Annotated in this window: 45 protein-coding genes (1 of these 45 running past the window's edge); 23 read left to right on the top strand and 22 right to left on the bottom strand. The window is 69.1% G+C overall.

From position 1 onward, the window contains the following. Together ACFXHA_RS30625 and ACFXHA_RS30620 are read right to left on the bottom strand one after the other, a co-directional pair. Positions 1 to 352 carry the 5' end (the start) of a multifunctional oxoglutarate decarboxylase/oxoglutarate dehydrogenase thiamine pyrophosphate-binding subunit/dihydrolipoyllysine-residue succinyltransferase subunit gene (locus ACFXHA_RS30625; RefSeq protein WP_379362447.1) on the bottom strand. 3,407 nt of this gene lie to the left of the window's left edge, so 352 of the gene's 3,759 nt are visible here — the first part of the coding sequence; it begins with the start codon at positions 350 to 352; the stop codon falls past the left edge of the window. A 112-nt stretch (positions 353 to 464) separates the two neighbouring features. Next, positions 465 to 4,091 (bottom strand): ABC transporter ATP-binding protein, encoded by a 3,627-nt coding sequence (locus ACFXHA_RS30620; RefSeq protein WP_379362446.1) that lies wholly within the window; start codon positions 4,089 to 4,091, stop codon positions 465 to 467. A 145-nt stretch (positions 4,092 to 4,236) separates the two neighbouring features. Here ACFXHA_RS30620 and ACFXHA_RS30615 point away from each other — a divergent pair, with 145 nt between their 5' ends. Further along, on the top strand, positions 4,237 to 4,764 hold the full coding sequence (locus ACFXHA_RS30615; RefSeq protein WP_379362445.1) for a VOC family protein: 528 nt from the start codon (positions 4,237 to 4,239) through the stop codon (positions 4,762 to 4,764). Here the strand turns inward: ACFXHA_RS30615 and ACFXHA_RS30610 are convergent, their stop codons facing one another. The 3 genes from ACFXHA_RS30610 to ACFXHA_RS30600 are packed head-to-tail and all read right to left on the bottom strand — an operon-like array spanning position 4,765 to position 7,254. Next, positions 4,765 to 5,553 carry a hypothetical protein gene (locus ACFXHA_RS30610; RefSeq protein WP_379362444.1) on the bottom strand — a complete coding sequence of 263 codons (789 nt, stop codon included), beginning with the start codon at positions 5,551 to 5,553 and terminating at the stop codon, positions 4,765 to 4,767. A 43-nt stretch (positions 5,554 to 5,596) separates the two neighbouring features. After that, positions 5,597 to 6,541 (bottom strand): ABC transporter ATP-binding protein, encoded by a 945-nt coding sequence (locus tag ACFXHA_RS30605; RefSeq protein WP_379362443.1) that lies wholly within the window; start codon positions 6,539 to 6,541, stop codon positions 5,597 to 5,599. After that, positions 6,538 to 7,254, bottom strand: coding sequence for a hypothetical protein (locus ACFXHA_RS30600; protein ID WP_379362442.1), 717 nt, complete (start codon positions 7,252 to 7,254; stop codon positions 6,538 to 6,540). Before ACFXHA_RS30600 ends, ACFXHA_RS30605 begins: the two co-directional genes overlap by 4 nt. A gap of 150 nt (positions 7,255 to 7,404) precedes the next feature. On the opposite strand from ACFXHA_RS30600, the gene ACFXHA_RS30595 reads away from it, so the two are divergent. Together ACFXHA_RS30595 and ACFXHA_RS30590 are read left to right on the top strand one after the other, a co-directional pair. Beyond that, positions 7,405 to 8,244, top strand: coding sequence for a helix-turn-helix domain-containing protein (locus tag ACFXHA_RS30595; protein ID WP_379362441.1), 840 nt, complete (start codon positions 7,405 to 7,407; stop codon positions 8,242 to 8,244). A gap of 4 nt (positions 8,245 to 8,248) precedes the next feature. Continuing rightward, a complete protein-coding gene (locus ACFXHA_RS30590; protein ID WP_379362440.1) occupies positions 8,249 to 8,668 on the top strand; it encodes a VOC family protein in 420 nt (139 codons plus the stop codon). Positions 8,669 to 8,674: 6 nt separating this feature from the next. Here the strand turns inward: ACFXHA_RS30590 and ACFXHA_RS30585 are convergent, their stop codons facing one another. Further along, positions 8,675 to 9,700 (bottom strand): glutathione S-transferase family protein, encoded by a 1,026-nt coding sequence (locus ACFXHA_RS30585; RefSeq protein ID WP_379362439.1) that lies wholly within the window; start codon positions 9,698 to 9,700, stop codon positions 8,675 to 8,677. 71 nt (positions 9,701 to 9,771) lie between these two features. Between ACFXHA_RS30585 and ACFXHA_RS30580 the strand changes: the two genes are divergently transcribed. Both ACFXHA_RS30580 and ACFXHA_RS30575 read left to right on the top strand, forming a co-directional pair. After that, positions 9,772 to 10,566: an enoyl-CoA hydratase/isomerase family protein gene (locus ACFXHA_RS30580; protein WP_379362438.1), complete on the top strand. Its 795-nt coding sequence runs from the start codon at positions 9,772 to 9,774 to the stop codon at positions 10,564 to 10,566. Between the two features lie 333 nt (positions 10,567 to 10,899). After that, positions 10,900 to 12,171: a class I adenylate-forming enzyme family protein gene (locus ACFXHA_RS30575; RefSeq protein ID WP_379362437.1), complete on the top strand. Its 1,272-nt coding sequence runs from the start codon at positions 10,900 to 10,902 to the stop codon at positions 12,169 to 12,171. Positions 12,172 to 12,174: 3 nt separating this feature from the next. Here the strand turns inward: ACFXHA_RS30575 and ACFXHA_RS30570 are convergent, their stop codons facing one another. Continuing rightward, entirely contained in the window at positions 12,175 to 12,909 is a 735-nt protein-coding gene (locus ACFXHA_RS30570; RefSeq protein WP_379362436.1) for a tyrosine-protein phosphatase, read from the bottom strand. Positions 12,910 to 13,353: 444 nt separating this feature from the next. Between ACFXHA_RS30570 and ACFXHA_RS30565 the strand changes: the two genes are divergently transcribed. Both ACFXHA_RS30565 and ACFXHA_RS30560 read left to right on the top strand, forming a co-directional pair. Continuing rightward, positions 13,354 to 13,836, top strand: coding sequence for a TetR family transcriptional regulator (locus tag ACFXHA_RS30565; protein WP_379362435.1), 483 nt, complete (start codon positions 13,354 to 13,356; stop codon positions 13,834 to 13,836). 82 nt (positions 13,837 to 13,918) lie between these two features. Further along, positions 13,919 to 15,097 carry an amino acid deaminase/aldolase gene (locus ACFXHA_RS30560; RefSeq protein WP_379362434.1) on the top strand — a complete coding sequence of 393 codons (1,179 nt, stop codon included), beginning with the start codon at positions 13,919 to 13,921 and terminating at the stop codon, positions 15,095 to 15,097. A 3-nt stretch (positions 15,098 to 15,100) separates the two neighbouring features. Here the strand turns inward: ACFXHA_RS30560 and ACFXHA_RS30555 are convergent, their stop codons facing one another. Further along, positions 15,101 to 18,799 carry an AAA domain-containing protein gene (locus tag ACFXHA_RS30555; protein ID WP_379362433.1) on the bottom strand — a complete coding sequence of 1,233 codons (3,699 nt, stop codon included), beginning with the start codon at positions 18,797 to 18,799 and terminating at the stop codon, positions 15,101 to 15,103. A gap of 349 nt (positions 18,800 to 19,148) precedes the next feature. Here ACFXHA_RS30555 and ACFXHA_RS30550 point away from each other — a divergent pair, with 349 nt between their 5' ends. Both ACFXHA_RS30550 and ACFXHA_RS30545 read left to right on the top strand, forming a co-directional pair. Continuing rightward, positions 19,149 to 19,994, top strand: a complete 846-nt coding sequence (locus ACFXHA_RS30550) for a class I SAM-dependent methyltransferase (RefSeq protein WP_379362432.1) — start codon at positions 19,149 to 19,151, stop codon at positions 19,992 to 19,994. 115 nt (positions 19,995 to 20,109) lie between these two features. Then, complete coding sequence (locus ACFXHA_RS30545) at positions 20,110 to 20,832, top strand: alpha/beta hydrolase (protein WP_379362431.1); 723 nt, start codon at positions 20,110 to 20,112, stop codon at positions 20,830 to 20,832. Between the two features lie 10 nt (positions 20,833 to 20,842). On the opposite strand, the gene ACFXHA_RS30540 is transcribed toward ACFXHA_RS30545, so the two are convergent. Both ACFXHA_RS30540 and ACFXHA_RS30535 read right to left on the bottom strand, forming a co-directional pair. Further along, on the bottom strand, positions 20,843 to 21,487 hold the full coding sequence (locus ACFXHA_RS30540; RefSeq protein WP_379362430.1) for a phosphoribosyltransferase: 645 nt from the start codon (positions 21,485 to 21,487) through the stop codon (positions 20,843 to 20,845). A gap of 42 nt (positions 21,488 to 21,529) precedes the next feature. Beyond that, positions 21,530 to 22,354 (bottom strand): carbon-nitrogen hydrolase family protein, encoded by an 825-nt coding sequence (locus ACFXHA_RS30535; protein ID WP_379362695.1) that lies wholly within the window; start codon positions 22,352 to 22,354, stop codon positions 21,530 to 21,532. A 251-nt stretch (positions 22,355 to 22,605) separates the two neighbouring features. On the opposite strand from ACFXHA_RS30535, the gene ACFXHA_RS30530 reads away from it, so the two are divergent. Beyond that, positions 22,606 to 24,411, top strand: a complete 1,806-nt coding sequence (locus ACFXHA_RS30530) for a DEAD/DEAH box helicase (RefSeq protein ID WP_379362429.1) — start codon at positions 22,606 to 22,608, stop codon at positions 24,409 to 24,411. A 62-nt stretch (positions 24,412 to 24,473) separates the two neighbouring features. Here ACFXHA_RS30530 and ACFXHA_RS30525 read toward each other — a convergent pair whose 3' ends face one another. Further along, positions 24,474 to 25,319 carry a hypothetical protein gene (locus ACFXHA_RS30525; protein ID WP_379362428.1) on the bottom strand — a complete coding sequence of 282 codons (846 nt, stop codon included), beginning with the start codon at positions 25,317 to 25,319 and terminating at the stop codon, positions 24,474 to 24,476. Between the two features lie 161 nt (positions 25,320 to 25,480). Between ACFXHA_RS30525 and ACFXHA_RS30520 the strand changes: the two genes are divergently transcribed. The 3 genes from ACFXHA_RS30520 to ACFXHA_RS30510 all read left to right on the top strand — a co-directional run bounded on the left by ACFXHA_RS30520 (position 25,481) and on the right by ACFXHA_RS30510 (position 29,038). Continuing rightward, positions 25,481 to 26,650: an acyl-CoA dehydrogenase family protein gene (locus ACFXHA_RS30520; protein WP_379362427.1), complete on the top strand. Its 1,170-nt coding sequence runs from the start codon at positions 25,481 to 25,483 to the stop codon at positions 26,648 to 26,650. Positions 26,651 to 26,659: 9 nt separating this feature from the next. Continuing rightward, entirely contained in the window at positions 26,660 to 27,787 is a 1,128-nt protein-coding gene (locus ACFXHA_RS30515) for an acyl-CoA dehydrogenase family protein (RefSeq protein ID WP_379362426.1), read from the top strand. A 108-nt stretch (positions 27,788 to 27,895) separates the two neighbouring features. Continuing rightward, a complete protein-coding gene (locus ACFXHA_RS30510; RefSeq protein WP_379362425.1) occupies positions 27,896 to 29,038 on the top strand; it encodes a hypothetical protein in 1,143 nt (380 codons plus the stop codon). An 11-nt stretch (positions 29,039 to 29,049) separates the two neighbouring features. On the opposite strand, the gene ACFXHA_RS30505 is transcribed toward ACFXHA_RS30510, so the two are convergent. Further along, positions 29,050 to 29,541: a hypothetical protein gene (locus ACFXHA_RS30505; protein WP_379362424.1), complete on the bottom strand. Its 492-nt coding sequence runs from the start codon at positions 29,539 to 29,541 to the stop codon at positions 29,050 to 29,052. Between the two features lie 303 nt (positions 29,542 to 29,844). Here ACFXHA_RS30505 and ACFXHA_RS30500 point away from each other — a divergent pair, with 303 nt between their 5' ends. Further along, positions 29,845 to 30,093 (top strand): hypothetical protein, encoded by a 249-nt coding sequence (locus ACFXHA_RS30500; protein ID WP_379362423.1) that lies wholly within the window; start codon positions 29,845 to 29,847, stop codon positions 30,091 to 30,093. Positions 30,094 to 30,105: 12 nt separating this feature from the next. Here ACFXHA_RS30500 and ACFXHA_RS30495 read toward each other — a convergent pair whose 3' ends face one another. The 4 genes from ACFXHA_RS30495 to ACFXHA_RS30480 all read right to left on the bottom strand — a co-directional run bounded on the left by ACFXHA_RS30495 (position 30,106) and on the right by ACFXHA_RS30480 (position 34,347). Next, the gene (locus ACFXHA_RS30495; RefSeq protein ID WP_379362422.1) at positions 30,106 to 31,032 is read right to left on the bottom strand and encodes a hydroxymethylglutaryl-CoA lyase; all 927 of its coding nucleotides are present in this window, start codon (positions 31,030 to 31,032) and stop codon (positions 30,106 to 30,108) included. After that, entirely contained in the window at positions 31,029 to 32,240 is a 1,212-nt protein-coding gene (locus ACFXHA_RS30490; protein ID WP_379362421.1) for a CaiB/BaiF CoA transferase family protein, read from the bottom strand. Before ACFXHA_RS30490 ends, ACFXHA_RS30495 begins: the two co-directional genes overlap by 4 nt. 282 nt (positions 32,241 to 32,522) lie before the next feature. Then, the gene (locus tag ACFXHA_RS30485; RefSeq protein ID WP_379362420.1) at positions 32,523 to 33,473 is read right to left on the bottom strand and encodes a TauD/TfdA dioxygenase family protein; all 951 of its coding nucleotides are present in this window, start codon (positions 33,471 to 33,473) and stop codon (positions 32,523 to 32,525) included. Between the two features lie 103 nt (positions 33,474 to 33,576). Beyond that, a complete protein-coding gene (locus tag ACFXHA_RS30480) occupies positions 33,577 to 34,347 on the bottom strand; it encodes a deoxyribonuclease IV (RefSeq protein ID WP_379362419.1) in 771 nt (256 codons plus the stop codon). Positions 34,348 to 34,571: 224 nt separating this feature from the next. Here ACFXHA_RS30480 and ACFXHA_RS30475 point away from each other — a divergent pair, with 224 nt between their 5' ends. The 9 genes from ACFXHA_RS30475 to ACFXHA_RS30435 all read left to right on the top strand — a co-directional run bounded on the left by ACFXHA_RS30475 (position 34,572) and on the right by ACFXHA_RS30435 (position 47,134). Next, entirely contained in the window at positions 34,572 to 36,383 is a 1,812-nt protein-coding gene (locus ACFXHA_RS30475) for a protein kinase (RefSeq protein WP_379362418.1), read from the top strand. Positions 36,384 to 36,460: 77 nt separating this feature from the next. After that, positions 36,461 to 38,170 (top strand): serine/threonine-protein kinase, encoded by a 1,710-nt coding sequence (locus ACFXHA_RS30470; RefSeq protein WP_379362417.1) that lies wholly within the window; start codon positions 36,461 to 36,463, stop codon positions 38,168 to 38,170. Between the two features lie 100 nt (positions 38,171 to 38,270). Further along, positions 38,271 to 39,044 (top strand): ABC transporter ATP-binding protein, encoded by a 774-nt coding sequence (locus ACFXHA_RS30465; protein ID WP_379362416.1) that lies wholly within the window; start codon positions 38,271 to 38,273, stop codon positions 39,042 to 39,044. After that, the gene (locus ACFXHA_RS30460; RefSeq protein ID WP_379362415.1) at positions 39,044 to 41,692 is read left to right on the top strand and encodes an ABC transporter permease; all 2,649 of its coding nucleotides are present in this window, start codon (positions 39,044 to 39,046) and stop codon (positions 41,690 to 41,692) included. Before ACFXHA_RS30465 ends, ACFXHA_RS30460 begins: the two co-directional genes overlap by 1 nt. A 169-nt stretch (positions 41,693 to 41,861) precedes the next feature. Beyond that, on the top strand, positions 41,862 to 42,791 hold the full coding sequence (locus ACFXHA_RS30455; protein ID WP_379362414.1) for an ABC transporter ATP-binding protein: 930 nt from the start codon (positions 41,862 to 41,864) through the stop codon (positions 42,789 to 42,791). 40 nt (positions 42,792 to 42,831) lie between these two features. Beyond that, positions 42,832 to 43,884 (top strand): extracellular solute-binding protein, encoded by a 1,053-nt coding sequence (locus tag ACFXHA_RS30450; RefSeq protein WP_379362413.1) that lies wholly within the window; start codon positions 42,832 to 42,834, stop codon positions 43,882 to 43,884. Next, the gene (locus ACFXHA_RS30445) at positions 43,881 to 45,602 is read left to right on the top strand and encodes an ABC transporter permease (protein ID WP_379362412.1); all 1,722 of its coding nucleotides are present in this window, start codon (positions 43,881 to 43,883) and stop codon (positions 45,600 to 45,602) included. Before ACFXHA_RS30450 ends, ACFXHA_RS30445 begins: the two co-directional genes overlap by 4 nt. Continuing rightward, on the top strand, positions 45,599 to 46,495 hold the full coding sequence (locus tag ACFXHA_RS30440) for an exonuclease SbcCD subunit D (RefSeq protein WP_379362411.1): 897 nt from the start codon (positions 45,599 to 45,601) through the stop codon (positions 46,493 to 46,495). The genes ACFXHA_RS30445 and ACFXHA_RS30440 overlap by 4 nt, the downstream gene beginning before the upstream one ends. Positions 46,496 to 46,519: 24 nt before the next feature. Continuing rightward, positions 46,520 to 47,134, top strand: a complete 615-nt coding sequence (locus tag ACFXHA_RS30435; RefSeq protein ID WP_379362410.1) for a TetR/AcrR family transcriptional regulator — start codon at positions 46,520 to 46,522, stop codon at positions 47,132 to 47,134. A 1-nt stretch (position 47,135) separates the two neighbouring features. On the opposite strand, the gene ACFXHA_RS30430 is transcribed toward ACFXHA_RS30435, so the two are convergent. From ACFXHA_RS30430 to ACFXHA_RS30405, 6 genes are all read right to left on the bottom strand, one after another. Next, positions 47,136 to 48,596 carry a hypothetical protein gene (locus tag ACFXHA_RS30430; RefSeq protein ID WP_379362409.1) on the bottom strand — a complete coding sequence of 487 codons (1,461 nt, stop codon included), beginning with the start codon at positions 48,594 to 48,596 and terminating at the stop codon, positions 47,136 to 47,138. A gap of 70 nt (positions 48,597 to 48,666) precedes the next feature. Beyond that, positions 48,667 to 50,001 (bottom strand): protein kinase, encoded by a 1,335-nt coding sequence (locus ACFXHA_RS30425; RefSeq protein ID WP_379362408.1) that lies wholly within the window; start codon positions 49,999 to 50,001, stop codon positions 48,667 to 48,669. Between the two features lie 98 nt (positions 50,002 to 50,099). After that, a complete protein-coding gene (locus ACFXHA_RS30420; protein WP_379362407.1) occupies positions 50,100 to 51,263 on the bottom strand; it encodes a VWA domain-containing protein in 1,164 nt (387 codons plus the stop codon). Further along, positions 51,260 to 53,563 carry a DUF5682 family protein gene (locus ACFXHA_RS30415; protein ID WP_379362406.1) on the bottom strand — a complete coding sequence of 768 codons (2,304 nt, stop codon included), beginning with the start codon at positions 53,561 to 53,563 and terminating at the stop codon, positions 51,260 to 51,262. Before ACFXHA_RS30415 ends, ACFXHA_RS30420 begins: the two co-directional genes overlap by 4 nt. Continuing rightward, entirely contained in the window at positions 53,560 to 54,654 is a 1,095-nt protein-coding gene (locus ACFXHA_RS30410) for an AAA family ATPase (protein ID WP_379362694.1), read from the bottom strand. Before ACFXHA_RS30410 ends, ACFXHA_RS30415 begins: the two co-directional genes overlap by 4 nt. A 2-nt stretch (positions 54,655 to 54,656) precedes the next feature. Further along, complete coding sequence (locus ACFXHA_RS30405; RefSeq protein WP_379362405.1) at positions 54,657 to 57,527, bottom strand: DUF5691 domain-containing protein; 2,871 nt, start codon at positions 57,525 to 57,527, stop codon at positions 54,657 to 54,659. Between the last annotated feature and the right edge of the window lie 144 nt (positions 57,528 to 57,671).

Below are 57,671 nucleotides of genomic sequence, written 5' to 3'. Positions count from 1 at the left end.
TCGGACCGCCGGAGGTCGGGGCCGCGTTGGACGCGGGCGCGGGGGTGGTCTGCGGGGCTCGAACCTGCGCGGGGGCCGGAGTCGGCGCGGGCGCGGGAGCGGGGGTGGGGACAGGAGGAGCGACGGGGGCGACGGGGGTCGCGGCGGCTACTGCCGGAGCGACGGCGGCGGCCGTCTGGCTGTTATTACCAATCTCGGCCGTGTTCTCCGGCGTGTAATCCGCCAGGAACTCGTGCCAGCTCTCATCGACGGACGAGGGGTCTTGCTTGTACTTCTGGTACATCTCGTCGACAAGCCACTGGTTCTGTCCGAACTGGTCTGTTGAGCTGCTCACAGCAGGTGTTCGCCTCATTTCGTTCTTCGCGCTGCGACGTTTGTGACGTGCCCGGCACGGGTAATCGGCGGATGCGCGCCGATGCGCCCCCACTGAGGATATGCCCACCCTGGTTCGCCGTCGGGCATGGCTACCACCGAGCGGGCACATTCTCTCGTGGCGACTCGTCCTCGCTCGAGAATATTCCTTCCATCGCCTGGGCCGCAGCCCAGAGCCGGTGATACGCGCCGCGCGCCGCGAGTAGTTCTTCGTGCGTGCCGATTTCGCTGATGGCGCCGTGCTCGACCACGGCGATTCGGTCGGCCTGCGCGGCCGTCGCGAGCCGGTGCGCGACGATCACCGAGGTCCGCCCGCGTGTCACGGATTCGCTCGCCACCAGCACCGATGCCTCGGCGGCCGGGTCCAGCACGGCGGTCGCCTCGTCGAGCAGTAGTAGGTCGGGGTCGACCAGCTGGGCTCGGGCCAGCGCGATGAGCTGTCGCTGCCCGGCCGAGAGGCCGCGACCCCGCTCACCGACCGGCTGGTTCATTCCTTGTGGGAGTGCCTGAATGGTTGCCAGTGCGCCCACCGCGGCGGCGGCCGTTTCGATCTGATCCGGTGTGGCATCCGGTTTCCCAAATGCAATGTTGCTGGCGATGTCGCCGGTGAACAGGTGAGCTTCCTGAGGAACCACGCCCAGCCGGGCCCGGAACTCGCCGAGGCGGTAGTCACGGATATCCACGCCGTCGACGCGGATCACGCCGGAGTTGTCGTGATTTCTGTCACCCGACAGGCCTTCTCGTGGCATGTCGTAGAGCCGGGCGAGCAGTTTCACGATGGTCGACTTGCCCGCACCGGTCTCACCGACCAGTGCCAGGCTGCCGCCGGCCGGAATGGTCAGATCCACGCCCGCGAGGGCGGGTTTGATCGCGCCCGGGTACTGGAAGTGGACATCCTCGAAGTCCACCCGGCCGCGCAGATGCCCGTCGATGACGGCCGGCTCGGCCGCGTCCGGCGCGATGGACGAGCGGGTGCGCAGCAGTTCCCCGATGCGCCGCAACCCGACCCGCGCCTGCTGATATCCGTCGAACAGCTGCGACAACTGCATGATCGGGCCGAACAGCAGCTGCAGGTAGAGCACGAACGCCACCAGCGTGCCCGGCGTGGTGGACCCATGTGCCACCGCCCACGCACCGGTGAACACCACCGACGCCAGCGCCAGGTCCGCCCACATGCCGACGAAGGCGAAGAAGGTGGCGATGGCTCGCTGCGCCCGCATCCGGCTGACCCGGAAATCGTCGGAGTAGCCCGCGAACCGGCGCGCCGCGTCCGCCTCGTGCCGGTTCGCCTGCACCACACGCAGACCCGAGACGTTCTCGGCGAAATCGGCATTGACCGTGGCCGAATGCTCACGCGCCGCGCTGTAGGCGGCATCGGACACCTTGCGGAACCACCAGGTGGCCAGCAGCAGCGGCGGCAGCGTCACGAACACGATGGTGGCCAGTTGCAGGTCGATGATCGTGAGCGCCACCGCGATTCCGGCCACCGTCAGCAGTGCGACCAGCGCGTCCGGCAGACCGGTCTGCATGAAGGTGGAGAGCGCGTCGATATCGGTGGTCATCCGGGTCATGATGCGGCCGGACAGTTCCCGCTCGTAGAAGTCCAGTCCCAGCCGCTGCAGGTGCGCGTAACTGCGCACCCGCAGGCCGAACAGCACCCGCTCCCCGGCCCGATTGCTCCACAGCAGCGAGGTCGCCGCGACCAGCCAGCCGAGCGCGACGAGCCCGATGCCGATCACGGTGGCCTGCACCAGCGCCGACCCGTGATGCTTGCCGACGCCCGAGTCCACCGCGTATCGCACGATCGACGGGAAACCCACGCCGACAAGCGCATCCAGCGCCAGCAGCAGCATGGTCCCGGCGACCAGCCACTTCACCAGTCGCAGCGCATGGGTGAGCTTGAAGCCCGGATCCGGCTCGCGCAGCTCGGCCGCGTCCAGCCCTGGCTTCTCGGTGGCTGCGGGCAGGTCCCCCAGCACCCGCCGAACCTCTTCGGGTGTGTCCCGATCCAGCTCCGCATCCTGCCCCGTCGACCCCGTCATTCCGGGATGACGAGTGTTGTCCGGTGCCGGGAGCCGGATCACCCGGTCGGCGTGGGCCAGCGTCGATTCGCGGTGGGCGAGGATCAGGGTGGTGCGGCCGGAATCGGTCGGCAGCGAGGCGAAGATGGCGGACTCGGTGACGGCGTCCACGGCCGAGGTGGCGTCGTCGAGGATGAGGATGCGAGGGTCGGCGAGCAGGGCGCGGGCCAGGGCGATGCGCTGACGCTGACCGCCGGAGAGCGTCAGTCCGCGCTCACCGACGACGGTGTCGTAGCCGTCGGCGAGACCGTTGATGAACTCGTCTGCCGCAGCCTGTTTGGCGGCCGCCTGGATCTCCGCCTCGGTGGCGTCGGGCCGTCCGAGCGCGATATTGGCGGCGATGGTGTCCGACAGCAGGAACGCCTCGTCGAAGACCACGCCGACCGCTTCCCGCAGCTCGGCGGCCTTCAGGTCCGCGATATCAACGCGGGAGTCCTTGCCGTAGAGGCTGATCCGACCCGAGTCGGGGCTGTAGAAGCGCGGCAGCAGCAGGCTCAGCGTCGACTTGCCCGACCCGGCGGGGCCGATGATGGCGACCGTCTCGCCCGGCGCGATCTTCAGATCGAAGTCGCGCAGTACGGGCCGATCCGGCTCGAATCCGAAGTTCAGCCCCTCGATGTCGATGCCCAGCGGTCCCTGCGGCACCGCCACCGGATGCTCGGGATCGATGTGTTCGGGCGCGCTGTCGATGACCTGGTGCACGCGATCGGCGGCCGCCCGGGTCAACTGCGCCATGACCACCACGTAGGACACGATGCGGGTCGAGTTGGTCATGGTCGACACGTAGGCCGTGAAGGCCAGGAAGGTGCCCAGCCCGATACTGCCGTGGAAGGCCAGCAGCCCGCCCACCGCGATCACCGCGACCAGCCCGGCCTGCGGAATGGTGGCGAGTGTCGGGCTGAAGCGGGCGTCGATGCGGGCCGCGCGCATGCGTTCGGCGTACAGCTTGCGTCCGTGCTTTTCGAGCACGTCGACCATGCGGGCTTCCTGCCCGAATCCCTTCACCACCCGCACGCCGGTGACGGTCTCCTCGACGTGCTGGGCGAGGTCGGCGGCGCGCTGCTGCGCTGACCAGGTGGCCGCGTACAGCCGCGGCCGCACCCGGTAGACGACCAGCGCCAGCACCGGCACCACCAGCAGCGCGGCCAGCGCCAAAACCGGTGAGAGCCACAGCATCACGCCCGCGGCCAGCACGAACTGCAGGGCCGCCACCGCCGACCAGGGGCCCATGGACAGCAGACCCTGCACCAGCGAGAGATCGCTGATCGACCGCGAGATGACCTGTCCGGTGCGGAGTTCGTCCTGCCCGGGACCGTCGAGCCGCTGCAAGGCGCCCAGCAGATCCACCCGCAGTTCGTGCTGCACGTCCAGGGCCAGTTGCCCGGCGAGCATGCGCCGTCCGAAGGAGGCCAGGAAGCGCCCGACCGCGAGCACGCCCAGCGCCCCGGCCATGGCCGCGATGATGCCGGTGTTGCCGGCGGTCGCGCCGTCGAGCGCGTGCTTGGCCAGCAGCGGCCCGGTCACCTCGACCAGCGCGCCGAGCAGGATGGCCAGCCCGAGCCCGGTCAACATCCACGGGTGCCCCTTGCACCGCTGCCAAAGGCGGCGCAGCCAGCCGCGATCCTGTGCTTCAGCCATTGCATTCATTCCGGAGAACACAATCCCCCCACCCCCGACTTTGTTCCCGCTTCCAGCCTTCCAGTGTGCCCGCAGGGTGCGACAGTGAATTTCCGTGTCGGGACGGTGCCTTGTGTCGCGGCCACCGGCGTGGTCGGGTGGAGGAATGCCGATTCAGCGTCTCAATCACGCGGTCCTGTTCGTCTCCGACGTGGAACGCTCCGCCGCCTTCTACTGCGACGTCCTGGGCTTCCGGCGGCTGCAAGGCTTCCCGGGCGCGGTGTTCCTGCAGGCCGAGGGTTCGGCGAACGATCATGACCTGGGCCTGTTCCGGTCGCCGGACCCGTCGATCGCGCACCGCACCGGCCGGATCGGCCTCTACCACCTGGCGTGGGAGGTGAACACCCTGAGCGAGCTGGCCCGCGTCCGCGACGCATTGGAGAAGGCAGGCGCGCTGACCGGCGCGTCGGATCACGCGTCGACCAAGGCGCTCTACGCCGCCGACCCCGACGGCATCGAATTCGAGGTCTGCTGGCTGGTTCCCGACGCCGCGGTGGAGGCCGAGCTGGCCTCCATGACCGCGCCGAGCGTGCCGCTTGACCTACCGGGTCTCATCGCGAAGTACGGTGCGGACACGCCCGGCGGCCCGCGCACCGATCACGAAATCTGGCGGCGGCTCGCCGACCGCACCTGATCAGATATCCCGGCGGGTGAACAGCCACCACGCGCCCGCGCCCGCCCCGACACTCCACAGCACCAGCAGCGCCATGGCCGCCGGGGTCGGTGCGATGAGCGCGCTCTTGGCGTAGCGCCCGCCGCTGATGGTGCCGACGGTGGCGGACACCGGCAGCATGGCGGCCACCCCGCCGAATCCGATGGCGCGCAGCGTGATCCACACCAGCGGTTCCAGGATCGCCCAGCCCAGCACGGCGGCCAGTGCCAGGGTGGGGGAGCGCAGCACGAAGCCCAGCGCCGTCCCGATCACCGCCCAGCACACCGCCGCCACCGCGACGCCGATCAGCACGCCGTAGAAGCCGCCGTCCAACGGCACCCGGGAGCCGCCGGCCAAGCGCATGGCGGCCCCGCCCAGCACCTCCATCACGACCACGGTGCCGAGCGAGAACACGCCCGCCACGGCCAGTTTCGAGCTGAGTAGCAGGGTGCGATCGGGAGTGTAGAGCGAGGTCAAGGCGAGCGATCCGGTGCGGAATTCGGTGGCGGACCCGAGCGCGCCGAAGGCGGCCGCGGCCGCGACGGTCAGCACCAGCACCCAGGTGGTCAGCAGTGCGGCCCACCCGGATCCGGAGCTGAAACCCTGCGCGTGCTCGCCCCCGGGCCGGAACCCGGTACCCAACCCGACGAACGCCAGCACCCCGGCCGCGACGACCCCGCCGCCGATCAGCCAGTTCAACCGCACCGAGGTCACCTTGCGCACTTCGGAATTGGCGGCTCGAGCCACCAGCGGCGGCACCGTCAGGTTCATTCGGGGTCCTTTTCTTCTACAACGTCGCCGCGGCGCGGTGCCTTCACCGGTAGGTCCCGTAGACGGCGGAGGCGGGGTAGTTCGGGGCGGGCGCTCCGGTTTGGGTGAGCGCCGCCAGCACCTGATCCGGGTGAATGTGTTCGGGGGTGATCTCGGTGAGCTGGACCCGCGCCGTGGAGGCGGCCGATTCCAGTTGTGTCACCGAGGCTTCCGCGATCGCGAGCCGCCCGTCGGGCCGCATGACCGCGTCGGTGAAGCCCTGTGCGGCCAGCGTGGTGGCCAGCGCGATCGGGCTGGAGGCCTTGACCAGCAGGCGATCCGGGTGACTGCGCCGCAGCCGCGCCGGGCTGCCCTGGTAGGCGACCCGTCCCCGGTCCAGCACGATCAACTCGTCGGCGACGGGCAGCACGGTGCTCAGCGTGCGCGAGGTGAGCAGCACGGTCCCGCCGCGGCGGGCGTGGCCGCGCAGGAAGTCGTTGAGCCAGGCGGTTTCCCGCAGATCGAGGCCGGTCGTCGGATCGTCGAGCACCAGCAGCGGCGGGTCGCCGAGCAGGGCGATGGCCAACGCCAGCCGGGTCTTCATACCCTCGGGCAGGCCGCCGATGCGTTGATCGGCGACGTCGGTGAGCCGGACCAGGGCCAGCAGCTCTTCGGCCCGGGTGTCGGAAACGCCTGCGGCAGCGGCGAACACACCCAGCTGGGCGTACACCTTGCGGGCGGGATGCAGCCCGCGCGGGGTGAGTACCGCGCCCACCACCGGACGGCCGGCCCGCAGGCCCGCACCGGGGCCGCCCACGGTCGCGGTGCCGGAGGTGGGGGTGAGCAGGCCCAGCAGCATGCGCAGCACGGTGGATTTGCCCGCGCCGTGCGGACCCACCAGGGCGGCCACGGTGCCCGCGGGCACCACGAAACTCACATCGTCGACGATGGTGCCGGACTCGAGGGTCTTGGTGAGCCCCCCGGCCGCAATGGCGAGCGGGCGCGTCACGGCTGCTTGTTCCAGGTCGGGGCTTCCACGGCGGGCAGCGGGTCGGCGTCGATGATCAGCGGCTGCGGCCAGACGATCGGCGGCGCGCCGAAGGCCTTGCGGGCATTGTCGATGATGCCGTGGCCCAGTGCCCGGTTGCCGAAACCACCGATGGCAGCGCCGATTCCGGCCGGAATCACCTTGCCGACCATGAGCGCGCTGCGCTTGGCGATGAACTGCACCAGGAACTTCTTGAGCAGGGAGTCGTTCATGGCGCCGATGCCGGGGATCTTGGTCGCCATCAGTCCGCCCCAGTTCTTGGCGGAGTGCCCGACGCTCTTCTGCACGATCTGCATGCCGGACTCGCCGAGCACCACGGCCAGCACCAGTGCGCGGCGGCGTTCCTTGTCCTCGGGCGCGACCCCGTGCACGGACGCGACGGCGAGGGTGAACACCGCGGAGGCTTCCAGGAAGAACGCGGTCTCCGCGCTCATGGCGGCCAGAGATGCCACGGTTCCGACGCCCGGCACCGCCGCGGTCGCGCCGACCGCCGTGCCGGAGCCGGTGACGGCGTTGAGGTAGAGCTTCTCGATGCGCGTGATGATCTGCGCGGGCGACTCTCCCGGATGTGCGTCGCGCAGTTTGCCCACGTACTTGGCGACAGCCGGAGCCTGCACCTGCGCCCCGTTGTCGAGCAGCGAGACGACCGCCTTCTCGAGCCCGGCCTTGAACATCGCAAACCCCTTTTCCGTGCGCGGTCCTCCGACCCAAACCATATGGCACCCCGACAACGATTCGCGAGATAGACCGGTTCCGGATGGGAGGGTCCCGCCTTCGTGCCCGGAGGGTCCCATACCGCGCAAGATCGGCCTAGGGTGGACGGCGTGGCAGGCGTCTCGGAAGGCGCGTCGGGAGTCCCCGATCCCCGGTTGCGCGCCTACGTTCACGGGTACGAGGGTTATCTGCTGCGCGGCTTCGCTCCGGGCACCCATATCGGCATGCCGGGTACGGGACTGACGGTGATCATCACCATCGACGAACCCATCGAGGTGCCGGTGTCCCCTCAGTCCGGGCAGCCCGGCGGGCGCTGGGACATGCTGGCCAGCGGGCTCACGGTGCGTCCGGCGGTGATCGCGCACAACGGGTTCCAGCACGGGGTGCAGCTGAGTCTGACCCCGCAGGGTTGCCGGGCGCTGTTCGGGATGCCCGTGGCGGCGCTGGGCTCCTGGCTCGTGGACCTGTCCGATGTGCTCGGTCCGCGCGCGGTCGAATTGCGGGAACGGCTCTCGCTGCTGCCCGATTGGCCGGGACGCTTCGCCGTCATCGACGAGATCCTGCTGCGGCAGGTGGATCCGGTGCGCTGGGACGCCGAGCTGGCGCACGCCTGGACCCTGCTCTCGGGTCCCGACCCGGCGGTGCGGGTGGGCGCCGTGGCCGAGGAGATCGGCTGGAGCAGAAGGCACCTCGGCAACCGTTTCACCGCCGAACTGGGGATCACCCCCAAGGATGCCGCCCGGCTGTCGCGTTTCGGGCGCTCGCATCGGCTGCTGCGCGATCCGCTGCTGCCGCCGCTGGCGGAGGTGGCCGCCGTCGCCGGGTACTACGACCAGGCGCATATGGCCCGGGAATGGCGGGAGCTGGCGGGCATGCCGCCCTCGGCCTGGCTGGAACACGAAGAGTTCCCATTCGTCCAAGACCGGCAACCCGCCGACGCGGGAGGGTGAACACATGAGCGAAACGACAACCCCTGTACAGACCACCACCGTCGTCTGGCCGACCCTGGTCTACCGCGACGCGGACGCCGCGATCACGTTCCTGCAGCAGGCCTTCGGCTTCGAGACCACCGCCCGCTACGGCGAGGGCGACACCGTCCACCATGCCGAACTCGCCTGGCCGGGCGGCGGCGCGATCATGCTCGGCGGCGTCCGCGAGGGCATGTCCCTGGACTGCCAGCCGCCGGGCGTCGGCTCGGTGTACATCGCCATCGACGACGCCGATGCCCTCTACGCCCGCGCGAAAGCGGCGGGCGCGAACATCACTCGCGAACTGCGCAACGAAACCGACTATGAATCAAGGGGTTTCACCTGCCGCGACCCCGAAGGCGTCTACTGGAGCTTCGGCACCTATCGGGGCGCGGCGGGGGAGTAGATCCGGTCAGGCGGGCGTGTGCCCGGCGGGCACACGTTCGGCCTCCCGCGGCGGGGGCGGCGGGGTGCCGTCCCCGAACGGCCTGCCGCCCAACGCTTCCCGGCCGTGCGGGGTCAGCCAGTTGCCGAGTTCGGGGCCCTTGGGCACGATCCGCGTCGGATTGATGTCGGTGTGCACGATGTAGTAGTGCTGCTTGATCTGCGTGAAATCCACGGTGTCGCCGAAACCCGGGGTCTGGAACAGGTCACGGGCATAAGCCCACAGCACCGGCAGTTCGGTGAGCTTGTCCCGATTGCACTTGAAATGCCCGTGATACACCGGGTCGAAGCGGACCAGCGTGGTGAACAGCCGCACATCGGCCTCGGTGATGGTGTCGCCGACCAGATACCGCTGCGTGGCCAGCCGCTCCGACAGCCAGTCGAGCGCGGTGAACAGGCGATCGTAGGCGGCGTCGTAGGCCTCCTGCCCGCCCGCGAAACCACACCGGTACACGCCATTGTTGACCTCGGTGTAGACCCGGCGGTTCACCGAATCAATCTCAGCGCGTAGGTCTTCCGGGTATAGGAGTGGTGCGCCCGGCCGATGGAACTCGGTCCACTCGGTGGAGAAATCGAGGGTCATCTGCGCGTAGTCGTTGGTGACCACCGCCCCGGTCCGCTCGTCGACGATCGCGGGCACGGTGATGCCACGCGGATAGTCCGCGAACCGCTTGAAGTAGGCGTCCTGCAGGAAGTGGATCCCCAGCACCGGATCCACCTCGCCGGGATCCAGATCGAAGGTCCAGCTGCGCTTGTCATGCGTGGGCCCGGCCAATCCCATCGACAGCGCCGACTCCAGCCCGAGCAGCCGCCGCACGATGATCGTCCGATTGGCCCACGGACACGCCCGTGCCGCCACCAGCCGATACCGCCCGGGCTCAACGGGATACCCGTCCCGCCCGTCCGCGGTTATCCGCGTCTCGATGTAGTTCGTGTCCCGCTTGAATTCGCCGGGTTCGACATAACTGCCCGGCTCGGATTTCGAGGTGGTCACTCGGCCAGTCTGTCAGATGAAGTCCGTGCCGGGTCTGGAGAGAAAGTGAGCAGGCGCATACATTCAGGCCCATGACTGACTCGAAGCCCACCCGCCTGGAACGTGCTGTCACCGCCGGCGGCGCGGACATGGCGATCCTGACCATCGCGCACGGACCGCTGAACCTCTTCGACAAGGCCCTGCTGGACGCGCTGGCCGTGGATCTGGCCGAGCTGTCGGCGAATCCGCCGCGGGCGCTGCTGGTGCGCGCCGACGGCAAGCTGGTCTCGGGCGGCGTCGATGTGCACGTCTTCGACGGGCTCTCCGAGCAGGAGGGCGCGCAGCTGTGGCAGACGCTGTTCGCGCAGATCATCCACCCGCTCGAGGCGCTGCCCTGCCCGGTCATCTTCGCCGCGCACTCGCTGACCCTGACCGCGGCCTTCGAGATGGCGCTGGCCTGCGACATCATCCTGGCCGCGCCGAAGGCGAAGTTCGGTCTGGTGGAGACCGTGGTCGGCCTGACCCCGTCGATGGGCGGCCCGCAACGGCTGGCCGAGCGGGCCGGTTCCGGTCGCGCGCGCGAGTTCGTCATGACCGGTGACACCTATCCGGCCGCCACCATGGCCGAGTGGGGTGTGGTCAACGCAATCCACGAGGACGTCGACACCGCGGCTCGCGCGCTGCTGGCCCGGTTGGCCGACGGCCCGACCCGGGCGCACGCCGCCACCAAGGCGATCATCGAGGCCTGGCGTTCCGGTGGTGTGGCGCATGCGGATTCGGTGACCCCGGAGGTGTCCGGGCAACTTTTCGGCACCGAGGATCTGAAGAACGCGGTGGCGAGCTTCCTCGAGGTCGGGCCCGGAAAGGCCACGTACACAGGCAAGTAGACGGCTATCGTCGCGGTCCGACGGCCCGGGTGCTGGGGTGTGCCCGGGTGTGTCGGCCCGCGCCCGGGCGTGTCACTGCTCTCACCTGCAGGGGTGGGTGATTGGGGGGAGACCGAGACTCTCCGATGGGGATTTCCGGTGTGAATGTGCGAAGGGCACTGCAATTCCGACGTTTCCGCAGGCTCGCCAGGGGAAGTCCGGTTTCACAAGGGGGTGGTCTGTTTCCATCCGGTCAAAGCCTGACATCCGTTTGCCGACAATCCGCCCAAGTCTGTGATCTGCATCATATAGTCACTGATGCCTGGCAGGGCTTACGAGGCACTCGGAGGGACGATGTCGCAGTTACTCGTGGAATACCCGCACACCCGAAACGGCTGGTGCGCCAACCCGCTTGCGCGCGCGGCGGACGGCATCCTGCGCTACGGCAACCTCACGCCGGCGCTCACCGAACTACTCGACATCCAGGTCCACACCTTCGCCGCCCGGGAGGCCGTGGTGGAGATCGGCGGCCCCCGGCTCACCTACCGCGAACTCTGGTACGCGGCTTCCCGGATCGCCGGCGGGCTGCAGGAACACGGCATCGGCTACGGCGACCGGGTCGCGGTCCGCATGCCGGTCGGCGCGCGCTGGGTGCAGGCGTTCCTGGGCGCGCTGCTCTCCGGCGCGGTACCGGTGCTGGTCCACGACGGCCTGCCGGACGCGGCCGCGGAGCGCGTGATTCACGATGCCTGCACCGACTTCGTGCTGGACGGCGGCGGCCGCGCGGCCGGTTACGCCGAGGCCCTGCCCGACGGTGCGGCCTTCATCGACGATGGCGCGTCCCTCGGGGAACTGGCTCTGCTCTGCTACACCACGATGGGCCCCGGCGCGGGCTCGCGCGGTGTGGAGCTGACCAACGAGAACCTGCTCTCCGCAATCTGTTCCGTGGTCGGCGCGCTGGAACTGCCCACCGACGGACTGCGCAATCTGCTGTTGCTGCCGCTCGCGCACGCCAGCGGCTGTGTCGATCAGCTGCTGCCGACCTTCGCGGTCGGCGGCACCGTGGTGCTGGCCCCCGACCGCTCGGCCGTGCCGGAAATCCTTGTCGCGGAACGCATCGACATGGTCGCGGCGACACCGCGCATCTTCGCCGGACTGCTGCCCGACCTGGCCGGACTGCGGGTGGATCAGGTGCGCCAGGTCTGTAGCGCCGGGCATCGCGCCGAACTCGCGGTCACCGATCCGGCTGCCGCCGAGGCGGTTTCGGTCACCCTGCGCAACGTCTTCCCGGAGGCCCGGCAATGGTCGGTGTGGGGTGCGACCGAGACCTCCGGCATCGGCCTGGCCCGCGACGACACGGCGGCGAACGGCGGCGACCCGGGCCGTGACGTCCTCGGATTCGCCTTCGGCGGTACCGAACTCGCGCTCTGCGGCCCGGACGCGGACGCGGGCCACGGCGAACTGCTGTGCCGCGGCCCCAATGTCACCCCGCGCTACTGGAACGACCCGCAGACCACCGAGTCCCGCTTCACCGGTTCCTGGTTCCACACCGGGAACCAGGTCAGCATCGACGCGGACGGCCTGGTCCGCCAGGCCCTGGTGCACGAGTCGGCGTTGGCGGAATAGCGCTCAGTCGAGCAGCCGCGCGCGCAGCTCGTCGCGCAGCTGCGGGGTGATGCCGATCTCGGCGAGGTAGCCCTCGAGGCCGCCGTACATCTCGTGCATCGAGGCGGTGGCCGTCTCCAGGTATTCGGGCTTCACCCCCAGCAGATCGTCGGACAGCTCCTCGTTCATGGCATCGGTCATGAAGGCGCGCAGGGTGGGGACGGCGTCATTGCTGAGCAGGTAGTCGGCGTAGATGTCCTCCTCGGTGACGTCGACCGCGCGCAGCAGGGTGGCGATGGCCCAGCCGGTGCGGTCCTTGCCGGCGGCGCAGTGCACCAGGGCGGTCCCGGCGAGCACGGATTCGGCCAGCGTGCGGATGGCGTCGTGCGCCTCGGGCAGGGCGGGGAAGGACCGGTAGACCTCGAGCATGTGCGAGCCGGCGGTGACGGAGCGGCGGGCCTCGTGCGGTGGGGTCTCGCCCATGCGCGAGTCGAAGGGAGTGACGCGCAGGCGAACCCCGTCCGGCACCACGTCGTGGCCGATGAAGTCGATCTCGGCGAACCCGCGCAGGTCGTGTACGTCGGTGACGCCGAGCTCGGCCAGTTTGGCCACGCCCGCCTCGTCGAGGCGGCTGAGCTGGGCGGACCGTAGCAACACGCCCTCGCGGACGGTGCGGCCCTCGGTGGTGCGGGCACCGCCGAGGTCACGGAAGTTGAAGGTGCCGGAGATCAGGAACTGGTCGTGGCGCGCTGAAGTCACTCCGCCAGGCTAGCTGCGGGCGAGTATCGCCACGGTGTCGGCGATCGATCGGATCGGCGAATTGTGTGGCCCGCGCGGGGCGGCTATCGGCGTGGCGCGTGTGGGGTCGCGCACACACGCTATGTTTCGACGCACAACCGTCCGTAATATACCGAATGGTCCTATCAACGTCGTTACCAGGCGATCGTTCAATTTGATCATTCCCGTAGGGTCGCGGGCCTGTTCCAATTAGGTAACAAAACATTCTTGAGGTACGGAATCGGCTATCAAAGCTGGTTACCGGGCCCAAAAACGACGTAACATCGATACCCGTTGAACGGGTACGCCGGTGTACTGGCCGGAAAGATCAAAGTCGATCCGCCGCCCGTTGAGCGAACTGCGCAAGTGCTGTGGCCACTGGTCGCGAGCGCTGTGCGCGAGTTCTTTCGCCAAAGGGAGCCGTCGTTGAGCGCAAGTGGAGAAATCACCCAGGTCGGACTTCGTCCGGCCATGACCGAGGCCATCGAAAAGACGGCCGGGTCGCTCGACTTCAGCGGTAATCGGGCACTGCGCATCCTGCTGCACGCGGGTGTCAGCACGCTGTGGCCGATGTTGAAATCCTCGCCCGACCGGCAGATTCGGGCCTATGAATCCACCCTCGCCATGTTGCGGGTGCGCTGGGAGAACCAGGCCGCGTGCGTGCCGGACCCGGTGGGCTCGGCCATGTTCCGGGACCTGGACGCCGACGTGACCGCCTTCCTCGATCTGTGCGCCCGCCGCTCGGGCACGCAGTGGCTGGAACCGGTCGATGCCATCGCCGCCTACCTGCTCGCGGTCATCCAGGGCATGGTGTTGCGCTGGCTGGCCGACTGCAATGACGAGATCTCGCTGGTCGTCCTCGACGATCTGGTGTCCTACCTGTCGACCAAGGCCGTCGACGTGCCCTGAATTCGAGTGCCCTGCGCTCCGAATTCGATATCGAAATTCCGAAATACTGGACGAGTGACCAAGTTCGTGGTCGAATGATCAGGTGACCGATAAGTCGCCGATCAGCGTGCTGCACGCGGCCACCGCCGAACTCGACCCCCCGCTCGCCGCGGTCGATATGACCGCCCTGCGCGCCAATGCCGCCGATCTGGTGAGCCGCGCTCGCGGCGTCCCGATCCGGGTGGCCAGTAAATCCGTGCGCTGCCGCGCGGTCCTGGAAGAAGTGCTGGGCCCCAAGCTCACCGCGTCCGGCGGATTCGCGGGCGTCATGGGTTACTCACTGCGCGAAGCCATCTGGCTGGTCCGCGAGGGCGCGCGCGACGTGCTGCTCGGCTATCCCACCGCCGACCGGCACGCGCTGGCCGAACTCGCCGCCGACCCGCTGCTGCTCGACTCCATCACCCTCATGGTCGACGACACCGACCAGCTGGACCTGATCCGCGCCGCCGTCGGCAGCGAAAAGGTCGCTCCCCGTGTGTGTCTCGATGTGGACGCCTCCCTGCGCATCGGCCCGCTGCACCTGGGTGTGCGCCGCTCGCCGATCCGCACGCCCGAGCAGGCCGCCGCCCTGGCCGCCGAAACCCGTTCCCGCGGTTTCCGAGTCGTGGGCATGATGACCTACGAGGCGCAGATCGCGGGCCTGCCCGACACCAATCCCGCTGTGCGCCTGGTGAAGAAGCTGTCGGCCGACGAGATCCTGAAGCGCCGCCGCCGGGTGCTGGACGCGATCCGCGCCACGGTCGGTGAGCTCGAGATCGTCAACAGCGGCGGCACCGGGTCCATCGAGGTCAGCATCACCGATCCGGATGTCACCGAGGTGACCGCCGGTTCCGGGCTCTACCTGCCCACGCTTTTCGACGGCTACCGCAATCTGGCGCCGCGCCCGTCGATGTACTTCGCGACCTCGGTGCTGCGCCGTCCCGCGCCCGGCATCGCCACCGTCTACTCCGGCGGCTACATCGCCTCCGGCCCGGCCGGTGCGTCACGAGTTCCGAAACCGGTGTGGCCCTTGGGTTTGAAGCTGATCGGTACCGAAGGCGCGGGCGAGGTGCAGACCCCGCTGACCGGCGCGGACGGCCTGCGGATCGGGGATCGCGTGTGGTTCCGGCACGCCAAGGCCGGGGAGCTCTGCGAACGCTTCACCGAGGTCCATCTGGTCGACGAGGACGGCCGCCGCACCACCGTGCCCACCTATCGCGGTGAAGGACACTGCTTCGGCTGACCGCTAGACCCGGTCGAGTTGCAGCACCGCGGCCAGATCGGAGAGTTCGGCCGCGGTGGCCGGGAGGTATTCGGTCAGCAGCGGCGAGCGCACGATGATCGCCGACCACATGGCGCGCGAGATCGCGCTGGTCAGCCAGTGCCGCGACAGCAGCGCGCCGATACCGTGCGGCGCGTCGTCCGGGGCGGAGGTGGTCATCGAGACCAGCACCACCGCGGCCTCCCGGCCCTGGAAGTGATCCGGGGTGCCGACCAGCACGTCCTCGATCCGGGCCCGCGACAATAGGGTTCGGATGCGCGCCACCTGCGCGTGATACGGGGCCACCACCAGAATGTCGTGCGGGTGCAGCCGCCGGGTGAGCGCCCCGGTGTGCCAGGGCAATCCGAGCAGCGTGCGCACCTGGCGCACGATTTCCCGTGCCTCCTCGGCGGATTCGGTGCTGTTGCCGTGATGCTCCACCGTCACCGTGCGCACGCCGGGCGGGATGCCGTCGAGTTCCCGTGCCAGGGTGACGGTTTCGTTGGAGCGCAGCCGATTGTCGTAGCGCAGCCGCGATACCGGCCCGCACATGCGCGGATGCATGCGCCAGGTGCGATCGAGGAAGTAGCCGTAGGCGGCGGGCAGCGTGCGATGACCGCCGAGCAGACGGCCCAGCACGGACTCGGCGATGGGTTCGGGATGGGTGCCGCGCGCGTGCGGCGGCGCGGGATCGCCGACCAGCAGCAGATTGCGGGCGGCCACGGCCACCGCCGTCGCCTCGGCGAGCGGGAACTTCCCGGCGTCCACGATGACCAGCAGGTCCAGGCCCGCGCGCGCGATGCGCTCGGGATCGACGAAATCGCTCGAAAGTCCGCCCACCACACAGCCGTTCACGGCATTGTCGAGAAAGCGCGGATAGCGCGCGGCCTCGATGGGCAGCCATTCCGGGGCCACCGAGCGGGCGTCGGCCTTGGCCACCAGCTCCGGCAGCACACCGACCTGTACGACGGCGTCCAGCACGTGCTCGACCACCTGGTGCGAGCGGGCGATCACGCCGACGCGCCACTTGTACCGGGTGACAAGCCTTTCCACGGCGCGGGCGGTGGTCTCGGTCTTGCCGGTGCCGGGCGGGCCCTGCACCGCCACATACGAATTATCCAGGCCGAGCACGGCCGCGGTGACGGCGGCTGCATTGTCGCCGAACACCTCCGGCAGCGTGTCCCCCGCGCGCAGCCGGGGCGGGCGGCGGCACAGGATGTCGAAGATGGCGGTCTCCGGCACCTGCGGCAGCGTCACCAGCAGCTGATGTGCGGTGTCCTCCAAGGCTTCCGACAGATGAATGTCGAGACCCGGCGGGCAGGGCGCGATGGCGGTGGGCAGATCGGCGTAGGGGTCGCAGCCTTCCGGCAGCGTCTCGACGACGCGCACCACGTCCTCGAAGTTGGTGTCCAGGGCGCAGCCGAGCACGGTGGCGTGCGCGGTCGCGCGCAACCCCGGGGCCGCGATCATGCCCGGTACGGCGCGGTCGTAGAGGGTGAGCACCGGGGTGCCCGGCGGGGGCGCGTTGCCGGTGCCGAGCCGTCCGACCAGTGTCAGGTAGCGGCGCAGCGGCCGCTGCCCGGTGCCGTGCCAGTCGGTGTCCACCGATCCGGAGTCGGCCACGAGAACGCCCGCGGTGTCGGCCCATTCGGCCAGCGGATGGTCGAGCCGGTCGTCGTGCGCCCAGCGCAGCGGACGGCGCTCGCGCCGGTGATAACCCAGCGCGGCCGCGGCCAGCCCGGCCGCCTCCTGCGCGGGCCCGCGCTCGTGGTCGTCGCTCTCGGCGAATTCCCGCAGCGCCGCCTCGATCTCGTCCGGGCCGGAATCGGCGTAGTCGTAGGACCAGCGCCGCTCCGCCCGCACCCCGTGCTCGGCGGCGAGCTCCAGCAGCCAATCCCGCAGTCGCACCACGGCTTCCGCCCCGCCGTCGCTCTCCTCCTGATTGGGCGGCAACTGATGCAGGTCGTAGGACCGCTCGCCGACCACCAGCGCCGCCCGCACCACCGGATACAGATCCATCAGCGCGGGCAGCAGCTCCGCCACCACATCCTCGCCCTCGGAATCGCGCTCCCCGATTCCGTTCAACAGCGCCCGCAGATCCCCGCGGTAATGATGAATCCGCAGTTCCGAACACTCCCGCTGCCGCCGCACCAGAAACTCGAGCAGCGCATCGGCATCATCGTGGTGCCGCCCGCCGTTCTCGCCGTCCCGGTCCTCGGCGCGAATCACGAAGGTGTGCTCGGTTTTCGGGAGCGCCGGAGTCGGCACGAACCCCAACGCGACGGTTCCCGCCTCGGGTCCCGGCACGGTGGTGGCTATCGCGGCTCCGGTGAGATTGACCGCGTCGCTACCGGATTGCGATGCGGGAGTACCGGTCTCGGTGTGGCCTTCGGCTGTCGAGCGGGCGCTCAGCGAGACCGGACCGGCCTCGGAACCAGGCGCTGCCATGGCCGCATGATCGGCGCTGGAGTGCGATGGCGCCGGATCGATTTCGGTGAGATCGCCGGTGGCGGCCTCGAATCCCGCCGTGGCGTTGGACAACTGGGCGGCGGTAGCCGGGGACCGGGGGTCCGACCGCCCGGCGCGGGGCGTGCCGGTGTGGATGTGCACGATGAGATCGCCTGCGGTCCAGGTGATTCCGGCGGCGCTGTGCGTGACGGCGGTGGGTACCGGTGCGGTGGTGACGCTCACGAAGAGGTCGCCGTCGGTGGGTTCGGGTAGCGCGATCAGGGCGGCCGGGTCGATCAGCGCGTGGACCGGGCGGGCGGTGCGTTCGCGCAGGATCTGGACCTCGGCCTGGCGGCGCAGGGTGGTGAGGGTGGCGGCGGGGATGCCGGTGACGGTCGTGTCGGTGACCGCCAGCCGGTCCAGGGTGGTGATGCCGGCGTCGCGTAGGTGGGCGCGGGTGGCCGGGCGCATGCCCGCCACCAGGAGCAGGTCGCGGCGGGTCTCGAGTTCGGCGGTGCAGGTGGGGCAGTGGCCGCAGGCCAGGAATCGCCGATCGCCCCACTGCACCGGCAGTAGTTCGCCGAGTTTGGTGTCCACGATGAGGTTCAGTCGCGACCTACGGGCCTGGTACACCACCGCCATATCGGCCAGCGGATGCGTGTGCGCGACCCCGTCCGCCCAGATCCGCGCGTGCGGTGCGGCCCGGAACCCGTTGCCGCGCAATGCCTCCGCCATCGCGGTCAAGCCCAGCAGGGTTGCGATCCGGTTGCGTCGCCCGGCCACCCCCGTCACCACGTAGTCGTGGGTCTCCGGTGAATGCTCCCGGGTCAGGAACGCGCAGCGGGCCGCGAAGTCGCCGTCCAGGACGACGGCCCCGGCCACCGCCTCCGCATCCGCGCGTAGCGCCGTCAGTGTCTCGGTGTGTGCGGCCCGCAATCCGGTCATGGCCGCATCGCGCAGCTCCTCCGCGATCACGGCGGCCGGCCCTTCGGTGCCCGTCGCGGCCTCGCCGAGCGCGGACGCGGCGGGCGGGGATAGCCGGATGCGGGTGACCGCCGCACCGTAGCGGTCGCGCAGATCGGCCAGGCGGTGCTCGACGGCCGGGTCCGGGGCGCGACTCAACGCGCCGGGGGACCGGTCCTCGACCGGCGCCACCAGTCCCAGTTCGGCATCGAGCGCGCGCAGCAGCGCGAACTCACAGCGCGCCGCCGTCACCAGGTCTCCGGTGCTGCACACGACACGATCACCGAACAGCATCAATCGCGGCCCTCCTGTGCCTCTCCTCCGCCGACACCCGCCCCCGGCCGGGAACAATTCCGCGCGAGACAGTCATCGCGTGGCCGAGTCGCGCCATAGCGTAATGACTGGGGGCGGTGTGATGTGCCGCCAGGTCGGGCCCGCGCGCCCCGCCGCACCGGCCGCGACCCGCCCACGTCAGCGCGCGTTTGCGGGCGATGTTGGGAGACAACGCGACTCGCGCGCCGCGTCGGCTCCGGCCACGGTCGCGGGGCCGGTCGGCCGCGAGAATTCGGATCGCGATATCGGCGTGTCGCCCCTAGTGTGGACAGGTCGAAGGGAGTTATCCGTGCAGAACGGTGAACCGAGCCGTACCGCCCTGGGCGCAGCCCGCTACCGCGCCGACCATCAGAAACTGGACGGTGCCAGCATCTTCCGGGATCCGCTGGCGGCCGCGGTGATCGCGTCCACCGGAGAGTCCGCCGACCGGCTGCTCCCCTCGGACGGATTGGACGACGGCGCGCGCCGCCGCATGCGGCTGTTCATCGCCGCCCGCTCCCGCTACACGGAGGACGCGCTGGCCGAGGCCTACCGTGTGGGTGTGCGCCAGGCCGTCATCCTCGGCGCCGGACTGGACACCTTCGCCTACCGCAATCCGCATTCCGGGCTGCGCGTCTTCGAGGTCGACCACCCCGACACCCAGGCCTGGAAGCGGCGGGTGCTGGCCGAGACCGGCATCGGGATTCCGCCCTCGGTGAGCTACCTGGGCGTCGACTTCGAGGTCGACACCCTCGAAAGTGCCTTGGCTGCCGGCGATTTCAATCCAGAGCAGCCGGTCTTCGTCATCTGGCTGGGCGTCACCGTCTACCTCACCCGCGCGGCCATCGCCGCGACCCTGCACACCATCGGTGGGCTCGCGCCCGGCAGCGAACTGGTCTTCGACTACGGCGTCCCGTTCCCCGCGCTGACCCCCGAGCAGCAGGCCGCCGCCGACGCGCGCGATCGCCGCCTGGCCGCCATCGGGGAACGCTGGATCAGCTTCTTCACGCCCGAGGAGATCGCGGTGGAGTTGAAGCAGGCGAATCTCGAGGTGCTCGAGGACCTCGGCCCCGCGGCCACCTCCACCCGCTACCTGGGCACGCCGCCCGGACCGGAACGGCACGGCCCGCACATTCTGCGCGCGGCCGTGCACTGAGCCGATTCCGGTGCCGTACCGCCGCGATCTTGGTCGGCACCGGGTTCGCTAACTACTCGCCAGTCGCCTTGTCGGAGCTCCCCCACGGGCGGCCCGGGTCTGTCACAATCTCCCGATGTTCTACCTCGCGGGCGCTCGCGGCCGCCTTCACTACCGTCGATGGCAGCTCGACAACGCGCACTCCGTGCTGGCCCTATTGCCCGGAATCGGTCAGCACAGCGCGCACTATCACCGGTTCGCCCGGGCGCTGGCCGCCCACGGTGTCGAACTCTGGGCCTTGGACACCTCCGGGCACGGTCTCAGCGAAGGAGATCCGGAGCGGCCCGGCACCATCCACGAACTAGCGGCGGATGCCAGGTTGTTCCTGGATCGGGTTCACGCGGAAGCGAATTCGGCTCCGTTCCTGATGGGTCACTCGCTGGGTGCGGCCACCACGCTGGCCGTGCTGCGCGAATCCGAGCCGGGTGAATTCGCCGGGCTGGTGCTGTCCGGAACGCCGAAGGCGGTGCTGGAGGGGCGTTCCCCGAAGTCCGCGCGCGGTGCCGGGGGACCGGGTTCGGTTCGCGCCCACGGCAATTCCCGTTCGCGGGCGGCGCTGGCCACCGAACAGTCCTCGGACTGGCCGGGTCCCCGGCTACCGGAGGACCTGTCGGTGCTGATCGTGCACGGTGAGGACGACCGCCGCGCCCCGGTGGATCCGGTCCGCGACTGGTCCGCACAGGTCGGCGCGCGCTTCCACACCTTCCCGAACGCCGGTCACGACCTGCTGCACGAACCCGTGCACACCGAGGTCACCGCGGAGATCATCGGTTTCGTGCACGACCACTCACTGGTCTGAACACCGAATTTCACTGATCCGCGCCGGATGGGGTGGGGTGCAACAGCTCCACCACTTCCGCGTCGGTGAGCTGATGGAAGTCGCGATAGGCCGCACCGACCCCGCCCAGGGACGGCGGTACCAGCGGGCACGTGACTTCGTCGGCGACCGACCGGATCCGGTGCAGCGCTTCGACCGAGGACACCGGCACCGCCACCACCACCCGCCGGGGTTCGTGCAGCCGGGCGATCTCGCAGGCCGCGGCCACGGTCGCGCCGGTGGCCATGCCGTCGTCCACGATCACCACGGTCCGGTCCTTCAACGGAATCGGAGGCTGTGCCCGCAGCACCCGCCGGCGGCGTTCCAGTTCGATCCGCTCCAGCTCCTCGACGGCCGCCAACTGTTCGGGCGTGACCTCGCTGTGCCGCATCACGTCGTAGTTGAGCACCCGCACGTCGTCCTCGCCGATGGCGCCCATGGCCAACTCCGGCTGCCACGGCACCCCGAGCTTGCGCACCAGCAGCACATCCAGATCCCCGCCGATCACCTCGCGCACCGCCACGGCCACCGGAACCCCGCCGCGCGGCAACCCCAGCAGCAACGGATCCGCCACTCGCAGGTGCCCCAACTTCTCACCCAGCGCGTGCCCGGCAGTTCCCCGATCCGGATAGATCATTGCTGCTCAGTCTAGTTCCGCGAGGTCACGCTCACGGGCGGCTTACTCGCCGCGGATGGTGTAGCGGCGCAGGGCCAGGCTGGGGTTGGTGGTGCGGACCTCGCCGAGGTGGGCCAGGTCGATGCGGGCGGTGGCGATGCCGGGCTGGTCGCCGAGTTCGGCGAGAACCGCGCCGGTGGGGGAGACGATCATCGAGGTGCCGGAGCCGCGCGGGGCGGCCTGGTCGGCGGCGGCCACGTACATGGTGTTCTCGATGGCGCGGGCGCGCAGCAGGGTGGTCCACTGATCGACCTTGCCGGGACCGGGAATCCACTGTGCGGGCAGCAGCAGCACGTGCGCGCCGGCGGCGGCGAGCCGTCGAATGCCTTCGGGGAAGCGCAGATCGAAGCAGGTTTGCAGCCCGAACACGACCCCGTCGACGGTGAAGGTCTGGCACTGGTCGAGCGGACCCGCGATGAGCAGATCGGATTCCCGCGAGCCGAACGCGTCGTAGAGATGCACCTTGCGGTAGATAGTGGCGAACCCGGCATCGGGGGTGGCGACGACGAGGGTGTTGTAGACATGCCCCGCGGGCTGATCCGGCCCCCCGGATTCGACCACCCCGGCCACCACGTGCACCCCGAATTCGGCTGCGATGCCCCGCAATCCGGTGACGAACGGGCCGGTCAGCGGTTCGGCCGCGGCCAGCACCCGGTCGTCGAGGCGTTTGGTGGCGAACATGGAGTACTCGGGCGCGACCACCACCTTCGCTCCGAGTTCGCCAGCGGCCTTGACAGCCGCACGCAGGGCGGTGAGATTGGCCACGGTGTCGGTGTACGGATCGAACTGCACCACCGCCACGTCGACGGTCCCGGCGGCGGCCGACACGTCGGGGAGATCCGCCTCGGCCGCGGGCTCGTGCACCGCGGTCGCCACGCCGCTCGAGCTGCCCGGTTCGCTGGTGGCCAGGGTTCCGGTGACGTAGTTACGGACCGGGGCGGGTTCGCTATTACCCAACCCGGAGGGCGAGATCGGGGGTGTCGTGACGGAGGGCGCGGGCGAGTTGTCCGGATGCACGACTCTCAGGGTATTCACCCGATGGTCAACCCCGCAGCTAGCAGGCAGTAAAATCCCTGGCAATGAGTACCTCACCGGCCGACAGCGTTCCCACTGACGACGAGAGGGACGTTTCCGGCCCGTCCTTCGCCGATCTCGGCCTCGATGAGCGCATTCTGCGCGCCATCGCGGATGTCGGCTACGAATCGCCGTCGCCCATCCAGGCAGCGACGATTCCGCCGCTGCTGGAGGGCCACGACGTGGTGGGTCTGGCCCAGACCGGTACCGGCAAGACGGCCGCGTTCGCGATCCCTGTGCTGCAGGGGTTGAACGAGACCGGCAAGGCGCCGAAGGCGCTGGTGCTGGCCCCGACTCGTGAACTCGCGATCCAGGTGGCGGAGGCGTTCGGCCGGTACGCCACCCATATGCCCGGAGTGCACGTGCTGCCCATCTACGGCGGGCAGAACTACGCGGTCCAGCTGTCGGGTCTGCGGCGTGGCGCCCAGGTGGTGGTCGGCACCCCGGGTCGCGTCATCGATCACCTCGAGCGCGGCACCCTCGATCTCACCGAGCTGCAGTACCTGGTGCTCGACGAGGCCGACGAGATGCTCAAGATGGGCTTCCAGGAGGACGTGGAGCGCATCCTGCGTGACACGCCCGCCGACAAGCAGGTCGCCTTGTTCTCGGCCACCATGCCGACGGCGATCCGCAAGATCTCCAAGCAGTACCTGAAGGAACCGGTCGAGATCACGGTCAAGACCAAGACCTCCACCAACACCAACATCACCCAGCGCTGGGTGCTGGTGTCGTACCAGCGCAAGCTGGACGCGCTGACCCGCATCCTTGAGGTCGAGCCCTTCGAGGCGATGATCATCTTCGTGCGCACCAAGCAGGCCACCGAAGAACTGGCCGAAAAGCTGCGCGCGCGGGGGTATTCCGCGGCCGCCATCAACGGCGATATCGCGCAGGCGCAGCGTGAGCGCACCATCGGCCAGCTCAAGTCGGGCGTGCTCGACATCCTGGTCGCCACCGACGTGGCCGCCCGCGGCCTGGACGTGGAACGCATCTCGCACGTCGTGAACTACGACATCCCGCACGACACCGAGTCCTACGTGCACCGCATCGGCCGCACCGGCCGCGCGGGCCGTTCCGGTGACGCGCTGCTGTTCGTGGCCCCGCGCGAGCGTCGACTGCTCGACGCCATCGAGCGCGCCACGCGTCAGCAGGTCACCGAGATGCAGCTGCCCAGCGTGGACGATGTGAACGCGCAGCGTGTCACCAAGTTCCACGACGCCATCACCGAGAACCTGAACTCGGACAATGTGCCGCTGTTCCGCAAGCTGATCGAAGAGTACGAGCGCGAGCACAACATCCCGCTGGTCGACATCGCGGCGGCCCTCGCGGTCGGCGGCCACGAGGGCGACACCTTCTTCATGGAGCCCGATCCGGAGCCCGCGCCGCGTGAGCGTCGCGAGCGCGACCGGGACCGTGCGCCCCGCGGCTTCGACGAGCGTGGACCGCGTGAGCGCCGCGAGCCGTCGCAGCACCGCCAGACCGGTGCGGAGCTGGCCACCTACCGGATCTCGGTGGGCAAGCGGCACAAGGTCGCGCCGGGCGCGATCGTGGGCGCCATCGCCAATGAGGGCGGCCTGCGCCGCAGCGACTTCGGGCATATCAGCATCCGCCCGGACCACTCGCTGGTGGAGCTGCCCGCCGATCTGTCGGACGAGACCCTGAACGCCTTGAGCCGCACCCGGATCAGCGGTCAGCTGATCCAGCTGCAGCTGGATCAGGGTGCGCCCGGGGCTCGCTCCATGAGCCGGGGTGCCCCGCGTCGCGAGTTCCGCGACAGCAAGCCGCGTTTCGAGCGTCGCAAGCCGCGCTCGTAACCAGGATCTGAAACCACGAACGCCCGCATCCGGAAGGGATGCGGGCGTTCGTGTTTCGAGAGCTAGTTGGCGGGAGCGCCGGAACCGGCGTCCGGGGCCTGCGCCGGGGTGGGATCGGTGGCGGCCGGTGCGCCGGAACCGGCGTCGGGCGCCTGGGCCGGGGTGGTGGGCGCGGCGGGAGTGGTCGGTGCGGCCGGGGTGGTCGGCGTCGTCGAGGTGCCCGGGGTGGACCCGTCCGGCTTCGGGGCGTCGGGGGTGGCCTGCTGCGCGGGCGGGATGTCGCTCACCGAGAACAGCCCGACGGTCGGCAGCACCACGCAGCGCGCCTGCGGGTAGTCGATGGTGCCCCACAGCGAGGCGATGACGGTGCCCGCGCCGGTGTCGGCGGTCTTGGACAGCGCCGGGAGGTTGTACTCGGTCTGATCGTCGAGCGGCATGATGCCGCTGCGGCCGTTGTTCACGTTCAGCCAGGCCACGCTCAGTCCGGAGGCGAGCGGAAAACCGTTCTGCTGGGCCATCACCTGGAAGCTGACCGTGCCGCCCGGCAGTGAGACGGGGCCGTTCTGGGTCGAGACACCGGTGACGGCCATGGCCTGGGTGAGGCTGAAGGGCATATTGAAACCGCAGCCCAGCGTCGGCGCCTGATACGAGAACGGCGTGAACAGCACGTTTTCCAGCTTCGCGGCCGTGACCAGGTCGGAGGCGCGGGCGATGTTCGCGACCGCGGTCTTGCCCGCGACGCCGTCACCGACAGCCTGGGTGAGCTGGTCGATGCCGAGTTGCGCCGGCGTCTTCGGTTGGTCGGCGGTGCCGGGAGCGGCCAGAGCCGTGGCGCCCGCGCCCAAAGTGGCTGCGGCAGTTAGGGCGGCGACCGCCAGGCCGCGCCGGGACAGGGTCCAACCGTTCACTCGTGCTGCTCCTGCATCGGTACCGGATTTCCCCGCAACGTACCAGGCTTGCTCGAGAGTCGCGCCGCCGAGCCTACTGCTAGGTGTGATCCGGCCGACACCGAAGTCATTACCGGGGGGTAAGTTTATTGGCGACATCACAGCGACGCTCGGGAGAAGCAATGAAGCTGGCCCTATCACCCGATGAGGTGAAATTCCGGGACGAACTGCGCGAGTTCTACCGGACCAAGATCCCGGCGGAGATCCGCGACCGTGTGAAGTACGGCCGCGAGCTCTCTCGCGATGACATCGTCACCACCCACCGCATTCTCAATGAGAACGGTCTGGCCGTCACCAAGTGGCCGGTGGCCTGGGGTGGCCGCGACTGGACGCCCATGCAGCGCCACCTCTGGGAAGACGAGATGCAGCTGGCCTCGGTCCCGGAGCCGCTCACCTTCAATGCCCAGATGATCGGCCCGGTCATCGCCCAGTTCGGTTCCGAGGAGCTCAAGGCGCGCTTCCTGCCGCCGACCGCCAACCTCGACATCTGGTGGTGCCAGGGCTTTTCCGAGCCGGACGCCGGTTCCGACCTGGCCTCGTTGCGCACCACCGCGGTCCGCGACGGCGACTCCTACATCGTCAACGGCCAGAAGATCTGGACCACCCTGGCCCAGTACGCCGACTGGATCTTCTGCCTGGTGCGCACCGATTCGACGGTCAAGAAGCAGGAGGGCATCTCGCTGCTGCTCTTCGATGTGAAGACGCCTGGTGTCACCATCCGCCCGATCAAGCTCATCGACGGCCATCACGAGGTCAACGAGGTCTTCTTCGAGAACGTGCGGGTGCCCGCCGATCAGCTGGTCGGCGAGGAGAACATGGGCTGGACCTACGCCAAGTTCCTGCTCGGCAACGAGCGCACCGGCATCACCGGCGTGGGCCGCACCAAGGTCAAGCTGGGTGTCGCGAAAGAGTATGCGGCGCAGATTCGTTCGGGCAGCGGGACGTTGCTGGAGGATCCGGTGTTCGCCGCCCGGATCGCCGAGATCGAGAACGAGCTGCTGGCGCTGGAGCTGACGCTGGTGCGTGTGGTGTCGAATTCCACCGGCGACAAGCCGAATCCGGCGTCCTCGGTGTTGAAGCTGCGCGGTTCCGAACTGCAGCAGGCCGCCACCGAACTGCTGCTCGACATCGCGGGTCCCGACGCGCTGCCGGTGGGCGCCGACGATATCGCCTCGCCCGGCTGGGCGCAGCGCAGCGGTCCCGGCTACCTCAACTACCGCAAGACCACCATCTACGGAGGCTCCAGCGAGGTGCAGCGCACCATCATCGCCTCCACCATCCTCGGATTGTGAGCCGCCGCCATGGATTTCGAACTCACCGATGAACAGGTCATGCTGCGCGATACGGTCCGGGACCTGCTGGGCCGCGCCTACGACCCGGAAACGCGCCTGAAGGTCACCGACACCGATCTCGGCTGGAGCCGCGACGTGTGGCGGCAGCTGGCCGAATTGGGCGTCCTCGGACTGCCTTTCGAGGAAGAGGACGGCGGCGTCGGCGCCGGACCCGTCGAGACCATGGTGGTCATGGAGGAGATCGGCCGCCGCAACGCGCCCGAACCCTTCCTCGACGCCGTGCTGGTGCCGGGCGGGCTGGTGGCGGGTGCCGCGACCGCCGAGCAGCGGCAGCGGGTGCTGCCCGCTCTGACCGCAGGTGAGATATTGCTCGCCTTCGCCCACGAAGAGCCCGGCACCCGTTGGCCCGCAGCCGATCTCGCCACCACAGCCGTCCTCGACGGCGGCAGCTACCGGCTGACCGGCGTCAAGAACCCGGTGCCGCACGGTGATTGCGCCGACCAGCTGGTGGTCAGCGCGGCGCTGCCGGGCGGTGGCCTGGGACTGTTCCTGCTCGCCGCCGCCGACGACGGCGTCACCCGCACCCCGTACCGCACCTTCGATGGTCGACGCGGCGCGCAGATCGAATTCGCCTCCGCCGCAGCCGAACTTCTCGGCGACGGCGGTGACTCCCAGCCGGTGGTGGAGGCGGTGACGGTGGCCGCGCAGGCGAGCCTGTGCGCGGAATCCGTGGGCGCGATGGAGGAATCGCTGCGCCTGACCACCGAATACCTCAAGACCCGTAAGCAGTTCGGGGTCACGCTCTCGAAGTTCCAGTCCCTCACCCAGCGGGCCGCGAACATGTACGTCTCGCTGGAACTGGCCCGCAGCATGAGCCTCTACGCCACCGCCGCCGTCGCCGACGGCTCCGCCGACCGGGTCGCCGCCTCCCGTGCCCGCCTGCAGGTCGGCCGCTCGGCCCGCCACATCGGCCAGGAGTCCATCCAGATGCACGGCGGCATCGGCATCACCTCCGAATACCCGGTCAGCCACTACGTGGCCCGCCTCACCGCCATCGCCCGCACCCAGGGCGGCGACCTCGAGCACCTGCGCGTCCTCACCGACCGCGTCGGCGACTACACCCTGGTCGAGTTCTGACCTCGGCCCGCAACCCCGCGCGACGCTGCGCGGGGTTGCGGAGTCCGTGGGGTGCGAAGTTGAAATTCCGCTTTCGGCAAGGGGATTGGCGGGCGTAGGGTCGCGGGCATGGGCGGGGATACGGTACGACTGGACGGAAACACCCTCATGCTGCCGGGTGGGGTGGGGGTGCGATTCATCCGCACACTGCGGCTGCCCGAGCAGGGCACGCATGCACTACCGCCGGGGCTCGGTGATTTCCCGCTGCGCCGGGTGGCGGATTACGCGGACCAGGTGCCGTCGGAGTGGGCACAGCGCGGCGGCGTCATGCTGCCGATCTACTTGCGCGAGGCGCTGTGGCTGAGTTTCACCACGAAAGAGCCTGCGGCACTACAGGTCGGCGTCGGCAAGGTGTGCGCGGTCTCCGGCAAGCCGTGGAGCGACCGGCTCGCCCGTGACCCGCAGAACTATGTGGTCCTGCCCAGGCAGCCATGGCTGGACGGCATCAACTCCGGCGCCGGCACCATCCGCCAATTCGTCGCGGTCCCACTGGGATTGGGTGCGACGGTGGAGGGTCAGGTCACCGGCGAAGAGACCTGGGGCGGCATCCAGCTCCAGAACTTCGAGCTGAACCCCACCGAACTCGCCCGCTGGCGCGCCGCGGAAGCGGAGCGGCGTCGGGCGGAAGCGGAACGACATCGGCTGCAGGTGGAACGGGCTATGGAAGAGGAAGTCCGGGCGGTACGGCAGAAATATCACGAGGAAGAGGAATGGCGGTTCGAGGCTCCGGCCCCTGGCTCAGCCCCCGGACAGGTATACGCGTCGCCCCGTGATCCCGGTAGCAGTCCGGGTTACTCCGGCCGCATGTTCGCCAAGCGGTCGCGTGCCGCCAGGCCGATGGGGCTCGGCGTCGGCGGCACCATGCGGCAGGAGATCTTCCAAGACGAACGCGCGCCGTCGGATTGGGCTGTCGAGCGGTCCGGGCGCGTCTTCGTGCATCTGGTCACCCCGCCGGACTGGCAGCGCATCACCGGTGAGGCGGCCCCACAGTCGCCTGCCGATCGTGCCGCCTACACCAAGGCGGGCTTACCGTGGTTCGACTATTTCGATTCGGAGGCAACGGATCTCGCTCCCGCCGATTCGCTGAGCGGGGTGGCCCCGGTGGGCGACTGGCTCGGTGACGACCACGAACCCTGGCAGGAACCCGCGCCCGGTCAGATCCATGAGCTCGGAGGCAAGAAGGGTGCTCCGGTTCAGGACGGCGAGTGGTGACCGATCCGGCGTCAGTTATCCGAGGCCGCGTGATCGGTCGACGGGACGGTGGTCTCCGGCGCGGTGGTCGCGGCCGGGGATTCCGTTGTGGGCCGCGGGCTTTCGGTGGTCGGACGCGTCGTGGTGGTCGGCCTTGACGGGGTGGTGCGGCTGCTCGAGCTCGGGTCGGCGGCCGGGTCGTCCGGGGTGGCGGTGATGGTGGAGATGGGGGCCCGGCGGGACGGCATGTCGGCGGCTACGCGCCAGGAGGGGGACGGGGGGATCACCACGGCCGGGGTGGGGGTGGCGGTGCTCTTGCTCGAAGTCTCCGGGGCCGCTTGCAGATCCGCGTTGATCGGCGGGGGAGCGACGTAGGTGTCGTTGTGGCCGATGCCGCAGGCGCCGAGCAGGATGAGGCAGGCCGAGACGACGCCGACCGCGGCGGCGGCACCGACCACGGGCTTGGGCAGGTGACGCAGCGGGGTGACCGTGCGCTCGTCCGCGCCGGCGTTGCTGCCGTCCATTGGTGGCACTCCTGTTTCGTGTCGAGTGGGCTCACCTTAACGGAGGCTGTGGGGTACGGCCAGGCGGGTGGTCGGTTCGATAACGCGACCGCGCGGGCCATTGCCAAAGCCTCGGTAATATCTCAAACAGCCATGATTCGGATTACGAATTAGTAAAGTCAGCGCGTTTTGCGTATGTGTCGTATGGACTTTCCGTTGCCGGGCCGTAATGTGTGTCCAAAGTTACACGTGAGACGCTCGAAATTAGCCGAGGGACGCGCCGAAGTATCGCGAGGCCCGGCGGGCGTCATCGAGGAGTGGATGATGGGTGCATTCTCGACATCTCCGCTGCGCGCATCGGTGCGCTCGGGAGAGCCCGCGGCCCCGGGGGGCCAACGGATGTCGGCGATCCTGTCCCGGATCGTGGCCTGGCTGATCTTCGTCGGCGGACTGGTCGGCGCGGTGCTCGGCATCGCGGGGCTACGGGTCGAAATCACCGTCGCGGGACTCATTCTGGCCTGCACTGCCGGTCTGGTTTTGCTCAAGTTGCGCGCCGACGCACAAGCTGGCTAATTTTCCGCGAATTTATTCGCCGGTGCTGATTACCCATTCGAATGCTTCGGCTTTTGATCGCGCGCCCTCGATTGTGCGGGAGCGATTGGGTTCGCCGAGTTCCGTCAGCAAATTTTCGGATATCTTTGCCAACTCCGACAATGCGGGCGGCGTAAACCATTCCGGGCGGGTGGCGAACAGCAGATCCTCACTTGAGGTATTGCCGGACGCACCCGGCGCGAACGGGCAGCCACCCAGTCCGCCGAGCGAACCGTCCACCACCGCCGCGCCCGCCGCCAGCGCGGCCAGTGAATTCGCCACCCCCATGCCCCAGGTGTCATGGCCGTGGAAGACGATGCGGCGCTGCGGCGTACCCCAGCGCCCGGTCGCGGCCACCGCACCGATGAGCGCGCCGACTTGACCCGGATACGCCTGGCCCAGGGTGTCGGCGATGACGATGTCGGCGGACCCTTCGGCGCGTGGATCGGCGGCGATGGCCAGCACCCGCGCCGGATCCACCGGCCCATCGAACGGGCAGGTGAAAGCCGTTGCGAGGCACAGCTGGATGCGCCCGCCCGCCTCCTCGGCGATCCGCACGGCCTCCGGCATGGCGGCCAGGCTGGCCTCGGTGTCACGCCCGATATTGGCGCGGTTGTGCGCGTCCGACACCGAGAAGCAGTACTGGAAGTTGCGCACCCCCGCCTCGGCCGCGCGGGCCACATGCCGGGGCGTGGCCACCCACACCCAGCAGTGTTCCAGCTCCTCGGGCGTCAGCCGGGACACCAGTTCGAGGGTATTGGCCATGGGCGGCACCAGATCCGGGCGCGCCATGGACCCGATCTCCAGCTCCGGCACACCCAGCGCCAGCAGCCGGCGCGCGATCTCCACCTTGCGCTCGGTGCCGAGCACCTTGCCGGTCAGCTGCAGGCCGTCGCGCAGGGTCACATCCCGCAGACTCATGAGTTCGCCTCCAGCGCATCGATGTCGGCGGCGGTCATGCCGAGCAGGCCCGACAGCACCTCGCGGGTGTGCTCGCCCAGGTCGGGGCCGACATTGCGGATCGGCAGGGACTGGCCGCCGATGACCGGGACGATGCCCGGGAAGCCCACCACCTTCGGTTCCGGCTCACCCACATCGACCGGGAAGGGCTGGATCATGTTGCGCGCCCGGTACTGCTCGTCGGTGACGATGTCGGCGGCGGTGTAGATGGGACCGCACGGAATGGCCGCGGCCTCGAGGATCTGCAGCGCTTCGTCGCGGGTCTTGGTGCGGCTCCAGTCGGCGATCGAGGCGTCGAGCCGCTCGCGATTGCGCCAGCGCCCGGCATTGTCCTGCAGCTCCGGGTCGGCGGCGAGATCCGGGCGCTCGATGACCTGCATGTACCGCTGGAAGATGGCATCGCCGTTGCCGCCGATGATGATGCTGTAGCCGTCGCTGGTCGGGTAGGCGTTGCTGGGCGCGATGCCCTCCATGCGCCCGCCGACCCGCTCGCGATTGATGCCGTAGGCCAGGTAGTCGGGGACCAGCGATTCCATCACCGACAGGATGGACTCGTTGAGCGCCACGTCGATGATGCGCTGCTCCAAGGGAACCCGCGTCACCCGCTCGCGCTGGAACAGCGCCATGACGGTGCCGAAGGCCGCGTAGATGCCCGCGATCGAATCACCGATGGACACCCCCACCCGCACCGGCGGCCGATCCGGATCGCCCACGAGTTCGCGCAGCCCGCCGACCGCCTCGGCCACCGCCGCGAAGCCCGGCCGCTGCGACAGCGGCCCGGTCTGCCCGTATGCCGAGATTCGGGTGATCACCAGATTCGGGTTGACCTCGTCGAGCACGTCGGGCCCGAGCCCCCACTTCTCGAGCATCCCCGGCCGGAAGTTCTCCAGCAGCACATCGCACTGCTCGACGAGATCCAGCACGATCTTGCGCCCCGCCTCGGTCCGCAGATCCAGCGTGATCGACTTCTTGTTCCGATTGACCGTCCGGTACAGCATCGAGGTATCCCCGCCGTACAACCGCCAATTCCGCAGCTCATCACCGGTTTTCGGCCGCTCGACCTTGATCACCTCGGCCCCGAAGTCCCCGAGTATCCGCCCGGCCGTCGGCGCGGCGACGTAGTTGCCCAGCTCCAACACCCGCACGCCATCCAGCGGCCGAATCTCCATGCCCACATTTTGGCCTAGGAGTCGACCGCCCGTGACATACACCTAGAGGTTCGCGGCCGTCTCGTTCTGGACTGAGCGGAGCGGGGGAGCGAAGCGGAGGAGCGGAGGGAGGGAAGAACGAGACTTCCGGGCCGCGAACCCGCCCGGAGCGAAGCGGAGGGCAAAAGACAGAGCCGGTACGACGGGCGAGAGAGGTTGGTGCCCGTCGCACCGGCCGAGTCGACGGGTACGGGTGAGTGGCAGCACCCGAGCCGTCGCGTATCGCGGTCTCCCGCAAGCGGATCAGGCTGCGCGGGGTGCGACCTCTTCGACGATCGAGTAGTGCTCGGCGTTGCCGCTGATGATGGTGCTGGCATCGCCGTTCACGCCCACCGGCACGTCTCCGGCCAGGGTGATGCGGGTGAGGCGGCGGGGCTGGCCGTCGTAGTCGTCGATGGCGTAGTGCTGGGTGGCGCGGTTGTCCCAGATCGCGACGTCGCCGAGCTGCCAGTTCCAGCGGGTGGTGTTCTCGAGGCGGGTGACCCGGTTCTGCAGGAGCTGGAACAGGGTCTGGGATTCGGCGGCGGAGAAGCCGACGAAGTTCTTCACGAAATGGCCGAGCAGCAGGGCGCGTTCGCCGGTGACGGGGTGCACGCGGACGACGGGGTGTTCGGTCTCGTAGTAGGTGGACTCGAATTCCTCGCGGTACGCCTTGATGTTGGCCGTCACCTCGGAGTTCTCTCCGCGCGCCACCTCGGTGCGGTCGGCGGCGTAGTCGTAGGCGTTGGTGTGCCGCGCCCGCAGGTTCTCGACCAGCGCCTTCAAAGGCTCGGGCAGCGAGTCGTAGGCGGCGACGGTGGAGGCCCAGGTGGTCGACCCGCCGTAGGGCGGCAGGTGCACCGCGCGCAGGATCGACGCCTTCGGAATCCGGTCCACGAAGGTGACATCGGTGTGCCAGCTGTTGGCGCGCCCGTACTCGGAGTCGATGGGCAGCGTCTTGACGCCCTTGGAGGTGACGGTCGGGTGCGGCGTGGTGGGCGCGCCCAGCAGCTGCGCGAACTCGTGCTGCCCGTCCTCGGTCAGGTGCTCCTGGCCGCGGAAGAAGATCACCTTGTGCTTGTGCAGCGCGTCCTGGATACCGGCCACGGTGACCGAGTCCAGCTCGCCACCGAGGCGGACGCCGTCGATGCGCGCGCCGATCTTGCTGCCCAGCTGCACGACAGTCAGGTTGGAAGTTGCGTAATCGACGGACATACAAAGCCTTTCGCCCGGATGGAAGGCCCGGATTCGGGCCCCCATCAGGACACCAGCGACCCGCCCGCCGAAACAGGTTCAGGATCAGCCGGATCGAAACGCGTCAGCCGACGTGCTCACGCAGGTAAGCCAGATCCTCCGCGACACCCTCGCCGGGCGTCTCCAGAATCACCGGCGCGTCCGCGGTCCGGCACACCTCGGCCAGCAGCTGCGGATCGATGGTCCCGTCCGCGAAGTTCGCATGCCGGTCCGCACCCGAATCGAAGGCGTCCCGCGAGGAATTCAAATGCACCAGATCGATGCGCCCCGTGATGGCCTTGATCCGCTCCACGATCCCGACCAGATCCTCACCCCCGGCCCACGCATGGCAGGTGTCGAGGCAGAACCCGGCCCCGAAATCGCCCACCGCGTCCCACAGCCGCCCGATATCGTCGAAATACCGTGCCATGGCGTGGTTTCCGCCCGCGGTGTTCTCGATCAGGATCGGCACCGCGAACCCGCCCTTGTCCTGCTGACGCTCGAACAGCTTGCGCCAGTTGACGAATCCTTCCACCATCTCAGCGTCGGAGCGCACATGCCCGCCGTGCACCACCAGCCCGAACGCCCCCAGCTCGGCGGCGGCCTTGGCCTGCTGCGCGACCGCGTTGCGCGAGGGCATGCGCAGCCGGTTGTTCACACTGGCCACATTGATCTGATAGGACGAATGCACCACCACATCGATCGCGCTGGCCTTGATCTCCTCGGTCAGCGGATGCGGTGTGGGCTTGTCCCAGCTCTGCGGATCCACCACGAACATCTGGATGACGTCGGCCCCCAGCTTCTCGCCGAAGCCGATCGGGTCGCTGTCGGAACGAACGTGAGCTCCAATACGCATGCGGCCAGCCTATAACCGACCCCCGACAGCGCCGGGCCGGTCTGCCCGGGACTGCAAGCAAACGTTGAGTGTTGCGTTAGGCGGGCTTGCGTAGATAGTTCGGTAGGCCGCGAATCGGCTACAGTTTCGGTGTTTTCGCGTCGGCCCTCGAACGATCACGCCGATCTGTAGTACCTCGCGCGCTGGTGGGTCCCGGCACGTGGAGTGGAGAGTGGGAGATCGTCATGCTGTCCGAAGGTGACGTTTTTGCCGAGTATGTCATCGAACGGCAGCTCGGCCGGGGTGGCATGGGTTCGGTGTATCTGGCGAAGCATCCGCGCTTGCCGCGGTTGACGGCGCTCAAGCTGCTGAATCGGGAGATGGTCTTCGACAAGGAGGTCCGGGCTCGTTTCGAGCGCGAGGCCGACCTGGTGTCGCAGCTGGACCACCACAATATTGTCACCGTCTACGACCGTGGGCTCGAGGACGGCCAGCTGTGGATCTCCATGCAGTACATCGACGGTGTCGATGCCGCGAGCGTGACGCCGCAGACGCTGCCGGCGGAGCGGGCCGTGCAGATCGTGGCCGAGACCGCCGACGCCCTGGACTACGCGCATCGCAACGGCGTGCTGCACCGGGATGTGAAGCCCGCCAATATCCTGCTCGCCCGGTCCACCGGCGGTAAGGGTGAGCGGGTCTACCTGACCGACTTCGGTATCGCGCGGTTGCGCGACGACAGCGGTCATCTCACCCAGACCGGGACGTTCACCGCGACGCTGGCCTATGCCTCGCCGGAGCAGCTGACCGGTTCCGCGCTGGACGGTCGCTCCGACCAGTACTCGCTGGCCTGCACCTTGTTCTGGCTCTTCACCGGGCACGGCCCGTTCTCGACCACCAATCCGGCCGCCGTCATCCAGGGCCACCTGCAGAGCCCGCCGCCGCCGGTGAGCAGCGCGCGCCCCGGCCTGCCGCCGGGCCTGGACATGGTGATCGCCAAGGCCATGGCCAAGCGTCCCGAGGACCGCTTCCCCAGTTGCAGCGATTTCGCGGCCGCGGCCCGCCGTGCGCTCGCGCAGCCGAGCGCGCCCGCCATGCCGCTGGTCGGCCGGACCGCCCCGCCGATGCCGGTGATGCCGCAGCCGATGACCGGCGGCCAGCTGCCGACCGGCATGCCGATGTACACCGGTGGCGCGATGCCGCATCCGCAGACCGGCCCGGCCACGCCGTATCCCACGCCGACACAGGTCAATCCGACGCCCGCGCCGATGACCCAGCCGCCGATGACCCAGCCGCCGATGCAGCACCATCCCGCGCCGCCCAAGCCGGTGACCGGTAACTACACCGCGCGCGCCACCAACCAGTACACCCAGCCGCCGTCCTACGCCTACCAGGCTCCGGGTCAGCCGCAGCGTCCGCCGGTCGCGCCGACCGGGACGCATCGCTCCGCGCCGCAGAAGTCCAATACGGGCTTGATCATCGGCATCATCGCCGCCGTGGTGGTGCTGATCATCGTGGTGGTCGCGGTGGTGGCGGCCGCGGGTAACAGCAAGTCCAGCCCCGCCAAGGCCGCCGATCAGACCTCCGCGGCGGTGGCTCCGGCCGCGGACAAGCAGGTCGACTGGTCCACCGCGGCGCAGGCCTTCCCGAAGTTGTTGCCCGCCAGCAAGACCGGCGGCAAGGGCTTCAACGGCGCCACCTGCTGGGTGGCCGATTCCCTGGTGGCCTCCGATGCCACCGACGGCACGCCGGACTTCGGCCAGTACGCCGTGCAGTGGCGCTGCTACGGCGGCAACAACAATTCCGATCCCTTCTACCGGATCTTCGGCTACTCCTCCGCCGACGCCGCCCAGACGGTGGTGAGCGGGCTGTCGGCCACCAAGGCGCAGGCCACCAATGGCGGCAAGTCCTACGCCAACTATCAGTTCACCGATGACGACCACCCCCGCGTGGTCACCGCGTTCACCGGCGATCACGCCCAGTACCTCATGTACACCGACGGTCTCTCCGACAGCATGGACACCGTGCTGCAGTGGTGGAAGAACGCACCGCTCAGCTGAGGTTGACCTGGGCATATGACAGCCCCGCGCCGGGCACGTAGGGTCGCGAACCGAAGGAGTCGGTTGAAAGGGTCTTTGTGCTGCGAAGCGGAGAAACGTTCGCCGGTTACGAGATCGAACGCGAACTCGGCCGCGGCGGAATGGGATCGGTGTATCTCGCGCGGCACCCCCGACTACCTCGACTGATCGCGCTGAAACTGCTCAGCCGGGACGCGTTCGGCGATATCGAGGTGCGGCGACGCTTCGAGCGCGAGGCGGATCTGGTGGCGCAGCTCGAACATCCGAATATCGTGCCGGTCTACGACCGCGGCATCGACGGCGATCAGCCATGGATCGCCATGCGCTACATCGACGGTCCCGATGCCGCGCAGCTGGAGGCGGCGAAACTGGCTCCGCGCCAAGCCATCCGGATCATCGCCGAGACCGCGAAGGCGCTGGATTTCGCGCATCGCCGCGGCGTGCTGCACCGGGATGTGAAGCCCGCCAACATTCTGCTGGAGTACGCGGACGGCGAGGAGCGGGTGTTCCTGGCGGACTTCGGCATTGCCCGTCTGCGGGACGACGCCACCAAGCTCACCCAGACCGGTTCGTTCACCGCGACGCTGGCCTTCGCCTCCCCGGAGCAGCTCTCGGGTCAACCGCTGGACGCGCGCTCGGACCAGTATTCGCTGGCCTGCACCATGTTCCGGCTGCTCACCGGCGACGTGCCGTTCAATGCCGAGCATCCGGTGGGCATCATCCACGGCCACCTGAATCAGCCGGTGCCGCCGGTGAGTACGCTGCGGCCCGGCCTGCCGCAGTCGCTGGACGCGGTGCTGGCCCGTGCCCTGGCCAAATATCCTGATGGCCGGTTCGATTCGTGCACGGACTTCGCGAATGCGGCCCGGCAGGCGCTGGAGAATCCGGCGGCGACGACCCGGGTCATCCCGCATTCGCCTTTCGCCGCACCGGTTTCCGCGCCGGCCGCGCCGCTCCCGCCGCCCCCGAGCACGAGACCGGCCACCGCCGCCTACACCCGGCAGGCTCCGGCGCCGACCGTGAGCGCCCCGCGTCCGACGGCCCGTCCGGTCCCGCCGCCGCGCCCCCGCAAGAAGAAGCGCCTGCGCGGCTGCCTGCTGACCGTTGTCCTGGTCATGGCGCTGGCGGTGGCGGTGATCGGCGGCATCGTGGCCATTCTCGACGAGAACGGGAGCTCGAACTCCCCGGCCACCACGGCCGCGCCGCTGCCGCCCACCGACGATCCCGATCCCACAGTGACCGAGACCACCGATCCCGCGGCCGGACTGCCCGAGCATTCCGGAGCCGACGCGGCGGTGCTCTCCGAGCGTTTCCCGCAGATGCTGCCGTCCTCGGATCCCACCTCGGACTCGAATTCCGGCACCGGTTACCAGGGCGCGGCCTGCACCACCTACCAGCACTCCGCGCCCCCGCCCGATACCGGCGCGGGCGATCCCGACCTCGGCAATTGGGCCGTGGCCTGGGATTGTGCGGGCAGCGTGGGCCATCCGGCCTTCCGGTTCGTGATGTACCGCTCGGTGGCCGACGCCGACGAGGCGCTCAACGCGCTGTCCGCCAATCGCTCGGACATCCGGTTGCACGGCACTCGCTACACGAACTACCAGCTCAACGGCAGTACGCTGCTGCGCCCGCGGCTGGTGACCGAGTTCCACCAGGGTCAGGACAAGCAGGACAAACAGTCCAAGCATGCCTTCCTGATGTACAGCACGGCCCTGCTCACCACCGATGATCAACTGTTGCAGTGGTGGAAGGCCGCCCCCATCAATTGAGGGCTGGTAGCCGCTGGAAATTGTGTGGAGTCTGTGAGGACGCACCCATCCGGGACATCCCGGATGGCATCCATCCTCGAACCTCGACACACTGGACATCATGACTTCGAACGTCTCGGATCCCGTCACTCTCGAACCGGGTGCGGCCGCGGTCGCCGCTCGGGCGACCGACTTGGTGAAGCTTTACGGATCGGGCGATATGCAGGTCCGCGCGCTGGACGGGGTGACGGCCGAGTTCGCGAAGGGCGAGTTCACGGCGATCATGGGTCCCTCGGGCTCCGGCAAGTCGACGCTCATGCACTGCCTGGCCGGCCTGGACGCGGCCACCGGGGGCACAGTGCACATCGGTGAGACGGATCTCACCAGGCTCTCCGACAAGCAGATGACCGCGCTGCGCCGCGATCGCATCGGCTTCGTCTTCCAGGCCTTCAACCTGGTACCCACGCTGACCGCGCTGGAGAACATCACGCTGCCGCTGGATATCGCGGGCCGCAAGCCCGACGAGGAGTGGCTCTCCACCGTGACCAAGCGGCTGGGCCTCAACGATCGCCTCACGCACCGGCCCAGCGAGCTGTCGGGTGGTCAGCAGCAGCGCGTGGCGTGTGCCCGCGCGCTGGCGGGCAAGCCGGACATCATCTTCGGTGACGAGCCGACCGGCAACCTGGATTCGCATTCCTCGGGCGAGGTGCTGAGCATCCTGCGCGCCGCGGTCAACGAATTCGGTCAGACGGTGGTGATCGTGACCCACGATCCGCGCGCGGCCTCCTACGCCGACCGGGTCGTGTTCCTCGCCGACGGTCAGATCGTCGACGAATTGCGGGAGCCCACAGCGGAATCCGTGCTCGACAAGATGAAGTCGCTGGAGACGCTCTGATGGCTGCGAATCCGATGCGCAAGGTCGCCTTGCGCAATCTCGCCGCGCACAAGGTGCGGTTGTTCCTGACCGTGCTGTCGGTGGTGCTGGGTACCGCGTTCGTCGCGGGCACCTACATGTTCACCGACACCCTGCAGCGCGCGTTCGACGATATCTTCGCCGGTCAGGCGGCCGGTGTGGATGTGCGGGTGCAGCCCAAAGAGGGCCAGTCCCTGGACAATCCGTATCAGCAGTCGGTCGGTATTCCGTATGCGGACGTCGACAAGATCGCGGCGCTGCCCGGGGTGCGCGCGGTCGCCCCGGCCACCTACGGCCCGGTGGTGCTGCTGAAGCCGGACGGCAAGGCGGTCCAGGTCGGCGGCGCGCCCACGGTCGGCAATTCGTATCTGCCGCCGGACAAGGCGGTCGGCGTGCCGACCAAGTTCCTCGACGGCGTGGCCCCGACCGCGCCCGGTGATATCGCCATCAATCAGGGCGGCGCGAACCGGGCCGGATTGCATGTGGGCGACAAGACCAAGGTGCTGATCCCGTCCAAGGGCAATATCGATGTCACGGTGACCGGCATCTTCGATCTGGCCTCCGACACCGGCGGATTCATCAACCTGCTGTTCGACTCCGATCAGGCGCGTGAGCTGTTCACCGACGGCAAGCATGTCGCCTACGTCGATGTGGCCGCGCAATCCGGGGTGAGCGCGAACGCTTTGCGCGACGAGATCGCGAAGGCGTATCCGGACGACAAGGTGCAGAACGGCGATCAGGTCCGCGCGGATCTGAAGGCGCAGATCGCGGATCGGCTCAAGTTCCTCAACTACTTCCTGCTGGCCTTCGGCGCGATCGCGGTGCTGGTCGGCACGTTCATCATCTACAACACCTTCTCGATGCTGGTGACGCAGCGGCTGCGGGAACTCGCGCTGCTGCGCGCGGTCGGTGCGAGCAGCCGTCAGGTCGGCTGGTCGGTGGTGTCGGAGGCGGCCCTGATCGGATTGATCGGCAGTGCGATCGGTCTGCTCTGCGGTATCGGTCTGGCCTTCGGAATCTCGTCGGCGCTCAAGGCCTTCAATGTCGGCCTGCCCGCCGGGCACATGTCGGTGGAGCCGCGCACGGTCGTGATCGCGCTGGCGATCGGCGTGGTGGTGACGATGGTCAGCGCGTGGGCTCCCGCCCGTCGCGCCGCGACCACGCCGCCGGTCGAGGCCATGCGTGAGGCGTCCGCGCCGAGCACAGGTGCCCGGCGTCTGGGTGCGCCCGCTCAGCGGCTGGTCGCAACGCTGCGCAAGGCGAAGCTCACGGGTGCCGCCGAGGGCGCGCAGGCCGTACTCAGCTCGCGCTGGCTGCGGCCCGGATTCGGTGTGCTGCTGGGCATTGCCGGTGTGGTGCTGGCGGTGGTCGGTGCGCAGGGCAGTGGCGGTGATGCCGCCCGCACGGTCGGATTCGGCGCGCTGGCCCTGATTCTCGCGGTGCTGCTGGTCTCGCCCGCCCTGTCCAAGCCGGTGCTGACGGTGCTGGGCGTGCTGGTGCGGCCCTTCGGGACGACCGGAAAGATGGCGCGCAGCAATGCGATCCGCAATCCGAATCGCACGGCGGCGACGGCGTTCGCGCTCACCCTGGGTCTGCTGCTGGTCTCGGCCATCGCCATGCTCGGTGCGTCGGCCAAGGCCAGCATCGGCGACCTGGTCGACAAGGGCGTGAAGGCCGACTACATGCTGGCCGGTCCGCCGGGCGGCATCATCAGCGTGCCGCTGGCCGCCACCGCCGCCGTCAAGAACGTGCCGCAGGTGCAGGACGTGGTGGCCTTCCACGGCATCGCGCTCAAGGTCGACGGCAAGCAGGTGATCGGGACCGTGCCCGAGGGGCCGATGAGTTCGGTCCTCAACTATCACGTGCAGCAGGGCACCGACAAGCTCGGCGACGACGACGTCATGGTGTCGGAAACCTTTGCCTCCGATCACAACTGGAAGGTCGGCGACAGCGTCAACGTCGACACCGTGGACTTCAAGAAGTACAAGGTCAATGTCGTCGGCGTGTACAAGGACACGACGCTGCTGGGTGCGCTGGTCGGGCCGATGAACCTGTACGAGAAGGCCGTTCCGCCCAACTTCCAGAGCAGCTTCCTGGTGGCCTTGAAGGCGGATCCGGGCGCGAATCTGACCACCATGCGCACCAACCTGGAGAAGGCCGTCGACCCGTTCGCCATCGTGCAGGTGGAGGACCGCAACGACTTCAAGGGCGCGCAGGGCAAGCAGATCGACACCCTGCTCGCGGTGCTCTACGCGCTGCTGGCGCTGGCCGTCATCATCGCCATCCTCGGCATCGTGAACACTCTCGCGCTGTCGGTGGTGGAGCGCCGCCGGGAGATCGGCATGCTGCGCGCGGTGGGCATGCAGCGTCCGCAGGTGCGGCGCAGCATCTATCTGGAGTCCATGCTGATCGCCGTGTACGGCGCGGTGGTGGGTGTGGTGCTGGGTATCGGCCTGGGCGTCGGCTTCCTGAAGACCCTCGCCGAGTTCGGCATCGCGACCATCGCGGTGCCGTGGAGCCAGATCGTGCTGATGCTGCTGGCTTCCGGCGTGGTCGGCGTGCTGGCCGCGCTGTGGCCCGCGATCCGTGCGGCCCGGACACCACCGCTGGCGGCCATCGCGGATCTGTGAGGCGGACCCGGGTGAACGGTCGAGTTGTCACCGAACGTTCACCCGGGACGCCCGAATCGGACAGAATCGCTGCATATTGTCAGCCGCCATGTTTGCTGTGGCTGGGACGGGAATCGGGACACGCGTTGTCCTGGCGAATCTGACCCGTACCTATCCCGACGGAAGCGGTTTGCTGCCTACCGATCTGGTGATCGAGCCGGGTGAATTCCTGTCCGTGCTGGGTCCGTCCGGCTGCGGGAAGTCGACGCTGCTGCGCCTGCTGGCCGGGCTGGATCGGCCGCTGCAGGGGCAGATCAGCTTCGGTGACGATGTGGTCTGCGATGTCGAGCGGGGCGTGTTCGTGCCGCCGCGCCGCCGGGGCCTGGGCATGGTGTTCCAGGACCTGGCGCTGTGGCCGCACCTGACCGTGGCTGCGAATGTCGGCTTCCCGCTGCGGGTTACCGGGATCGACCGTGCCGAGACCGACCGCCGGGTGGGTGAGGCGCTGGCCCGCGTCGATCTGGCGGGGGCCGCGGCGAAGATGCCGCATCAGCTCTCCGGCGGCCAGCAGCAGCGCGTCGCCATCGCCCGCGCGCTGGTGGCCCGGCCGAGCCTGCTGCTGATGGACGAACCGCTCTCCGCGCTCGACGCGGCGCTGCGCGAGCAGCTGCGCACCGAAATCCGCGCGCTCACCACCGAACTCGGCGTGACCACCGTCTTCGTCACCCACGATCAGGCCGAGGCCATGAGCCTGTCCGATCGCATCGTGGTGATGCGGGCGGGCCGCATCCTGCAGCACGGCAGCCCGGAGGAGCTCTACCACCGGCCCGCCGATCTGTTCGTCGCCGAGTTCGTCGGCACCTTCAACCCGCTGCCCGACGGCGGCGGGGTGCGGGCCGAATTCGTTCGCGTCCTGGGTGATTCGCCCGCCGGGCCCGAGGAGCTGACCGTGTCGGGGACGGTCCGTTCACTCGTGTTCACCGGCGGCGCCTATCACCTGCACTGCGAGATCGCCGGGGTCGACCGGCTCTGGACCGTGCCGGACCGGCGCGCCCACGCCATCGGCGCCGAACTGCGACTCGCGTTGCGCGCGGACGACGTCTTCACGCCCGCCGCCTGAACTTTGCTTCTATCAAGCCTTTTCGAGAGGAACCCCCGAAATGACTCTGTCCCGCCGCGCTTTCGCCGCCGGTGCGCTCGCTTCCGCTCTCGTCCTCGCCGGGTGTGGCTCGGCCACCGATGACAGCTCGAAGGCCCAGGTGTCGAGCACCTGGACCGCCCCCGCGGGCCTCTCCGGTGAGCTGACCCTGTACTCGGCCAACCCGCAGGAACTCACCGACGACCTGGTGTCCGCGTTCACCAAGGCATCCGGGGTGAAGGTCCACGTGTTCGCCGGTGAGACCGGCAAGGTCACCGCGAAACTCGATGCGGAATGGGCGAATCCGCAGGCCGACATCGCCTACCTGGCCTCCTGGACGCCCGCCGCCAAGTACGCCGCCGACGGCCGCGCCCTGGCTTACCGCCCGGCCGAGTCCGACAAGATCCGCGACGGCTGGGCCGGGAAGGGCGATCTGTTCACCGGTCGCGACGGTTCCGCGCTGACCCTGGTCGTCAACACCAAGGCGATCTCGGTGAAGCCGCAGGACTGGGCCGATCTGACCGGGCCCGACTACAAGGGCAAGGTCGTCATGCCCGACCCCCGCGAATCCGGCACCGCGCGTGACCTGATCGCCGCCATGACCGCGGCCTGGGGCAAGGACAAGACCTGGGAGCTGTTCGACAAGCTCTTCGCCAACGGCATGTCGGTGCACGGCGCGAACGGCCCGGCGCTCGACGATGTCACCGCCGGTTCGCATGCCGTGGTGCTGGGCGGCGTCGACTACTCCGCCTACGACGCCATCGCCAAGGGCGAACCGCTGCAGGTGATCTCGCCGGCCTCGGGCACCACCGTCACGCCGCGCCCGGTCTTCATTCTGAAGGACTCCAAGAACCCCGTCGCCGCGAAGGCGTTCCTGGACTTCATGTTCGCCCAGCAGGGTCAGCAGATCTCGGCCGCGCACAAGATGATTCCGGCCCGCCCGGAGGTGGCCGTCGCCGACGGGACCCGCAAGTTCGAGGACGTCAAGCAGCTCGCCTTCACCTGGGACCAGGTCAAGTCCAGCGGCTCCGACGTACTCGCCGAATTCACCAAGCGCTACCTGGGCGCGGCGTGAGCCTGGAGCTCGACAAGCCGGCAGTGCCGAACCAGCCCGCAAAGGCCCGCCGCCCGCGTCAGGGTGGCGGCGCCTATGCCCTGCTGGCGCTGCTGCTGATCGGCGTGGCCGCGCCCCTGGTAGCCGTGCTGATCCGCTCGGTGACGGGCTACGACGGCAGCCCGTCGGCCCTGGGCCAACTCACGAGGCCCGCGAATCTCCGCATTCTCGGCAACACCGTGTGGCTGGGCATCCTGGTCGTGGTCATCGCCACCGTGATGGCCGCACCGCTCGCGTTCCTGATGTCCTGGACACCGCTGCGGCGGCACCGCTGGATCGATATCGCCGTCATGGTGCCGTTCCTGACGCCGCCGTACGTGGCCGCCATGGCTTGGCTGGACTTCACCCGCGTCAACGGTCTGGCCGAACGCTGGCTGGGCCCGTTCGGCACGGTGCTGCGCGACATAGTGGAGACCCCGTTCGGCATGGCCGCCATCATGGCGTGCGAGATCTTCACGTTCCTGTACCTGTTGCTGCGCAACCGGCTCGACACCATTCCCGCCAGCGCCGACGAGATGGCCGCGGTGGCCGGCGCCTCGGCCGGGCAGCGGCTGCGTTTGATCGTCGCCCCGCTGCTCACCCCGACCTACGCGCTCGGCGCGCTGATCGTGTTCATCCGGGCCGCAGGCGAATTCGGTACGCCGGTCACGCTCGGCAACCGGATCGGGTTCCCGGTGCTGGTGTCGGAGATCTACGGCAATGTCACCATCGATCCGCTGAATTTCCCTCGGGCCGCGGCATTTTCGACCCTGCTGCTGGCCATGGGGATGACGGTGTGGGGTCTGCAGCAGTGGGTGAGCCGCCGCGAAGTGTCTTTCGGCGGCCGCGCTACCAGGCGAGCCGGACTTACCGGCGGCTGGACCCGCCTGGCGATCCTGTGGCCCGCGCTCGTGCTGCTCGTCTCGGTCGTCGTCCCCTACATCTCGATCATCTTGGGGGCCATGACGATTCTGCGCTCGAAGCCGCCGACCCCGGACAATCTCACCTTCGATTACTTCACGAAGGTGCTGCGTCCCGGCCGTGGCCTGGAAGCGCTGCAGAACAGTGTCGAACTGGCGCTGCTCGCCGCGACCGTGACCACCGTGCTGGCCGTCGCCTGCGCCCTGGTGATCATTCGGCGCGGCCGGGATCCCGAGGCGCGCAACAGCTCCGGCCTCCGCCGCACCGTCGACCTGCTCGGGGTGGCTCCCGATACCGTCCCGACGATCGTGCTGGTCATCGGCTTCATCTTCCTCTGGAACGCCCCCTGGCTGCCGGTCACGCCGTACAACACGCGTGGCATGGTGGTGCTCGCCTACGTCGTCATCACCCTGCCGATGGCTCTCCAGCAGGTGAAGACCGCCTACGCCGCCATCGACGACACCCTGCTGGAGGCGGCCGCCGCCGCGGGCGCGAGTACCTGGCAGATCCTGCGTCGCATCACGATTCCGCTGCTCATGCCCGGGCTGGTGGCGGGCTGGCTGCTGGCCTTCCTGCTCGGGGTGCGTGAGGTGGTGGCCTCCTCGATGATCCGCCCGTCCTCGCTGCCACTGCTGTCGCCGTGGATCCTCGGGCAGTTCGATCAGGGGCATCGAGCGGAGGCCATGGCCATGACCGTGATCGGGGTGCTCAGCTCCACCGCGGTCCTGGTGGTGCTGGAATGGTGGCGGCACCGGGTGACCGATCGGGTGGGCCGATGATCCGGCTGGCTCATCTCGCCGACATCCACCTGGGCGCCCGCCTGCGCGCACTACCGGAGTACCCCGGCTGCCCGGTCATCGACCCGGTGCAGACGGCCTACGACGCCTTCGACGCACTGCTGCAACGGATTCTGGCCGAACGCTATGACGGCGTGCTCATCGCCGGTGACCTGTTCGACCGTCACGAGGCCGACCCGCGCACCCTCGCCGCCGCCCAGCGCGCCCTGGACGACCTGCACGACGCGGGCGTCCCGGTGGCGCTGGCCTGGGGTAATCACGACGCGGAATCGCCACTGCCGCAGCAGCTCCGGCCGCCACCCGGCTGCTGGATCGCGCCCGCCGGCGCGCCAGGCACCCACCGGTGGCCCGAGCTCGGCATCGCCCTGCACGCCCGCTCCATCGCCGCCCGCGACGAGCACCGCGACCTCGCCGCCGACTATCCCGCACCGCTGCCCGACGTCACCAACATCGGGATCCTGCACACCAGCCTCACGGGCGAGCGCAGCCGACGGCCCTGCGCCCCCACCACTTCCGCCGTCCTCGACGCCCGCGGCTACGACTACTGGGCACTCGGCCACATTCACCAGCGCACCTGGATCGGGACCGCGGCATACGCTGGCAGCCCGCATCCGGCCCGCAAGTCCGAAACCGGTCCCCGCGGCTACCTCGAACTGCGCCTCGGCGGCACCCTCACCTCGCATGCCGTCGACACTTCTCCGATCGTCCGCGAATCCCTCACCGTCGCAACCGAAGACGAGATCTGGAAGCAGTTCGACAACTATCCGGTCGCCGCTACCACGGTGATCTGGACCCTGCACGGCCCCGACCACCTGCTCGAACCCGCCCGCGAGGCGGCCCGGCAGCACCCCGGATTCACCGTCGGAAAGCCGTGATCCGGCTCCCTCTACAGTGACGGGATGAGTGCAGACGCCCGCCTACTGTTGATCGCCGCCGCGGAACAGCTCGTGGCACAGCACGGGTTCGCCGCGCTGTCGTTGCGGCAGGTTGGCGTGGTCGCCGGGCAGCGCAACAACTCCGCGGCCCAGTACCACTTCGGCACCAAGGACGGGCTGCTGGAGGCGATCCTCACCACCCGTTCGGAGCGGGGCGAGCCGCGCCGCCGCGAGATGCTCGCCGAGCTGGATCCCGCGACCGTCACCGTCGAGGAGATCCTGACCGCCCTGATCCTGCCCGCCGCCGAAACCCTCGCGGCCGCAGGCTATCCCAGCTGGATCGCCCGCTTCACCGACCGCATGATCAACGACCTGAGCCTCGGGCTGATCGAGGCCCGCTGGGCAGCGCACTTCGTCGGTGCGCTGCAGGCCGGACCGCTGCTGCAGCAGGCCCTGCCGGATCATGATCCGGCGCTCATCCGGCAGCGCCTGTCGCTGTTCGTGGTGCTCGCCGCCCGCGCCTTCGCGCATCTCGAGACCCTGCACGATCGCGGCGAGGGGCAGGGGGTGGCGGGCATCCACCGGACGGCCGCCGACCTGATCGCCATGGGCACGGTCCTGCTCGACCGGCCGGAATGACCTAGCGGGGGAACACCCCGAGCAGCCCGGTGTCGGTGCCGACGTACGCGGACCCGTCGGGTCCGATGGTCATGGCCGAGTAGGTGCTGTCGAAGCCGGGTCCGGTGCCGGTCTTGGTCTTGAACACCGTCTTCCCGGTGGCCGCGTCGATGGCGGTGAAGTACCAGGTACCCAGCCCGACCGGGTCACCTTCGCGGGTGTAGGTGTAGAGCAGCCCGGTCGCGTAGGAATGCTTGGAGACCACCGAGGGCACCGAGGCGTCGTTGGTCCATGCCACGCTGCACCCGCTCCCGTCGGGCGCGATGTCGATGCGCGCGACCCCGGACCGGCTGTCCTTGCTACCGCCGTCGACCGCGAGCTGGGTGCCGTAGTTGTTCTCGACGATCAACCCGTTGTCCACCGACACCAGCGAGTTCTCCGTCGCGCTCGCGTACCGCACCGGCGCACCTGCGGGCAGCAGGTCCGAGGGCGCGTCGAACACGGGCTGCTTGCACACCTGCGCGCCCGTATCCCGCCGGTAGACCATCACATTCATCGGATCCGCATTGTCGGTGATGGCGACATATCCGCTGCCGATCACCGCGGGCGTGGTTCCGGTGCCGGTGCTCTGCTGGCCCGGCTTGCGCACGCCGACATTCTCGTAGCCCTGCCGCCACGAAATCGACGGCGCGCCTGCGGCATCCGCCTGGAACCGGTACATGGCCTTGTCCGTGGCGAGGTACACGCCCTGGGTCTCGTCGGCCGCCAGGGAGTTGCCGACCGCCTCGCCCTGCAGCGTTGTCGCCTGCACCGCACCGGAATTCGGGTCGATGGTGCCGACCACGGCATCCTGGCTACCCACCTGGGTGCCCGCGAGATTCCCCTTTCCCATGGTGGCGAACCAGATCCGCCCACTCCAGTCGGGCATCACCCCGACGATCTTGTCGGTGGGCGCGAGCACGCTGCTCAGGTCGTAGTCGCGCACCTTGCGCAACCCCGGCTGCGGCCCCGGCACCGCCTCGATGACCTCGACCGTCCGGTTGGCCGTCGCCGCCACGATCCGATCCTGATTGTCGATGTACACGTACGACACGGCGGGCACCGGCCCGTTCGGCAGGTCGTACACCGCCTTCGTCGCCAGCGTGTGCGGATCCATCCACACCAGCCAGGCCCGCTGCGGCCCAGCACATTCGGCGAACATGTTCCCCTTACTGTCGAACATGGTCGTCATACACGCCCCGATCGGCGACTCCGGCTTCCCCATATAAACCTGCCGCACATCGAGATCCCCGCTCCGCGGCCCCGCATGCGCCACCGAATTACTCATGTACGAGTCATCGTGCGCATTGCTGACCGACCCCGAGGACATATACGGATTGACCGGTACCTGGTCGTTCTCCGCCCACGCCGGTGCCATCTGCCCCGCCACCGCCGCCGCCACACCGAGCCCAACAAAAATCTGAGTCTTACGTCTGAAATTCACCCCTACCATTTAAGACGCACTGTCTTAATCCCATGGTCAGCGTCCTCTAAGGAAGCTCTGAGGAAATTCGCTAGAACTCGGTGGCAGGCAGGGCCAGGGTGACGACCGAGTCCGGGAACTGCGGGGCGTCGGCCTTGGACTTGCTGCTCTTGACGATGACCGCGATCACGATGATGACGACGATCAGGACCGCGACGATAGCTGCGATCAGCCAGGCGGTCGTGTTCGAATTCTTTTGCGGGGGAGTGTAAGTGGGTGGTGGGGCGGTGCGCGGCGGGTAGTTCGGCGGCGGGGTGTAGTTGGACGGCTGGCTGGAGAAGGTCTGGGGGGCGGGCTGATTCGGGTAGGCCGGGGTCGACACCGGCTGGTTCGGGTAGGAGGGACCGGGCCGCGGTGGGGTGGGGAAGGTCGGGGCGGGTGCCTGGTTCTGGAAAGCCGGGCCGACCTGGGGGCGCGGGGTCGACGGGGTGGGCTGCTGGATCACCGGCTGCGGGCGGATCGGGGTGGGCGGACGCGGGGCGACGACCGGCTGCGGATGCGCGGGCGTCGGCGGGCGCGGGGGAGTGACCGGGGCCGACAGGGCGCGCTCGGCAGCACTGGCGAATTCGACGCAGGAGCGGAAGCGGTCTGCGGGGCGCTTGGCCAGCGCCTTGGACAGGACCGCGTCGATGCTGGGCGGGAGGGCCTGGCGGCGCGGGCTGGCCGGGGGCGGCGGCTGCTGCAGGTGGCCGCGGATCACGGCGGCGGGGCTGGTGCCCTCGAACGGGACTACGCCGGTGAGCAATTGGAACAGGGTGCAGGCCAGCGAGTACTGGTCGGAGCGGCCGTCGAGGGTCGCGCCGGTGAGCTGTTCGGGGGAGGCGTAGGCGAGGGTGGCGGTCACCGTGCCGGTCTGGGTGAGGTGGCCGGTGTCGTCGCGCAGGCGGGCGATGCCGAAGTCGGTCAGGTAGACCCGCTCGCCGGAACCGGTCTTGGAGGAGGCGCGGGCCAGCAGGATATTGGCGGGCTTCACATCCCGGTGCAGCACATTGAGGCCGTGCGCGTAATCGAGCGCCTTCGCGGTCTCGGCGATGATCTGGACCGCCCGCAGCGGCGGCAGCGAACCCGGGCTGATCGAGGAGGCGTTCACGCCGTCGATGAACTGCATGGAGATCCACAGCTGCTCACCCTCGTCACCACGGTCGTACACGGTGACGATATTCGGGTGATCGAGCCGGGCGACGAGATCCGCCTCGCGGATGAAGCGGGCGCGAATCTCGTCGTCGGAGAACATCTCCTGATTCAGCAGCTTGAGCGCCGTCATCCGCGGCAAGCGCGGATGCTTGGCCAGGTAAACCGAGCCCATGCCACCCCGGCCGAGCTCGCGTTCGATGACGTAACCGGCGAACACATCACCAGAGCGCAAAATCGTGCACCCGCTTCCCGAAACCAAATCTGCCACGAGACCAAATCCGCTGGCAGCCTATCAGCGTTGGCCGACGCTCAATTGTCGCTGACTTGGCGTTAACCTGCGTTGCGATGTGCCCAAGCCTGCACGTCACCGCGATCGAGTGCCACCGCCAGCAGGTCGGGGAATCGGTCCGGGGTGCAGGCGAAGGCGGGCACACCCAGCGCGGTCAACGCGGCCGCGTTGTCGCGGTCGTAGGCCGGCGCACCGTCGTCGGACAGCGCCAGCAGCACCACCACCTGCACGCCCGCCTCCTTCATCGACCGGATGCGCCGCAACATCTCCGCGCGGACCCCACCCTCGTACAGATCCGAGATCAGCACGAACAGCGAGTCGGCCGGGCGCGTGATCAGCGACTGCGAATAGGCGATGGCGCGGTTGATATCGGTGCCGCCGCCCAGCTGTGTGCCGAAGAGCACCTCCACCGGATCGGTCAGCTTCTCGGTGAGATCCACGACGGCGGTGTCGAATACGACCAGCGAGGTGCGCAGCGACCGCATGGACGCCAGCACCGCCCCGAACACCGACGCGTAAACCACGCTGGACGCCATAGATCCGGACTGGTCGATCGCCAGCACCACATCGCGTTTGACCGCCTGCGCCTTGCGCCCGTACCCGACCAGCCGCTCCGGCACCACCGTCCGATGCTCCGGCAGGTAGTTCGCCAGATTCTTGCGAATCGTCCGGTCCCAGTCGATATCTCGCAGCTTGGGCCGCGACACCCGGGCCGCCCGGTTCAACGCCCCGCCCACCGCCGCCACCGTCTGCGCCGCGATCCGCCGCTCGATCTCCTTGACCACCTTCTCCACCACCATGCGGGCGGTGGCCTTGGTGGTCTCGGGCATCACCCGATTGAGGCTCAGCAGCGTGCCGACCAGGTGCACATCCGGCTCGACCGCCTCCAGCAATTCGGGCTCGAGCAGCAGTTCGGTGAGGTTGAGCCGCTCCACCGCGTCGCGCTGCATCACCTCCACCACCGTCGACGGGAAATAGTGCCGAATATCGCCGAGCCACCGCGACACCTGCGGCGCGGACCCACCGAGCCCGCCCGAGCGCCGCCCGGACCCGCCCGGCCCGCCGGAGTCGTAGAGCGCGCCGAGCGCCCGATCCATGGCCTGATCGTCGGCATTGCCGAGCCCGCCCCCGCCGAGCCCGGCCTCACCCGCGCTGCCGAGCACCAGCCGCCAGCGTCGGGCCTGGCTCTCATCAACGTCATTCATGCCGAAACCCCCAGAATCTCGAGCGCGGCGGTGAGAGCCTGCGTGCCGCGATTGGTGTCGTAATCGGTGTGCCGGGCGCTCGCACTCGCCGGCGCCCCATGCCGCACCGCCTGCCCGATGGCTTGCCGCTCCCCGGACTCGAACGCCCCGAACGTCCGCCGCAACAGCGGCAGCGTCGCCACGAACTGTGCCTCGTCCAGTCCGCACAACCATTCGTCGATGAGCGCCAACAGGTTCCGATCGTGCACCAGCAACAGCCCGCGCCCGCCCAGGAACCCGTCGATCCAGGCCGCCTTGTCGGGCGCCGTGCGACCGACCGACAAGGCCGCCGACAGTCGCCGCCCCGATTCCACGCCGTCGATGCGCTCGGCATCGCAGAGCAGCCGCACCGCCCGCCCCACGATCCCACCGTTCACATCGTCCCGATCGGCGAGCGTGGCCAAGGTGGACAGCCAAGTCCCCGTGGCCCATTCGTTGTCGCGCGCGGACAACGCCAGATGCACCGCATCGAGCTGCGCCCGCAGGGCTGCCGCCGCGTCATTGTCCAAACCGGTGACCGCACCGGGCAATCCGGCGCAACTACGGATCAGCAGACTGTCGGCCACCCGGGTCAGCGCGGCACTGTCGGTGCCGCGCACGTCACCGTATCGCGCGATGCGGAGCAGCCCGGGTAGCGCGGACATCAGATGCGTCACGTCATGATCCAGTGCCGCAACCGATTCCAGTCGCGCGATCAGCCCGTCGGTGGCCCCGCCGAGATCGGCCAGCAATGCTTCTTCGAGCGCATTGGCCACCTTGCCGACTGTGGCATCAGCGTCCGCGGCGAGCTCGAGAATCTTCGCCTCGGCCGCCGACCGCAAGGTCGTCCCCCAGCGCGACGCCTCGACGATCGAGATCGACAGCTCCGGCCGCCACCGCAGCGTCCACGTCTCCCGGAAGGTGCCGGTATTGCGCACCTGACTGTCGGTCAGCCGCCCCCACCCGATCCCCAACAGCCGAAGCCGGTGCAGCAGCCGCGATCTCGCCAGCCCGCCATCGGTGCGCAGATCCAGATCCAGGGTCTTCTCGAGCGCCTGCTGCTTGAGCCGCAGCGTCTTGATCTGCGCCCGCAGATCCGCCTCCAACGGCACCGTCGGCGTGCCGTCGGGCACCGTCCCCAGCGCCTCGCCCACCACGAGTTCGGTGCTGACCAGCCGCAGCATGGTCTCGTCCCCGTCGCACAACACCGCCCGGGTGGCCTCGGTGACCTCCGACAGCCCGGCCAGCGGCCGCCCCCGCAATGTCGCGAGAGTGTCTGCCAGCCGCACGGATTCGATGATGTGCGCACTCGACACCGGCAGATCGTGTGCCCGCAGCGTCCCCGCCACCTTCGTCAGCCAGCGCACGATCGGCTGCTCGGTCTCGGTGAACAGATGGTGATACCAGCCGGGCGAGGTGACCCCGGCCCCGTACCCGGACGAGCTCGCCAACCGTGAATGTGTCCACGGCACCCAGGTCAGCGTGGCCTTGGCCTTGGGCATGCCCTTGAGCAGCCGCGCGTCGGCCGCCGCCGGACCCAGCTTGCCCTCCAGCGCCGGCGCATGCCACGCGCCGCACACCACGGCCAGACGTTTCGCGCCGTCCTTCAGGGACTTCCGCATCATCTGCCGCATCTGCGCCTCGCGTCGCAGCGTGTGCGCGTCCACGGTGATCCGTGCCGACTCGACCGAGAACGGCTCCTCGGTCTCCGTTGTCCCGGACCCCTCCACCGGGACAACGGATTCGGATGTCTCGGCGTGCTCGCGCAGCGCACCCATGGCCTCGTTGACCGCCGCGAAAATATCGGCGTCCGAGGACGATTCGACAATCGCATCCCACCAGCGCTCGGCATCGTCGTAGCCGGCCGCCGCGGCCAGGATGCCCAGCGGATCGGTCCGATCGCCCGGCTCGTCCTCGACGGCCAGTGCGACCGCCGCGGGCAGATCGCAGAACCCCACGGACACACCGTTTTCCGTCGCGTACCGCATCGCCACCCACTCGGGGGAGAAGGCCGCGAACGGCCAGAACGCGGCCTTGGCGGGCACGTCGGGCTGGTAGGCGAGCAGGGCGACCGGCGGCTCCATCCCCTCGGCCGCCAGATACCCGACCAGCGGATCGGCATCGGCCGGTCCCTCGATCAGAATGGCGTCCGGCCGGAACCGCTGCAGCGCCAGCCGCAGCGAGCGGGCCGAACCGGGGCCGTGATGGCGGATCCCGAATACCCGGGTCTCGGCCGCCGCCGTGGTCTCGGCGGCCACCTCCGCCTCGGCAGTGACGGTCATTCGTGCACCTCGCGGCAGGCCCGGTAGAAGTCGGCCCACTCGGGCCGCTGCCGCACCACGGCCTCCAGGTACTCCGTCCACACCACCTGGTCGGCGACCGGATCCTTGACGATCGCGCCCAGCACCGCACCCGCGATATCGGTGGGCCGCAGCACCCCGTCGCCGAAGTGCGCCGCCAGCGCGATGCCATTGGTGATGACCGAGATCGCCTCGGCTGTCGACAGCGTGCCGGACGGCGACTTGAGCTTGGTGCGCCCGTCGTCGGTCATCCCCGAGCGCAACTCGCGGAACACCCGCACCACACGGCGGATCTCCTCGGCCGCGGCGGGCACCGGCGGCAATTCCAGTGCGACGCCGAGCTGTTCGACGCGGCGGGTGACGATCGAGACTTCCTCGTCCTCCCCGGCCGGCAGCGGCAGCACCACGGTATTGAACCGGCGGCGCAGCGCGGAGGACAGCTCGTTGACACCCCGGTCGCGATCATTGGCGGTGGCGATCACATTGAAGCCCTTGGCCGCCTGCACCTCCATGCCCAGTTCCGGCACCGGCAGCGTCTTCTCCGACAGCACCGTGATCAGCGCGTCCTGCACATCCGACGGAATACGGGTGAGCTCCTCGAGCCGCGCGATGGACCCCGCCTTCATGGCGGTCATGATCGGCGAGGGCACCAGCGCCGCCTCGCTCGGCCCCTCGGCCAGCAGCCGGGCATAGTTCCAGCCGTAGCGAATCGCCTCCTCCGCGGTGCCGGACGTGCCCTGCACCAGCAGCGTGGAATGCCCGGCGACAGCAGCCGAAAGATGTTCCGACACCCAAGTTTTCGCGGTACCAGGCACGCCGATCAGCAGCAGGGCGCGATCGGTGGCCAGGGTGGCGACCGCGACCTCCATCAGCCGTCGCGGCCCCACATACTTGGGCGTGATGACGGTCCCGTCGCTCAGCGTGCCACCCAGCAGATAGGTGACCACCGCCCACGGCGACAGCTTCCAGGAGGGCGGACGCGGCCGATCGTCGGCCGCGGCCAGCGCCTTCAACTCGTCGGCGAAGGCCTGTTCGGCGTGCGGGCGCAGCAGGGCGTCCCGTTCCTGAGTCATGGTCACTGCAACTCCTCGAGCATCGTCTTGCGTTCAATGAGGTCATGGGAGAGCTGGTCGAAAGCCTGCTCCCAGTAGGCATCCGCGCATTGCCGGGCGATGGCGGCCACCGCCGGGGCCACCTCGACGGGGAAGTGGGTGGACGCCGCGCGGAACAGCGTCCGATAGGAGCCCGGCACCAGGCTCGGCGCGCCGGGCCGCTCGGCGGACAGTTGCGCGCGCTCCAACAGCAGTCGCAGCACGTGCTCGGCCATCGGGCCGGGCCACGGATGCGGCATGGCGCGCAACAGGGATTCGATCTCGGCCAGCCAGCTGGAATCCAGGCCGCGCAGGTGGCGGATCTGCGCGTCTTCCGGCTGCAGCGCGAACAGCTCGCGCAGTTTCTCGGTGTCGGCGTCGCGGGCGTTCGTACCGGACACCGCCCCGAACAGCGCCGCCGCCCACTCCGGATCGCGTTGCGCCAGTGCCGCATCCGTCCAGCCCGCGAACATCGGCCCGCGCACGTTCTGCGCCATGGCCACCCGCACGGCCTCCTCCGGCGAACCGAGCACCCGCACCCAATGCGACAGCGGCGTGCCCGCCACCACCCGGTGCAGCCATTCGGTCGCCAGATCCGGAGCGCCGTCCGCGCGATAGGCGGTGTACCCGAAGGAATCTCCGACACCGTCGCGCCGGGCCGCGTCATCGAGCACACCCGGCCCGGTGGTCACCAACTGTGGACGGGTCAGATGCGGACCGAAGCTCAGCCACGCCCCGGCGCGCTCCCGCATGCGCTGCGCGAAGGCCGAATCCGGCAGTCGCCCCAGCAGATCCGCCGCCAGCCGCCGCACCTCGGCCCGCCGATCGTCGAGCGCCGACTCCAGCAACGCCTCGTCCTCGATCGAGAGCCCGTCGGCCAGTACCGCCAGCAATTCCGCCTTGCCCGGCCCGGATTCCGTGCCCCAGGTCCCGGCCAGTGCCGCTCGCGCGGCCGCCGGATCCCGATGCCGCAACTGCGTGAGCCAGCTGCGCCGCTCCCCGGCTCGGCCGTGCGACCACACGTTCTCGTCCTCGGCGGCCGCCCGCACCAGCGACCGCCAGCCCGGATGCTGCGCCGCCAGCCACCGCCCCCGCGCACCGGCCAGCCGCAACAGCGGTTCCCTATGCGGGGCAAGCGCTTTCGCCCGCTCCAGCAGGAAGCTGACCAGCCCGTCGGCGGCCCGGAAATCACGCGGCCCGACCAGCAGGAACCACTCGTCCAGGAACGGCGAGTTGTCGCGCAGCATGTCGCCCAGTCGTGCCCCCGCGGCGGCGGGCAGCAACGGCCGCTCGTCGTCGGTCGCGGACGCACCATTCTCCGTGGTCGCCGGCATCACCCCGCCGCGTGCGAAACAGTCTTGCAGCGCAGCCGATTCCAGCAATACGGCGGCCGAATCCTCGCCCAGTCCCACCGCCGCTGCCGCCACCGGTGCGGCCAGCCCCGCCGGATCGACCTGCCGCCGCGCGGTCCCCACCAGTGCCGCCGACACCAGTTCGGTGCTCGCCCCGTCCTCGATGCCACCCCGCACCGGTATCGGATTCCCCGCTGCCACACCGACATCCACCATGTTTCCAGCCGCGAGAGCGGCCACGGGCACCAACCCGTCCACCGTCCACTCGCCGATCACGGTGAGCGGATGCCCACCCGACAGCCCGAGCAGCCGCCACGGTTCCCCCTCGGCGACCGACACCGGCAGCGCGGTGCCGTCGGTTTCCCGGATGTACCAGCCGTTTTCGCCCCGCACCGGGACGACATCGGCCAGCAGCATCGGCCACGACCGCAGGAAGGGATCGGCTCCCAGCGCCGCGGCCTGCTGTGTCAGAGCCGAAGCGACGCTGCCGTCCGCGAGCAGCGGAATCGTGGTGAACGGCTCGGGAATGTCCTCATGACGCGCACCCCACATGGCCCGCAACGGCGTGGCACTCGGATAGAAGTGCACACTCGCATCCACCTGAAACCCGGGTGCCGGAGTGTCATTGGGGAAGGCGGGGCTGCCGTAGTGATGGTCCACCAGCAGCGCCCAGCGCCCGGATGTTCTCCCGCGCAACCACACTCGGCGGGTATAGAGGTTGTCCTCCGTCGTGGTCCGCACCCCGAGCACGAGCCAGCGATCCCGCACGGCCGGCTCGGTGCGCACGCTCTCGGCAGGCGTCGGATATCCGATATGCGTCCGCACGCTGGCCTGCAGCGCGGGGGAGAGCGCGTCGAGCCTGGCATGCGCGGTGGCGAGCAGATGCAGCCGCGCGTATTCGCGCACCAGTAGCCGGGGCCATTCCGAATGCGTGGTGGCCAGAGGTAACTGACGCAGCGTCGACGCGATCCCCGGAGCCTGTGCATCGACCATGCGCGCGGCCACCGTCTCGAAGGCCCGCATCGACCGGTCGGCCTGCGCCAGCCCGGTCCGAATCTGATCGGTCAGCCAGGTATCCAGATCGGCCAGCCCCGCGCTCACCCGGGCCCGCCGCTGATCCGCGGTGGCTCCGGCGGCGCGAGCCGGTTTGGCCTCGGGCGCGGCCTTCTTCGCGGCGCGAGCAGACCGCCCACCCAGCCAATCCGCCGCGAAGTCCGCGACCTGATCGGCCTCCGCGACCTCCCCGGCGCTCCAGGCCAGCAACAGCGACAACGCGTGCTTGCACGGAAACTTGCGACTCGGGCAGGTGCATTTATAGGCGGGCCCCGACAGATCCACGATGGTCTGATACGGCCTGCTCCCGCTGCCCTGACAAAGCCCCCACAGCGCGGTGTCATGAATCCCCGTACCACTCCACTTGCTGCGCAGCTTGCGCGCCGCGGTCAGCGACGCGGCATCCGGCGCGAGCGAGCCGATGTGATCGGCGGTCCAAGCGATGGTCATCCTTCCCCCTTCCTCGGTTGAGCAAAGTTGTATCGGAAGGCACCGACAGATCCGCCCGCGAACGACCGCATCGAATCGTGATGTGAAAATCGTTCTGCCAGTAGCGGTTCGGGGGATGGCTCCCACCGTTCACGCAGGCCATCC

Source organism: Nocardia sp. NPDC059240 (assembly GCF_042753865.1).
In the GTDB taxonomy this organism is placed as follows: domain Bacteria; phylum Actinomycetota; class Actinomycetes; order Mycobacteriales; family Mycobacteriaceae; genus Nocardia.
The sequence above is the reverse complement of the archived record's forward strand: the minus strand, read 5'-3'. Positions and strand labels throughout refer to the sequence as shown.

Bases quoted from the DNA above. Each gene is read 5' to 3' on its own strand.
- ACFXHA_RS30620 (WP_379362446.1), bottom strand. From the start codon at position 4,091: ATGGCTGAAGCACAGGATCGCGGCTGGCTGCGCCGCCTTTGGCAGCGG.
- ACFXHA_RS30615 (WP_379362445.1), top strand. From the start codon at position 4,237: ATGCCGATTCAGCGTCTCAATCACGCGGTCCTGTTCGTCTCCGACGTG.
- ACFXHA_RS30610 (WP_379362444.1), bottom strand. From the start codon at position 5,553: ATGAACCTGACGGTGCCGCCGCTGGTGGCTCGAGCCGCCAATTCCGAA.
- ACFXHA_RS30600 (WP_379362442.1), bottom strand. From the start codon at position 7,254: ATGTTCAAGGCCGGGCTCGAGAAGGCGGTCGTCTCGCTGCTCGACAAC.
- ACFXHA_RS30590 (WP_379362440.1), top strand. From the start codon at position 8,249: ATGAGCGAAACGACAACCCCTGTACAGACCACCACCGTCGTCTGGCCG.
- ACFXHA_RS30580 (WP_379362438.1), top strand. From the start codon at position 9,772: ATGACTGACTCGAAGCCCACCCGCCTGGAACGTGCTGTCACCGCCGGC.
- ACFXHA_RS30575 (WP_379362437.1), top strand. From the start codon at position 10,900: ATGTCGCAGTTACTCGTGGAATACCCGCACACCCGAAACGGCTGGTGC.
- ACFXHA_RS30545 (WP_379362431.1), top strand. From the start codon at position 20,110: ATGTTCTACCTCGCGGGCGCTCGCGGCCGCCTTCACTACCGTCGATGG.
- ACFXHA_RS30540 (WP_379362430.1), bottom strand. From the start codon at position 21,487: ATGATCTATCCGGATCGGGGAACTGCCGGGCACGCGCTGGGTGAGAAG.
- ACFXHA_RS30530 (WP_379362429.1), top strand. From the start codon at position 22,606: ATGAGTACCTCACCGGCCGACAGCGTTCCCACTGACGACGAGAGGGAC.
- ACFXHA_RS30520 (WP_379362427.1), top strand. From the start codon at position 25,481: ATGAAGCTGGCCCTATCACCCGATGAGGTGAAATTCCGGGACGAACTG.
- ACFXHA_RS30515 (WP_379362426.1), top strand. From the start codon at position 26,660: ATGGATTTCGAACTCACCGATGAACAGGTCATGCTGCGCGATACGGTC.
- ACFXHA_RS30510 (WP_379362425.1), top strand. From the start codon at position 27,896: ATGGGCGGGGATACGGTACGACTGGACGGAAACACCCTCATGCTGCCG.
- ACFXHA_RS30505 (WP_379362424.1), bottom strand. From the start codon at position 29,541: ATGGACGGCAGCAACGCCGGCGCGGACGAGCGCACGGTCACCCCGCTG.
- ACFXHA_RS30500 (WP_379362423.1), top strand. From the start codon at position 29,845: ATGGGTGCATTCTCGACATCTCCGCTGCGCGCATCGGTGCGCTCGGGA.
- ACFXHA_RS30495 (WP_379362422.1), bottom strand. From the start codon at position 31,032: ATGAGTCTGCGGGATGTGACCCTGCGCGACGGCCTGCAGCTGACCGGC.
- ACFXHA_RS30490 (WP_379362421.1), bottom strand. From the start codon at position 32,240: ATGGAGATTCGGCCGCTGGATGGCGTGCGGGTGTTGGAGCTGGGCAAC.
- ACFXHA_RS30485 (WP_379362420.1), bottom strand. From the start codon at position 33,473: ATGTCCGTCGATTACGCAACTTCCAACCTGACTGTCGTGCAGCTGGGC.
- ACFXHA_RS30480 (WP_379362419.1), bottom strand. From the start codon at position 34,347: ATGCGTATTGGAGCTCACGTTCGTTCCGACAGCGACCCGATCGGCTTC.
- ACFXHA_RS30475 (WP_379362418.1), top strand. From the start codon at position 34,572: ATGCTGTCCGAAGGTGACGTTTTTGCCGAGTATGTCATCGAACGGCAG.
- ACFXHA_RS30465 (WP_379362416.1), top strand. From the start codon at position 38,271: ATGACTTCGAACGTCTCGGATCCCGTCACTCTCGAACCGGGTGCGGCC.
- ACFXHA_RS30460 (WP_379362415.1), top strand. From the start codon at position 39,044: ATGGCTGCGAATCCGATGCGCAAGGTCGCCTTGCGCAATCTCGCCGCG.
- ACFXHA_RS30450 (WP_379362413.1), top strand. From the start codon at position 42,832: ATGACTCTGTCCCGCCGCGCTTTCGCCGCCGGTGCGCTCGCTTCCGCT.
- ACFXHA_RS30440 (WP_379362411.1), top strand. From the start codon at position 45,599: ATGATCCGGCTGGCTCATCTCGCCGACATCCACCTGGGCGCCCGCCTG.
- ACFXHA_RS30435 (WP_379362410.1), top strand. From the start codon at position 46,520: ATGAGTGCAGACGCCCGCCTACTGTTGATCGCCGCCGCGGAACAGCTC.
- ACFXHA_RS30420 (WP_379362407.1), bottom strand. From the start codon at position 51,263: ATGAATGACGTTGATGAGAGCCAGGCCCGACGCTGGCGGCTGGTGCTC.
- ACFXHA_RS30415 (WP_379362406.1), bottom strand. From the start codon at position 53,563: ATGACCGTCACTGCCGAGGCGGAGGTGGCCGCCGAGACCACGGCGGCG.
- ACFXHA_RS30410 (WP_379362694.1), bottom strand. From the start codon at position 54,654: ATGACTCAGGAACGGGACGCCCTGCTGCGCCCGCACGCCGAACAGGCC.
- ACFXHA_RS30405 (WP_379362405.1), bottom strand. From the start codon at position 57,527: ATGACCATCGCTTGGACCGCCGATCACATCGGCTCGCTCGCGCCGGAT.